Genomic DNA, 57,671 nt, shown 5'->3' on the forward strand with positions numbered 1-57,671 from the left:
AAAAACAAACTATAGTAAGAGGATTTAATTCAGTTATGATGTTAAAAGAATTTTATAATCCTAATGTATTTAAAGATTTAAATAAAGAAACTCAAGATGTTGTAAAAAAAGGCATAAATAATTTAAATAGAAATGAATTAATTTCATTAAACAAAGAGTTATTAAAATCAAAGCTTAAAGATTCAACAACGCCAACAACTTATTGGGCAAGAAACAATACAATAGATGTATTAGATGATATGAAAAAATCAGGATTAGATAATGCTTGGATAGGATTTGATGATTTAGAGGCAGGATATGTTTCTCCAGAGTTTGTAAAAAAAGCTAATGACTATGGATATTTAGTTGGACCTTATGATTCATATCATTCAATTCATAAGCCAGGTGAGGAAAAATGGAGCACAGCTAAGTTTGATGATAAATCACTATATGATAATGCAACAGTAGAAGATAAAGATGGAAAAAAATTAGAAGGGTTCCAAGGAACAGGTAGAAAACTAAATCCTACATTAGCTATGCCTAGTGTAAAATCAAGAGTAAATAAGATACTTAATGAAGGATATAAATTTAACTCATGGTTTATAGATTGTGATGCAACTGGAGAAATATATGATGATTATTCTAAAAATCACATTACAACACAAGAGCAAGATTTAAATTCAAGATTAAAAAGAATGAGTTATATAAGCGATGATAAAAATATGGTTGTAGGATCAGAAGGTGGAAATGATTTTGCGAGTACGACTATAGCATTTGCACATGGGCTTGAAACACCTGCTTTTTCATGGGTAGATCCAGACATGAATAAAAATAAAGATAGTGAGTATTATGTAGGTAAATATTATTCACCTACAGGAGGAGTTCCAGAAGTATTTGCAAAACAAGTTCCCGTTAAAGATTTATACAAAAAAATATTTATAGATCCAGCATATTCACTTCCTCTATTTAGACTAGTTTATAATGATTCAGTTGTAACTTCTGATCATTGGCTATGGGGTACTTTCAAAATACAAGGTGAAGTTGAAAATAGAATGATGAAAGAAGTCTTATATAATACAGCGCCTATGTACCATATAGATAAAAGTGAATGGGAAAAACATAAAAAAGAGATTCTAAACCATGATAAAGTTTGGTCAGAATTTGATAAAAAAGCTATAAATAAACCTATGACTGACTTCGAATTTTTAAGTAGTGACAGATTAGTACAAACTACTTGCTATGGAGATGATTTGAGAGTTGTAGCAAACTTCTCTAATAAAGATTTTAAATACAAAAACGACACTGTAAAGTCAAATTCTATTATTATATATGATAAGGGAGAAAAAACTGTTTATAGTCCTCAATAAATTTTTAAATAGTTAAAGTAGAGTATCTAAATAAGATACTCTATTTTAATGTGCTATAATTGTATAGTATAACTATTAACTGATTATATTAAAAAAAGTGGGGTAAAAATAAATTACAAAATAAATACTTTTAAGTATACCAAAATGTTAAATAATAAATTATACTATATTAATGACAAAATAAATAGTAAAGACTAATCGTAGATATACTAGGAGGTAAATATAGTGAAGCTACAGAAAATGGGCATGAGAACCATAAAAACAGGAATAGCTGTAATGCTATGTATCTTATTGGGGCAATTTCTTGTTCAAAAAATTTTTTACTGCGCAATAGCATGTGTGATTTCTGTTCAAGATACAGTTAAAGGATCTATGAAAGCGGGTCTAAACAGAGTAAAAGGAACAATTGTAGGAGGTATAATAGGATTTTTATTTGCACTTATACAGCCAGGAGAACCTATTTTATGTGGAATAGGTATAATGCTAACTATCTATGCGTGTAATTTATTAAAAGTAAACTCTGTAGTAGTATCATGTGTAACATTTTTAGCAATACACTTAGGTGTTGGAACATACAATCCAGCATACTACTCTATACATAGGGTTATAGATACATCAGTGGGTGTAGTTATAGGAGTAGTTACAAACTACTTAATAGCACGACCTAATTACTTAGACAAGACTATAAATGAATTTAAAAATATAGAAAAATCAGCTATACAACTTATAGAGTCAAAAATTGTAAATGAAGAAAGCTTAGATATAAATATATTCAAAAAGAACATACAACAATTAGATAAAATATATTCAAAATTAACTGATGAGTTAGATTATGGTGGTAAATACGAAGCAGATATAGAAAACTTAGAAAAATCTATAAGCATATGTAGGGAAATTTATTTCCATATGCAGTCTATAGAGTTATTGGAAAATAAGTTGTATTTAAATAAAGAAAACTTTAATGCAATAAAAGAATTATACAACACAGAGGAAATTTGTTTTGATGTTGAAGAAAATAAGAGTCCTGTATTTAATTACCATTTAAGTAAGATAATAGAAGAAATAAAAACTCTAAAAGAGTTTAATGAATCTATTTAATAAATGTCCTGGGTTAAAATACCGAGGATATTTTTTACGCTTAAGAAATTTTGTATTATTTATAAAATTTAGTTAATCATTAATAATTAAAGCATACATAAATAAATAAATAAATAAGGATGTGAACTTGTGAAACTTAATAAAAAAATTATTTTGATTTTATTAATAGTAATCATTTTACCTATATCAGTATTGTACTTATTAATAAAAGATAGCAATGAAAAGCAAAAAGTGGCTAAAGAGCAAACAAAAAGTGAAAAAATTGAAAATCAGAAGATTATTAATATAGCTTTATTTGGATTAGATAGAAGAAGTAAAGAAGAAAAAGCTAGAGCTGATTCTATAATGATTTCAAACATAGATTTAGAAAATAAAACAGTTAACTTGGTATCTATACTAAGAGATACATTGGTAGAGATAGATGGTCATGGAAAAGAAAAACTAAATCATTCATATGCATATGGAGGTCCTAAACTAGCACTTGATACTTTAAACTCAAATTTTGATTTGAATTTAAAGAACTATGTAAGTGTAGATTTTTTTAGCTTAGCTAAAGTAATTGACTTAGTAGGTGGAGTAGATATAGAACTTAAAGATTATGAAGCAAATCAAATAAATAAAAATTTAGATGAAATTAATAATATAGAAAAACTACCTCATGGAACTGATTACATTGAGGGAATGGGATCTAAAAATTTAAATGGAAGACAAGCTGTTGCATATTGTAGGATAAGAAAAGAAGGAAATGGAGATTACGAAAGAACTCAAAGACAAAGAACAGTTTTAAAGTCTATAATAAATAAATATGAAAGCTTAGACTCTGATAAAAAGTTTGAAGTGAATATGGAAATGATGTCTCAAGTTAGCACAAATATACCAGTAAATAATATAAAATATATACAAGAAAAAATACAAAATGAAAAAAATTATAAAATAAATCAATATATGATTCCAGTTGAAGGCAGTTTTGAAACAAAAACAATTAATGGAATGTGGGTTATTGATGCTAACATGGAAGAGAATATAAAACAATTACATAAATATATAAAATAAAAAGACGGGTGTCAGTGGTAGCACCCGTCTTTTTTAAAGGAGAAATAAGTATAGTATGTTTAGTGATATAATTAAAAATTGCATTTGAAATTATATTAAAAGTATAAACAAAAAAATGAATTATATACAAAAAAATATTCAATTTTATAAATAAAACTGAAAAATAAGAAATCTTATTGAAAATATTTGTTTAATAAAATATATCTTAAAAGTTTATGTTTTTATTACAATAAGAAATCTAACTTACTTTTTATATATAAAAATGCTTTTATATATAAAATTAAATTTTAAATTTACAAAAAATGAAACAAATTCGACAAAAAAACTCGAAATAAGAAGAAAAGTTTCAAATATTAAAATATTCTAAATTGTAGAAAAAATAAAACATATGTAGTATAATGAATCTCGGGAAAACGAATTCATATGTATAAATTTTTTTTTAGGAGGAATTATAATGGAATTAAACGTAACGAGTAAAAAAGAAAAACAGTCGAGGCTCCAGTCGTGTATGGGTGTTATCGAAAGAGTTGGGAATAAGTTACCAAGTCCAGCGTTATTATTTGTTTATATATCTGTAGCTGTACTTATACTATCAGCAATACTAGGAACTTTTAATGTAGTTGCTGAAACGGAGCTTGGTAAATTCCCTATAAATAATCTATTAGGTCAAAAGCCTATAGAAGTTTTAAAAGTAACGGCAGCTGGAACTGCAGTTTCAGAGACTTACTCAAATGGATTATCATATATTATAGGTTCAGTTATCCAAAACTTTATGGGGATGACAGCTCTAGGAGCAATACTTATTATAATGTTATCAATAGGAGTAATGGAACAAAGTGGATATTTATCAATAGGAATACAAAGTATAGTTAAGGCTACACCAGCTAAGCTTGTAACACCTGTTGTAATATTTTTAGGGGTTATGTCAAATGTAGCATCTGATGCAGGATATGTTGTTTTAATACCTCTTGCTGCATTGGTATATTATACAATAGGAAGAAATCCTATGGTCGGATTAGCAGCAGGATTTGCAGGGGTTTCAGGAGGATTTAGTGCAAACTTACTTATAGGTTCATTTGATGCATTGTTAATACCATTCACTCAAGCAGCAGCAGAAACAGGGGATGCTTTAGTTGGAACAAGTTTTGCACCAATGTTAAAGTCTACTTCTAATATGTTCTTCTTAATGGCGTCAACATTTATAATCGTTGCAATAGGTACTTTTATAATAGATAAAATAGTTGAGCCAGGAATGGAAAAATATGATAAGAGTGAAGCTGATGTTGTTGAAAAATCAGGAGAGTTAACTGACCAAGAAAAGAAAGCATTTAAAGCAGCTAATTTTAGTTTATTAGGAGTAATAGCATTTATAGTATTAACAGTTTTACCATTTGATAAAAATAATGTAATACCTATAGTTGGAGATTTATCTACTTCAGTTTCTTTAACATCAATAAGCCCTGAAGGAACTATGGCACTAAAGGGAGTAAATAGCTTCTTAGATTCTATATTCTTTAGTGGAGATATGATAATGATGTTAATGTTTATCGTATTCTTAGTACCTGGTTTAGTTTATGGATTCAAGTCAGGAACATTTAAAACTAAAGATGATGTTATAGGTGCAATGGTTACATCTATGAAGAGTATGGCTTCTATAATAGTTATATTATTCTTTGTTGCACAATTCTTAAACTTCTTTAATGATTCACATTTAGGTATATTAATAGCTTCATTAGGTGCAAAACTAGTGGCTCAAATACCAACAGACAATACTTTTATGGCTATGATGTTAATGATTGCATTCATATGGTTTACTGCAATAATTAACCTATTTATAGCAGGAGGGACATCTAAGTATGGATTATTAGCACCAATATTTATACCAATACTTATGAGTGCTGGATTCTCACCTGCTGGAGTACAGTTAATGTATAGAATAGGGGATTCATCTACTAATATAATATCTCCACTTATGAGTTACATGGGAGTTATAGTTATATTCGGACAAAAGTATAAGAAAAACTTTGGGATAGGAAACTTAATGGGAATGATGCTACCGATATCAATAGGATTTTTATTAGCATGGACAGTATTTGCAGTAGCATGGGCATTAGTAGGAGCTCCTATAGGACCAGGAGAATTCTTCTTTATAAATCAATACTAAAAATATAAAGCTTGTTAGTATATACAATCTTCCTTCACTAAAGCCTGTAGAGCTCGGCTTTAACGTTTCGTCAGGTTGTATATACTAACTTCGCTAACTTGGAGGAAATAAAGTATCGCATTTGTGATACTTTATTTTTTTGCTCTAATTTAGATTAAATTTAATAAAATGGGAATTATACAAATATAAGGAAATAATATAGAAAGGAGTAACTAGGTTAGCTAGTTATATATAAACTTATGAAAGAATCATATTGGATATTAAGTTCTAAAGGTGAATGTTATGAAAAGCTAAAAGAAGATTTAGAAGTAGATACTCTTATAGTTGGTGGTGGGATAGTAGGTGTGACAACTGCTTACTTACTATCAAAAAAGGGAATAGAAACTGCAATTGTAGATGCTCATAAAATAGGATATGGAAGTTCCGGAAGAAATACAGGTAAAGTAACTTCGCAGCATGGAATTGTATATTCAAAAATAAGAAATAAATATGGATTAGACAGTGCTAAACTATATCATGAAGGAAATGAAAGTGCTATAGATTTAATAGAGGAAATTGTAAAGAGCAATAATATTGATTGTAACTTCGAAAGATTATCTTCCTTTATATACTCAGATAATGAAAACTATATAGAAGAGCTTGAGGAAGAATATCAAACTTGTAAAAAATTAGGTATTGATTGTAAATACCATAATAGTTTGGATATACCATTTGATGTAAAAGGAGCGATAGAATTTTTTAACCAAGCTCAATTCAATCCTAAAAAGTACTTAGATGGATTAACTAAGGAATGTTTAAAGTTAGGCGTTAAAGTGTATGAAGAGACCCCGATAGTAGATCATGAAGACGAAAATATATATAATTTAAAGACTAAAGATGGAAAAATAATAAAAGCATTAAATGTTATATTAGCTTCTCATGTTCCTTGGTATGATGGATTAAATCTTTATTTTGCTAAAGAAAAAGGTGAAAGATCATATTTACTAGCTGGAGAGTATGAAAGAGATATACCAAAAGGAATGTATTTAAGTGTTGAAGACAGTGGATTTACATTTAAACCTTATTGTGGAGATGGTCAAAATTTAATTGTTTTAGGTGGAGGAGATCATAAGGTTGGACAATGCAAAAATGAAGGTAAAATATATGAAGACTTAATAAATGAATTAGGTGAAAAATTTAAAGTTAAGCAATTTAAATGTAAGTGGTCAGCACAAGATTATATAAGCTTTGATAATATACCATATATAGGGTATGTAAATAAAAAAGAAGATAATTTTTATGTTGCAACAGGGTTTTGTAAGTGGGGAATGACAAATGGTACATTAGCATCTATGATAATTAGAGACTTAATATGTTACAGGGAGTCAAAGTTTGAAGATATATTTAATCCCTCTAGAAAAGGTAGCGTATTTACCACTGAATTTATAACTCAAAATATTAATGTGGCTTGGAAATATGTAAGTGGAAAACTAAAAATAGGTGATAATAACTTAATATTAGAAAAAGGCGAAAGTAAAGTAGTTAATGTAGATGGCAAAAGATGTGGTGCATACAAAGACTATGATGGAAAGCTATATATAGTAGATATAACTTGTACACATTTAGGATGCGAGTTAACTTTTAACTCAGCAGAAAAAACATGGGATTGTCCATGTCATGCATCTAGATTTGATTACAAAGGAAATGTAATAGAGGGACCTGCTTTAAGAAATTTAAATAGATATGATGAAGAAAAAAATGATATAGATCCTAAAATATTGTAAATAAAAAACCTATCATATAAATCTTTTTTTATAGATTTTATGGTAGTTTTTTTGTATTTAATGAAAGAATTAATTTAAATCAAATTAAATATATATATTAAAGAAGTAAATCTATAGGGAGGAAACTTAGTCAAATGGAATCATAGTATAAATGTAGCAGTTACAAATTAAAAGATAGTTTAATTTAAATAATTTTATAAGGTGGAGGGATAAGTATGAAACCTTTAATAGGTATATTAGCAAACTTAGCTACTATAGATAGTGGAGCGTTTACTGGAATAGAGAGAGTTCACTTGCCAAATTCGTATATACATGCGGTTGAAAAAGCTGGTGGAGTTCCAATTGTAATTCCTGTAAATGGAGATAAAGAAAATATAAAAATACAAATTGAAGCTATGGATGGAATTATAATTTCAGGAGGGGATGATGTAAATCCTGCGTTATACAAAGAAGAGCCTGTTAGAGAATTAGGTTATATTTACCAAGATATAGATGAATTTGATATAGAAGCTATAAATGTAGCTTTAGAAAAAGATAAGCCTATACTTGGAATTTGTAGAGGGTTACAAATACTAAATGTAGCACTAGGTGGAAGCTTATATCAAGATTTGAAATATATAAGAAGTAGTCATATAAAACATAATCAACAAACAAAGCCATATTTAGGAACTCACTATATAGATATAAAAGAAGAATCTATATTAAAAGAGATTATTAATGAAAAAGTTTTAGTAAATAGCTATCATCATCAAAGTGTCAAAACATTAGGAAATAACTTAAAAGTAATAGCATATTCAAATGATGGGGTAATAGAAGCTGTTCAAAAAATAGGAAAAAAATTTGTTCTTGGAGTTCAATGGCATCCAGAACTAATGGTAGATCATAGTGAACATATGTTAAATATATTTAAAAGATTTATAAAAGAGTGTAAAGAAGATTAAAGTTAAAATAAAAAGGAAAAACCGATAGAAATAAATCATTATCTATCGGTTTTTCCTTTTGTGATGTATTCAAATTAAGTGAATTATATCATAATTGCTAAGCGTTTGCAATATAAATTAAGATACTAATTAGTTCACTAAAGAAATATTAATATCATAGTATAAATTATAGATGATAGTAACATGGATATTAGTGCTTAAATTTTCTAAATTATTGCGATTAATGCTATGTTTATCTACAATATATTGATATTTAAAATAATATATACTAGAATTACGTATATATTATTTAGATGATGAAATTTTTAAGAAGAAAGAGGCGTATGGATATGAAAAAAGTAAACGTTGCTATAGTTGGAGCGACAGGTATGGTAGGAAGAACGTTCTTAAAAGTATTAGAAGAAAGAAACTTTCCAATAGATAACTTATACCTATTTTCTTCAGCTAGATCAGCAGGATCTAAAGTAGAATTTGCAGGAAAAGAATATACAGTAGAAGAACTAAATGAAAATTCATTTGATAGAGATATACAAATAGCACTTTTCTCAGCAGGAGGAAGTATAAGTGAAAAATATGCACCAATAGCAGCATCAAAAGGTGTAGTAGTTGTAGATAACTCAAGTGCATGGAGAATGGATGAAAATGTTCCTTTAGTGGTACCTGAGGTTAATCCGGAAGCTGTTAAAGAACATAAAGGAATAATTGCAAATCCAAATTGTTCTACTATTCAAGCAATGGTTCCATTAAAACCTCTTCATGATAAATATAAAATAAAAAGAATAGTATACTCAACATATCAAGCTGTTTCAGGATCAGGAGTAAAGGGTACTAAAGATTTAGAAGATGGAATAAATGGTGTTCCTAATCAATTTTATCCACACCCTATAGCTTATAACTGCTTACCTCATATAGATGTATTTATGGAAAATGGATACACAAAAGAAGAGATGAAAATGATTAATGAAACTATGAAGATTTTAAATGACTATAACTTAAAAATTACTGCAACTACAGTAAGAGTTCCAGTAGTAAACGGACATAGTGAGTCAGTTAACGTTGAGTTTGAAAATGATTTTGAAATAGATGAATTAAAGGGTGTATTAGCTGGTTTTGAAGGCTTAGAATTAGTTGATGATATAGCTAACAATGTATACCCAACTGCATTTGAATTAAGTGGAAGAGATGAAGTATTTGTAGGAAGAATAAGAAGAGATTTCAGTGTAGACAGCGGAATAAATATGTGGGTAGTAGCTGACAATATAAGAAAAGGTGCTGCGACTAATGCTGTTCAAATAGCTGAACTTCTTTTAAAATATGATTTAGTATAAAATTGGGAGGTATAAATTATGTTATTTAAGGGATCTGGAGTTGCGTTAGTTACTCCTTTTAATGAAACTGGTGTAGATTTCAATAAACTTGGAGAATTAATAGAATACCATATAGAAAATAAAACGGATGCATTAATAGTTTGTGGGACTACTGGAGAATCTACAACTATGTCAGATGAAGAGCAATTTGCAGTTATAGATTTTACTGTTAAAAAAGTAAATAAAAGAATACCCGTTATAGCTGGAACAGGTTCTAATAATACTATGCATTCAGTTTACTTAAGTAAAGAAGCTGAAAAATTAGGAGTAGATGGATTATTAGTAATAACTCCTTATTATAATAAAACAAATCAAAGAGGATTAAAGCTTCATTTTGAAACAATAGCAGCTAGCACTAAGCTACCAATAATTTTATATAATGTTCCAGGAAGAACTGGGGTTAACATAAAACCTAGTGTCATAGCAGAACTTGCTGAAATTAAAAATATAGTAGCTGTTAAAGAAGCTAGTGGTGATTTAGCTCAAGTAGCAGAAATAGCTAGATTAGTTCCAGAAGGATTTGCAATATACTCAGGAAATGATGATTCAATATTACCTCTATTATCTCTTGGTGGAGTAGGAGTTATATCAGTAGTTGCTAATATATGTCCTAAAGAAACTCATGATTTAGTAGAAAAATTCTTAAATGGTGATGTTGAAGGTTCAAGAAAATTACAATTGGGTATGAAATCATTAATAGATAAACTATTTATCGAAGTAAATCCAATACCTGTAAAAACTGCTATGAATTTATTAGGTTTTGAGGTTGGAGATTTAAGACTTCCTTTAGCTCCAATGGAAGAAAGTAATTTAAAAACATTAAGAGACGAACTTGTAAACTATGGGTTTGAGTTATAGGAGGAAAGACATGATAAATGTTATAGTAAATGGCGCTCTTGGTAAGATGGGAAAAGTACTTACTAGATGCGTAAATGAAGACAAAGATTTAGAGTTAGTTTGCGGATGCTCAATGCCAACAGGTGAGACAACTGATTACAAACTATACACTAAAATGAGTGATATACAAGAAAGTGCTGATGTTATAATAGATTTTTCACATTTCTCTGCACTTGATGATGTTTTAGATTATGCACTTAAAACAAAAACACCTTTAGTAATTGCTACAACAGGATTTACTAAAGAACAATTAGAAAAAATAAAAGAAGCTTCAAAGATAATACCAATATTCCATTCTTCTAATATGTCTTTAGGAGTAAATGTAATGTTAAAGCTTGTAAAAGAAGCTGCAAAAGCATTACAAGGATTTGATATAGAAATAATAGAAAAGCATCATAATAAAAAAGTAGATGCTCCAAGTGGAACTGCTATAATGGTAGCAAATGCTATGAAAGAAGTTTTACCTGATTCTATATACAACTATGGAAGACATGGTAGAGATGCCAAAAGAAATGAAAATGAAATTGGTATACATGCTATAAGAGGTGGAACAATAGTTGGAGAACACGAAGCTATATTTGCAGGATTAGATGAAGAGGTTATGATATCTCATAGAGCTCAATCTAAAGATATATTTGCAAATGGAGCAATAACAGCAGCTAAATATTTAGCAAATAAAGAAGCTGGATATTATAATATGGATGACATGTTAAAGTAATTAGGAGGGTACAGATGATAAACTTAAATGACGCATATGAAATAGCAAGGTATATAAAAACAGTAGAAAAAAAGACACCAGTGAAGGTTTATGTTAATGGAGAGTTAGATGCTAAGTCGACTGAAGACTACAAAGTATTCGGAAGCAATGGATCATACACTATAATAGGAAATTATGATTCTATAAAATCAGTTTTAGATGCTCAAAAGGATAAATTAGTTGACATACACATGGAATATGACAGAAGAAACTCTGCTATACCAATGTATAACTACTTACATGAACATGCAAGAATAGAGCCAGGTGCTCATATAAGAGATATGGTTACTATAGGTAAAAATGCAGTAGTAATGATGGGTGCAGTTATAAACATAGGAGCTGTAGTTGGAGAAGGTTCTATGGTAGATATGAATGCAGTAATAGGAGCTAGAGGTACACTTGGTAAAAATGTACACCTTGGAGCTGGAGCAGTAGTAGCAGGTGTTTTAGAACCACCTTCAGCAGATCCTGTTATAATAGAAGATGATGCAATGATCGGTGCAAATGCAGTTATACTTGAAGGAGTAAGAATAGGAGAAGGTGCAGTAGTAGCTGCTGGATCTGTAGTTACACAAAATGTTCCTGCTGGAGCAGTAGTAGCTGGTTCTCCTGCTAAAGTAATAAAAATGAAAGATGAGAAAACTGCTGATAAAACAAAATTAATGGATGATTTAAGAAATCTAGATTAATAAACATAAAAAAAGCTGATATTAATATCAGCTTTTTTTTATTTATAAAAATTATATGATAGTAGAAATTTTAAATATCTGAAAATATGTGAAAAAATTTAAAAAATATAGTTTAATTAGTTTTTTATAGGTTAATATATTTTTATATTTAAATGTTAAAAATAGTATATAACTATGGTACTAATAAATGTTTAAAAATTATGATGAAAGGATGGTTTAGTCTATGAGTATAGAGTTTAATCAAGAGGGATTATCGACTAAAGAAGTCATAGATAGAATTGAACGTGGGGAAAGAAATGTTCCGATAAAACCATTAACTAGAAGTTATAATAAAATATTTAAAGATAATATATGTACATTATTTAATCTTATAAATATTATAATTGCTACTTTAATCATATATACTGGAAGTTATAAAAATCTATTGTTTTTAGGGGTTTTAATCTCGAATGTATCCATTGGTATATTCCAAGAGGTAAGAGCTAAAAAAAGTATAGATAAGCTATCTTTGTTAAATCAATCAAAAATAACAGTTATAAGGGATAATCAAAAGAGTAAAATTAATCAACATGATTTAGTAAAAGATGATTTAATGGTAATAAATAGAGGCTCTCAAATTTGTGCAGACGGAGTGGTAGTTAAGACTGAGGGGGTAGAAGTAGATGAATCTCAATTAACTGGAGAATCTGATCCTATTTTAAAAACAGTTGATTCTAAAGTTATGTCAGGGAGCTATGTTATAAGTGGGATGGCATATGTAAAAGTTGTAAATGTTGGAGAAGAGAGCTATGCATCTAAAATCGCAATGGAAGCAAAAAAAGAAAAAGATATAAATAGCCAATTAATAAAAACTCTTAAACAAATTATAAAAGGACTTGCTTTTTTTATAGTTCCAATTGGAATAGCACTGTTTTTATCAAAGTCAACTTCGGGTATAAATACAAATGATGTTATATTAGGTGTTTCAGCAGCTATGATTGGAATGATACCAGAAGGTTTAATATTAATAACTTCTATTGCATTAGCAGTTGAAGTTATTAATTTAAGTAAGAAAAAAGTTCTTGTAAAAACTATGGGGTCTATTGAAAACTTAGCCCGTGTAGATTTATTATGCTTAGATAAAACAGGGACTATAACTGATGGGAACATAAAATTAGTAGACATAATCACATGTGAAGATTTCGAAATGAATAAGCTTAAAGAAGGAATTTCAACTTTAGTAGAAAACTTAGAAGAAAATGCAACAAGTAAAGCATTAAAGGTAGAACTTCCAAGTCCAAAATCTTGGAAACCTATTAATAGGGTACAATTTTCATCAGCTAGAAAGTGGAGTGGAGTTACTTTTGAAAAAGAAGGTAGTTATATAATGGGAGCTCCTGAATTTGTTTTTGAAAAAATATCACCGGATATTCAAAGTATAATAGATGAATCTACTAATAAAGGAGAGCGAGTTTTAGTTTTTGCACATTCAAATGACTCTATAGTTGATAATGAACTACCAAAAGATAGAAAATTAATAGGTATTTCTATTATGGAGGATACAATAAGACCAGAGGCTGCAAATACATTGAATTATTTCAAAAAACAAGGAGTAGCTATTAAAATTATATCAGGAGATAATCCAAAAACTGTTTCACAAATTGCAAAACGAGCTAGGGTTGATAATTCTGATAAATACATAGATATGAGTAGTATTTCAGATAATGATGATTTAAAAAACTATACAAGTAAATATGAGATTTTTGGAAGAGTTAGCCCGGAACAGAAAAAAGAGCTTGTAAAAATATTTAAAGATGAAGGACATACTGTTGGAATGACAGGTGATGGCGTAAATGATATTTTAGCTCTTAAAGAGTCTGATTGTAGTATAGTAATGGCAGAAGGTAGTGATGCAGCAAAGGGAGTTTCTGATTTTGTACTTTTAGATTCTAATTTTGATTCCCTGATAGGTGTTGTCATGGGAGGGCGAAGAGTAGTAAATAATATACAGCAAGTAGCATCTCAGTATTTAATGAAAACAGTATATTCAATTATATTAGCTATAATTTTTATATTTATGAAGGGATCTTACCCATTTCATCCTATACAGTTGATGCCGATAACTTCACTTGGAGTTGGAATTCCATCGTTTTTCTTAGCATTTAGACCGAACTATTCACAAATAAAAGAAAATCTATTATTAAATATTTCAATACCAGCATTAACATCTGGAATTTGTGCAGTTTTTTATATAATGATAATCTCAGTAGTTGGTAATATGTTAAACTTCAATGAAGCAGTTATATCAACTTTATGTGTATTACTAACAGGAGCAGTTTGCTTTACATCCTTATGGCATATATCTAAGCCGATTGATAAAAAAGTAGGATTTATGATAATTACATTAGTTACTATATTTACTTTAACTATTATACTTTTTAGGAACATATTCTCATTTGTAAATATTATTAATTTAAAAATGATGATACTATATATACCGTTAATTTTATCAGTTATACCTATATATAAGTTTATTAGAGAAATGGTAACTTATATTGTAATGAAATATGTTAAATATAAAAGCAAAATGAAGCAAAACAAAAAAAGCTGACACCCGTGTGTCAGCCTTTTTTATTGGCAAGATTCACCTCTATTTCAAGGTAGCTATCTTTATATATATACACTATAATTAGGTTTCTAAACATTTTTTTGGAATTTATAGAAAAATTATATAGAACCTTTATTGTTAATTAATAAGAAGAATGTTTCAGCTTTTTTAGTCGTCATAAATTCTTTAGAGTCTTTATACTTATCAACATTTTCAGAAGATAAGCCAACCACATCTATTTGATCAGTTTCATATAAATTTATAGCTGCATTAGTATCTTTAACAACTTTTAAATTGACTGTATCTAATTTTACAGCATTTTTATCCCAATAATTTTGACTTTTACTTAAAACACATAAATCATCCATTTTCCAAGTTGACATAGTAAAAGGTCCGTTATATACAGAGTTTTCAGCTGTAGTACCATTTTTACCATCTTGAGCTTCTACAAACTTTTGGTTTTGAGGGAAGAATACACAGAAAGACATAAGTTGGTCAAAATAGTTAACACGTCTATTTAAATTAACCTCTAAAGTATAATCATCTACTGCTTTTACTCCAACATTATCTGCATTTTCAGATTTACCGCTATTATAATCACTAGCACCTTCTATATCATACATAACGTATCCATATTGTGATGCAGTTTCAGGTTGTAAAGTTCTTTTCCAAGAATATTCAAAGTCACGAGCTGTAACAGGATCACCATTTGACCATTTAGCATCTTTTCTAATTTTAAAAGTCCACGTCTTACCATCTTCAGATTGTTCCCAACTCTCTGCCATAGCAGGAGTTGCAACTCCACTTGCATCTACTCTTGTTAGCCCTTCCATAGTATTTGTTATCATATAAAATGAGTCCATATCTGATGCTTTACTAACATCAAGTGTAGGAATATCTCCAGCCAAAGTTAAATTCAATTGTTTAGACTCTTTATCTACATCAGCCCACTTATATGAAGCTGGAGAACCATAAGTATATCTAACTATATCTTTTACATAACTTTTTTGTAGGAATGATGACCCTTGTTGATAAAGTGGAGCTGCATTAGCAGAATCTAAAAATAGTTTTTCAGCTTCTCCAAATTTTTTAAAACTTTCTTCAGGAGTTTCAGCTACTTTCGCCTCTTCAATTAATTTATCATAATCAGGGTTAGAATAAGCTAATCTTTGTCCATACATACCTTGCGTTGTAAAAATTTCTAAAAATGTTAAAGGATCAGGATAATCAGCTGACCAACCGTTTAAATCTATATGATAATCACCTTTAGAAGCTAAATCTAGTTTTTGCTTTAAAGGTTGTTGCTTAATTTCTAAATTTAGTCCTTCTAAGTTAGAATTTAGTTCTGATTGTATAAATTCAGCTGTTTTTCTTCCGGATTCACCTTCATAAGAAAGTAACTCAAGTGTAAGCGTATCAAACCCCAATTCTTCCTTAGCTTTAGCCCAAGCTTTTTTAGCCTCATCATCATTTGATTTATAGCCCATATCGCCTACGATATCTCTATAATCTTTTCCATCTTTAGTAAATGCTAATTCTTTAGGTGTAATAAATGAAACTGGTTCAGAACCATTGTTTAAGAGTACATCTGTGATTTCAGATCTATCTATTGACATTACTATGGCTTTTCTAGCATTTTCATTAGCAAGAACTGCGTAAGGGTCTGCAGATTTTGAAGAACCTGAATTGCCATGATTTGAATCTGTACTAGAACAACCTACTAAAGACAATGCTCCAACTGACGAGAGTGCAAAGATTAAAGCTAATTTTTTTCTTAGTACCATAAAAATACCCCCTAAAAACATATTAATTATAATAAAAAATATTAAGATAAACTAAAGGTGTTATTTATGAGTAGAAAATTTTAAAAGTAGGTTAAGATTAGATTAGTTTAAAATTAGTTAAAAATTTTAAGTAATATTAATATTAGATTGAAAAATAATCAGATATTAATTTGAAAAATTTATGTGAAAAGTAAAATATATTATGATTATAGCAGTATTTAATAATATTATAAAGCAATTAAATAGAAATTTTGAAATATATTGAAGATTATAAAAATTCACTTAAATTATTTCATGTTAATGAAAATTATATAAGAGCAATTTAAAATTATACACTTTTAAATTTAAAAATAATTCAGTTATATCATTTGAAATTTTAACCATGAATAATAAAGTATGAACATACGAATAATATTAACAAATACATAGTGAGGTGATAATTATGGAAATGAATACACAAGATTGTTTAAAAAAAGCATTATTAGACACTCAAGAAAAAGTAAGAGATTTTATGCAATATGCTGATAATGTTGATGATAAAGAATTAAGCAAATGTTTTAAAGACTTTGCTGAAGCTGAAGGTTTACAAGCTCAAAAGTTGCAAGAACACATTGAAAAAAGATTTAAATAATGTCAAAAGAAAGGCTATTGAAGCCTTTCTTTTTTATTTAATAATAAAGATAGCTATAATAACTTAAAAAAATAAATGGTTTAATTGAAAATATATATTAAAATTATATATATTGAATAAATAGATTAATAAAAAAATTTTGAAGAAAATAAAAAGTTAAAAATTAAAATTAAATTATACAAAATGAAAGAAGTAATAAAAAATGTATCAAAAAAAATTAATATAATATATAACTAAATGCATGAATAATACTAATTTTAAAAAATAATGAAAATTGATAAAATACATACGTTTAGATTTTGAAAAGATTATGAATAGAAAAAGTTAATTGTCAAAAGATTGAGAAAAAAGCAGGGAAATACAGTAAGAAAACGATTTACAATAGCATATTGACAATAAATTATAACAATATATAATAGAAACCGTAATCATACAAATTTTGGGAGGTAAAAGATCAATGTCTGATCAAAATAGAAATTTAACTTGGCAAAATATTGCCTTAATGGGGTTTGTTATGGTATGGGGATTTGGAAATGTTGTTAATAACTTTGCAAATCAAGGACTTACTGTAGTATTCTCATGGATATTCATGATAGCTTTATACTTTGTACCATATACATTAATGGTTGGAGAACTAGGGTCTGCGTTTAAAGATTCTCAAGGTGGAGTTTCAGCTTGGATAAGTTCAACTACAACACCAATGCTTGCATTTATGGCAGGGTGGACTTACTGGGTTGTTCATGTACCTTATTTAGCACAAAAGCCACAAGCATTATTAATAGCACTTTCTTGGGCAGTTAGTCCATCAGGAGAACTTGCTACAACATTAAAGGAATTAAACCCTTTAATATTACAAGGAATGGTACTTGTTGTATTTTTAATATTTTTATATATTTCAACAAAGGGAGTAAAAGTATTAAAGGTTATAGGTAACGTAGCAGGTATGTCAATGTTTGTTATGTCTTTATTATACATAGTATTAGGATTAGCCGCTCCAGCTATAACTGGACATGTTGCAACACCTGATATAACACCTAAGTCATTTATTCCTAAATTTGACTTTGCATATTTAACAACTTTATCAATGCTAGTATTTGCTGTTGGAGGATGCGAAAAAATAGCTCCATATGTAAATAATACTAAAAATCCATCTAAAAACTTCCCTAAAGGAATGTTAGTTTTAGCTGGAATGGTTGCTGTATGTGCACTTTTAGGATCAATAGCTATGGGTATGATGTTCAATGCTAACGCTATACCAGAAGACTTAATGATGAATGGTCAATACTATGCATTCCAATTATTAGGAGAGCATTATGGATTAGGTAGCTTATTTGTTATAGTTTATGCATTAGCAAATACTGCAGCACAATTATCAGCTTTAGTATTCTCAATAGATGCTCCACTTAGAGTATTATTAGGAGAAGCTGACTCTAGATTTATACCTAAGAAATTATCTAAAACAAATAAGAATGGTGTTTTAGTTAATGGGTATATAATGACAGCTATATTAGTTTCTATATTAATAGTAATTCCAGCATTAGGAATAGGTAACACTAATGAGTTATTTAACTGGTTATTAAAATTAAACTCAGTTGTAATGCCAATGAGATACTTATGGGTATTCTTAGCTTACATGGGTCTTAAGAAGATGAGTAGTAAATTTAAAACTGAATACAAGTTTATAAAGAGTGATAAATTAGGATTTATAGTTGGGGCTTGGTGCTTTGGATTTACAGCATTTGCTTGTATAATGGGTATGTTCCCAACAGATGTTCCTGCATTTAGTAAAGAATGGATATTTAGAGTTTCTTTAAATGTTATAACACCTATAGTATTAATGGGAATAGGATTAATATTACCTGTTATAGCTAAGAAAACTAATGGAAGTGAAAATGTATCTAACTAATAAACTTAGTTAATAAATAGAGATAAAAAATGAGTGAAGGAAACTTCGCTCATTTTTTACGTTTAAGGAAACTATATTTAACTAATATTTATGGATAATATCTGGATTATAGTCAATAAAATATGTTTTTTCTATGTCTAAAAATAATTATTGGTAATATATGGTAAAAATATAATTTGTAGAAATTAAAAATAAAAAATTTAAAAAAATTATTCATAAATTAAAAGATTTGTAATATTTAATTTAGTTTGAAATATATTAATACATATGAAAATACATAATGAACAGTGAAAAAGTATATACAAAATAATATTGAATTTATATATAAAAGCATATACAAAAAGCAAATATTGGAATATAAAGAAAGTTTAGATATTTATTAAGCGAATTATCAATATATGCTTTTGGAAATTTATAGTATTGTAATCTGAAATTTAGAGTAGTAATATATACATGTTACATACATTATACAAATTAAATGCATTGATATTTAAGAAATAAAATTTAGAGAGGTGGAGTACGTTTGGAAAAAAAAGTTTTAACTGTATGTCCATATTGTGGGGCAGGGTGTCAGCTTTATTTAGTTGTTAAAGACAATGAAATAGTGAGAGCAGAACCTGCAAATGGAAGAACTAATGAAGGTAACTTATGCCTAAAAGGATATTATGGATGGGATTTTCTAAATGACCCCAAAATTCTAACATCAAGATTAAAAAAGCCTATGATAAGAAAAAATGGGAAGTTAGAAGAAGTTGAATGGAAAGAAGCTATAGATTATACAGCATCTAGATTAAATGAAATAAGAGAAAAATATGGTCCAGATGCAATAATGGGAACTGGTTCTGCAAGAGGACCTGGAAATGAAGCAAACTATGTAATGCAAAAATTTATGAGAGCAGCAATAGGAACTAATAATATAGACCATTGCGCCCGTGTTTGACATGCACCATCAGTAGCCGGTCTGGCTTACTCATTAGGAAATGGCGCTATGTCTAACTCTATACCAGAGATAGAGAACTCAGATTTATTATTTATATTTGGATATAATGGAGCAGATTCACACCCTATAGTTGCTAGAAGAATTATTAGGGCAAAAGAAAAGGGTGCCAAGTTAATTGTTACAGATCCAAGGGTAACAGAATCTGTAAGAATTTCAGATATGTGGTTACCTATAAAAGGTGGAACTAATATGATTTTAGTCAATGCATTTGCTAATGTATTGATAGAAGAAAATCTTTATAATAAAGAATATGTTGAAAAATACACTGAAGGATTCGAAGAATACAAAGAAATGGTTAAAAAGTATACTCCAGAGTATGCTGAAAAAATGACAAATGTACCAGCAGAAGATATAAGAAAAGCAATGAGAGAATATGCAAATGCTAAAAATGCTACGATTTTATATGGAATGGGTGTATGTCAGTTTGGTCAAGCTGTGGATGTTGTAAAAGGGCTTGCATCATTAGCTCTTTTAACTGGAAACTTTGGAAGAGAAAGTGTTGGAATAGGACCTGTACGTGGACAAAATAATGTTCAGGGAACATGTGATATGGGAACTTTACCTAACTTATTCCCAGGGTATCAAAAGGTAACAGATGATAAAGTAAGAAAGAAATTTGAAAAAGCTTGGGGAGTTAAACTTTCTTCTAAACCAGGTATTACATTAACTGAAGTACCTCATTTAACATTAAAAGATAACAAAGTAAAAGCTTATTATATATTTGGAGAAGATCCAGTACAAAGTGATCCACACGCAAGTGAGGTAAGAGAAACTTTAGATGCTATGGAATTTGTAGTAGTTCAAGATATATTTATGAATAAAACAGCTCTACATGCAGATGTAGTACTTCCTGCAACTTCATGGGGTGAACATGATGGAGTATATTCATCTGCAGATAGAGGATTCCAAAGAATGAGAAAAGCAGTAGAACCTAAAGGTGATGTAAAACCAGACTGGCAAATTATGTGTGAAATATCTACAGCTATGGGGTATCCTATGAGTTATAATAACACTAAGGAAATATGGGATGAAATGAGATCATTATCACCATTATTCGCTGGAGCATCGTATGAAAAAATAGAAAAGCAAGGAAGTGTTTTATGGCCTTGCACAGATGAAGATCATAAAGGTACACCTTACTTATATGAAGGAAATAAATTTGAAACTGAAAGTGGAAAAGGAAAACTATTCGCATGTGAATGGAGACCTCCTAAAGAAATTCCTGATGAAGAGTATCCTCTTGTATTATGTACAGTTAGAGAGGTAGGACATTATTCAGTAAGAACAATGACAGGAAACTGTAGAGCGCTTAGAGCTTTAGAGGATGAGCCAGGATACATACAATTAAGCATAGAAGATGCTTCAAAGCTAGGAATTAAGGACAAAGAATTAGTTAGAGTAAGTTCAAGAAGAGGAAGTATATTAACTAGAGCCTTAGTAACAGATAGAGTTATACAAGGTGCTACATATATGACTTACAGCTGGTGGATTGGATCTTGTAATGAGTTGACTATAGATAACTTAGATCCAATATCTAAAACTCCAGAATATAAATACTGTGCAATAAAAGTAGAAAGCATAAAAGACCAAGATTCAGCAGAGCAATATATAAAAGATGAATATGAAAAAATAAGAAAACAAATGTTAATTGAAAAATAGACTATATATCTGATTTTAAAGATCTATCTGATTAATTATAAAAATGATAGGTCTTTAATTGGGTTATAAAATAAAAATATATTGTTAAGTTAAAAATAAAACAAAGGGGAATAGGTATGATAGATATTTCTACGGCGATTAACAAAATTATTGAAGAATCTAAACTAATAGGGACATGTGAAAAAGATTTAATGGAATCGATAGGATATACATTAGCTGAAAATATATATTCTAATGATAATTTGCCCCCCTTTAATAAATCAGCTATGGATGGGTACGCAATAAAAAGTAAGGATTCTTTGATTTGTAATGAAAATGAAAAAACTTGCTTAGATATTGTAGGGTTAATAAAAGCAGGAGATTGTTTTGAAGGTAAAGTAGATGATAAGCAAGCTATAAAAATTATGACAGGAGCTCCTGTTCCAGATGATACTGATGCAGTTATACAAATAGAAAATGTAGAATTATATGAAAATAAGCTTATATTATCGGAAGTAGTTAAAAAAAATAGAAACATAATTAATACTGGTGAAGAGCTTAAAGTTGGAGATTTAGCATTAGAAGTCGGGCAAAAAATTAGGGCTAGTGAAATAGGACTTTTAGCATCTCTAGGATATTCAAAGGTTAAGGTTTATAAAAAACCAACTTTATCAGTATTAACTACTGGGGATGAACTAGTTGATATAACTGATTCTATAGAAAATGGTAAAATAAGAAATAGCAATGAATACTCATTAAAGGCTTTAGCAAAAGATTTAGAAGTAAAATCATTTGGAATAATTGAGGACAAAAAAGATGTTATAAAAGGAAAATTAAAAGAAGCTATAGAAATTTCAAATATAATAATAACATCAGGTGGTTCTTCTACAGGCGATTATGATTTTATAGAAGATGTATTAATTGAGTTAGGTGCTGATATTAAATTTAATAAAATAGCAATAAAACCTGGCAAGCCAGTTATATTTGCTACTATTGGTGAAAAATTAGTTTTTGGATTACCAGGAAATCCTCTATCATTTATAACTACCTATGAAGAGTTTGTAAAGCCTGCTATATTAAAAATGAGTGGTGAAGATATAAAAGAAAATAAATTTCCTGTTATATTAAAGCATGATATAAAATGCAAAGTGGGAAGAACAAACTATGTTTATGTTGATATAAAAAAAGAAGATGGTAAATTTTATGCATATGAAACGGGTTCTCAATGTTCTAATCAACTTTTAATGATTACAAAATCTAATGGAATAGTGATAGTTCCAAAGGATAAAGGATTTGTAAAAAAAGGAGAAATATTAGATGGGAAATTTATATTCCAATAATAAACAGAAAATAATATCGGTAGTTTCTACAAAGTCTGGAATGGGAAAAACGACTTTGGTGGAATCATTAATAAAAGAATTTAAGAAAAAAGGATATAAAGTTGGAGCGTTAAAGCATGATGCTCATAAGTTTGACATAGATAAAGAAGGTAAGGACAGTTATAGGTTTACAAAGGCAGGAGCTAAAGATGTAGTTATAGCTTCAAGTGAAAAAATAGGGGTAGTAAAAATCCTAGAAGAAGATAAAAGCTTAAGTAAAGTATTAGAACTATTTGACGATGTAGATATTATCTTTACTGAAGGATTTAAACAAAATCCTTATCCTAAAATTGAAGTTCATAGAAAAGAAGTCGATAAAAATTTTCTTTTTAATAATTCAATAAATAAAGATACATTTATAGCTATAGCGACAAATGAACATATAGAGGGTATAACCAACTTAGATATAAATAATATAGATCAAATAGTTAATTTTATTGAATCTTATATAAAAACAGAGGAATTTAAGACTCCATTAATAAATTATGATTATGATAAAACTATAAAAATAGATGTGGTTAAAATAGATAATCAAAATGCTAAAGAAGAAAAAGAAACTATAATATCAGAATACCCATTAAGTTTAATTTTAAACGGAAAATATTTAAATACTTTCTTATGTACTCCAGATAAACTGGAGGAATTGATTGTTGGGTTTCTAGCTACAAAAGGATATATATCTAATAAAAATGATATAGAAAGTATAATTATAGATGAAAAATTAAAGGTAGCACAGGTTATATCGAATAAATCTAACACTAATTTAAACTTAGAAAAAATATTTTTAAATGATTTAGATTTTATTGAGTGTAATCCAGTTAAAAATAGTTTTGAAATAGATATAAATACAATTTACAATTCAATGCACATGAACTTGACATCATCTCAATTATTTAAAGATACTGGAGGAGTTCACAGTGTAGCACTGTTTGACGGAGCTGATCCTGTAGTGATATGTGAAGATGTTGCTAGACATAATGCTATGGATAAGGTAATTGGATATAGTGTATTAAATGATGTGAATTTTGAAGACAAATTTATAGTAGTTAGCGGAAGAATTTCTCTTGAAATGATGCAAAAGGCATGTAAGATGCAAATTCCTATAGTAGTTTCAAAATCAGCTCCTACAAATCTTTCAGTAGAGCTTGCAAGAAAGTTAAATATAACTTTAGTTGGATTTGTAAGAGGAAGAAGAATGAATATATATGCTAATGGATATAGAGTTAAGTATTAAAAAATAAACTTAAAAGGTGGGAGAATATGAAAAGTACATTAAATTCGTTTGTAATAGCAGACGCAAACAAATGCGTAGGATGTAGATCTTGTGAGGTTGCATGTTTTGTTGAGCATAATAAGAATAATAATGTTGGATATACTGTTGGAACTGTAGAAATACCTGTTATACCAAGATTATATTTAGTTAAACAAGGTGATTTTTATATGCCTATACAATGTAAACATTGTGAAGATGCACCTTGCTTAAATACATGTCCAAATAAGGCAATAAAAAAAGAAAATAATGCAATAATTGTAAAAGAAGAAGCATGTGTTGGGTGTAAAACATGTATACTAGCATGTCCTTTCGGGGCTATAGACCTATTACCTCAATATAAAAATGGAAAAAAAGTAGAACAAATAGAGTTAGAAGATGAAAAAGTAATAGCATATAAATGTGATTTATGTAAAGATAGCGATAAACTAGCATGTATAAATGCCTGTCCAGAAAATGCATTAAAACTAGTATCTCCTATAGAAGATAAAAAATTAAAAAATAAAAAAGCAGCACTTGCTTTGCTTGGAATTTCAAATAATAAATAGGAGGATAAGTTATGATTGTAAATATAGATAAAGACTTATGTACGGGTTGTAAAAAATGTAGTGATGTTTGTCCAGTAGATGCAATACAAGGAGAAAAAGGAAAGGCTCAATTTATAGATGAAGATAGATGTGTAATCTGTGGTCAATGTGTACAGCAATGTAAATCATTTGCTCCTATATACGAATTAGGACAAGATACAATAGAAGCAAAGAAAGAAGAAAGAGGTATGCTAGAAAGCGTACAAGAACCTTTATTTGCAGCTTATAATACATGTGATGTAGAAAAAGTTAAAGAAGCTTTAGCTAACCCAAATTCATTTACAGTGGTTCAATGTGCTCCAGCAGTAAGAGTTGCATTAGGAGAGGAATTTGGTTGTGATTTAGGAGAATTAACATATGGGAAGATGGTTGCAGCATTAAAACAACTAAAATTTGACAGAGTATATGATACAAACTTTGCAGCTGATTTAACTATAATGGAAGAAGGTAGTGAGCTTATAAAAAGAATAGGGGAAAATAAAAATCTTCCTATGTTTACTTCTTGTTGTCCTGCATGGGTAAAGTTTATGGAAGATAATTATCCTGAACTTACAAACCATTTATCAAGTTGTAAATCTCCTCAACAAATGGGTGGAGTAGTGTTTAAAACTTATGGTGCTCAAATGAATAATGTAGATCCTAAAGATGTATTTAGTGTAGCTGTAATGCCATGTACTTGTAAAAAATTTGAATGTGATAGAGAAGAAATGAAGTCAAGTGGATACAAGGATGTAGATGTTGTAATCACAACTAGAGAACTAGCATATTTAATAAAAGATATGGGGATTGACTTTAACAGTTTAAAAAATGAAGACTTTGACTCTCCTCTAGGAGATTATACTGGAGCAGGAACTATATTTGGTGTTACAGGTGGAGTTATGGAAGCTGCTATAAGAACGGGATATGAGCTTATAACTAACCAAGCAATTCCTAACGTAGAGGTAACTCAAGTTAGAGGTGGAGAGGGAATAAGAAAGTCTGTTATAAAAGTAGGAGACTTAAGTCTAAAAGTTGCAGCGATAAGTGGTTTAAAAAATGTAGTTTCTATATTAGAAGATATTAAAAATGGTGATTGTGACCTACACTTTATAGAAGTTATGACTTGTCCAGAAGGATGTATTAGTGGAGGAGGTCAACCAAAACTTTTACTAGATGAATATAGAGAATTAGCTTATGCAAATAGAAGAAAATCAACTTACAATCACGATAGAGATATAGAGATAAGAAAATCTCATGAAAGTCCTGCTATAAAGAAAATATATGATGAATTTTTAAAAGAACCATTAGGAGAAAAATCACATCATTTATTACATACAAATTATTGTACTAGAAAGGAAGTGGCTAAATAATGAATTGTTTTGTTATATCAGACCCAAATAAATGTATAGGATGTAGAACATGTTCTATTGCATGCGTAGTAGCTCACTCTGAAGAAAATATATTTTTACAAGATCCAAATCATATAAACTTTAATCCAAAACTTACTGTTGTAAAAACTGCAGAAGTAAGTGCGCCTATTCAATGTAGACAATGTGAAGATGCCCCTTGTGCAAATGTATGTCCTAATGAAGCTATAAAAAGAGAAAATGGAGCAATAGTAGTTAAGGAAGAAAAATGTGTTGGCTGTAAAACATGTATTATAGCATGCCCTATAGGAGCTATAGAAATAGTAAGTAAAGAAATTAAATTAGATAATATAGATTCAGATAAATTATATTTCAAAGAGCAAATGGTAGCAAATAAATGTGATTTATGTGCAGGGAAGGAAGACGGTCCTGCATGTGTAAATGTATGTCCTACTAAAGCATTTAAAATAGTAAAAGAAGAGGATGTAAAAGTAATCATAAATGATAAAAGAAAACAAGCAGCAGCATGCATTTCCAACTTATAATAAGGGGTATAACTAATGAAAAAAACAAATAAGATTTTACTTATTGTAAGTGTTATATTAGTATTAGGTTTAAGTGGGTGTAGTAAAGATTCTAAAGAAAAACAAAATATAACTATATCAGCTGCGGCAAGTTTAAAAGAACCTTTAGAAGAAATAAAAGGTATATATGAAAAAGAAAATGATGTGAATATTACCCTTAATTTGGGGGCATCTGGAACTCTTCAAAAGCAAATAGAACAAGGTGCAGATTGTGATATATATATATCTGCTTCACCTAAGCAAATTAATGTATTAGAAAAGAAAAAACTTATAAAAAAATATTCTAAAATAGATTTATTACAAAATAAACTTGTGATAATATCAAATAAAGAATCAAATAAAAACTTAGATCAAAATGACAGCAATCTGAAGTTCTCTATAGGAACACCTAAAGTAGTTCCAGCTGGAGACTATGCTAAAGAATCATTAGAGAATATGGGAATGTATGACAAATTAAAAGATAAAATAATATATGCAAAAGATGTAAAGCAAGTATTGTCTTATGTTGAAACAAACAACGTAGACTTTGGAATGGTATATAAGTCAGATGCATTAAGTTCTGATAAGTGTAAAATCTATGAAGTAGTGGATGATAATATGCATAAGCCAATAATATACCCAGCAGCTATTGTAGCAAGTACAAAGAATGAATCTCAATCGGATAAATTTATTAAATACTTAAATAGTTCAAAGTCTAAAGAAATATTTAAAAAATATGGATTTGAATGTGTAACTAATTAATATGAAAGATGCCATAATCTTATCCATAAAAATTTCTGTAGTAGCTACAATGATAACTTTAGTAGTAGGTATTTTTTTGGCTAGAATATTTACAAAATATAATTTTAAATTTAAAACAATTATAGAATCTTTTATAATTATACCTATGGTATTACCACCATCTGTTGTTGGTTATGGACTTTTAGTAGTTCTTGGGAAAAATGGGCCAGTAGGAGAGTTTGTATATAATTTATTTGAAAAATCATTGATTTTTACTCCACAGGCGGCATGTATAGCATGTATAGTAGTTGCGCTTCCGATGATGTATCAAAGCTGTAAAACTGCTTTTTTAGAAATAGATACCACATATGAAGATGTAGCTAAAGACCTTGGAGCTACTGATAGTAAGGTTTTTTGGAAAATAATAATACCATTATCTAAAAAAGGTATTATAGGCGGAACTATATTATCATTTGCGAGGGCTTTTGGAGAATTTGGAGCAACTTTAATGGTAGCAGGCAATATACCAGGTAAGACTCAAACGGTACCTTTAGCCATATATTTTTTCGTAGAAAGTGGTGATATAAGGGAAGCAAATATACTAATAATAATAACTATAATAATAAGTTTTACTACTATATTTATATTAAATAAATTAAAATAGAATATAAGATTAAGTTTTAATTAAAAAATAAAAGCACAAAGCTTAAATATAACATTAGATTTTAAATTGTTTAAGTTTTGTGCTTTAAACATTTTTATTTACCAAAAGAATACAATTTTAAAAATAGAGAATATGTGGAAATAGATATGGTTCGAATAGGAGGTTAATATGGAGTTTACTCACTTTAATGAACATGGGAAAGCCAAAATGGTAGATGTAAGTGAAAAAAATGAAACAAAAAGAACAGCTACAGCTAAAGGTAGCATATCTATGAAGTCAGGAACTATAGAGATAATAAAGCAAGGAAAAATAAAAAAAGGTGATGTACTTTCTGTAGCACAAGTCGGAGGAATAACAGGCGCAAAGAAAACATGGGATTTAATACCTATGTGTCACAATATATTTTTAACAGGAGCGGATATTAAATTTAATATATTAGAAACAGAAATAGAAATAGAAGCTACAGTATCTACTGTAGGTAAGACTGGAGTAGAGATGGAGGCTTTAACAGCTGTGTCTATGGCAGCACTTACTATATATGATATGTGCAAAGCTATAGATAAGGATATGGTTATAAATAATATAAGACTTGTAAAAAAAGTAGGTGGAAAAAGTGGGGAGTACATTAGAAATGAATAATATAGGAAAAGTAGTATCTATAAATATAAGTGAGAAAAAAGGAACTATAAAAAAACCAATAGAAAAAGGAATGTTTAAACAAAATCATGGTCTTGTTGGAGATGCCCATGCAGGTGAGTGGCATAGACAAATAAGCTTACTTGGAATTGAAAGTATAGAAAAAACAAGAAAACAAGGAATAGATGGCTTAACTCCTGGAGTTTTTGCCGAAAACCTAACAACTGAAGGTATAGTTCTGTATGAGCTGCCTGTAGGAACAAAGTTAAAAATAGGTGATACAATTCAAGAAGTTACTCAGATAGGGAAGAAGTGTCATAAAGGTTGTGAGATAAAAACTAAAGTTGGAGATTGTGTAATGCCTAGAGAAGGAATATTCACTAAAATAATAAAAGATGGTGAAGTTAAATGTGGAGATAAAATAGAAATTATTGAAGCATAATATAAAAGCAACTAAGAAATAAATATATTCATTTCAAGTGGATACATATAAAAAGCAATTTTAAGTGGCATGAGTACGGTATTTAACTGGACTCATGCCATTTTAAAATATAGTTAATTTAAGCAATGTTATAGATAACGTATAAAAAAACATGGAAACTATAAGATTACCTAAGACTATTAAATAAATAATTCAAAATGACTATTTATTTAATATTTCTAGAGTCTGAGCTATAAAGTCTTCTTTATCTTTTGCTGTTATTAATTCAGTATCTACATAAGCTGTAAATTCTGATCCACATTCACATATACAATCTTCTTTTATATCAACTTCTAATAAAGCTCTTTTTAATTCATCCTCGCTAATACCAGAACACATTGAGCAAAAACTTATCATACTTAATACCTCCATATTAATATATGGATATTTATACACTCATCCTTAGGGGTATGAAACATTAAATTGTTACTAAATTTGTAACTAATTTGTAACCCTTTTTCTGGTAATTATAGAAAATGTGTTTACAAAGGTCCAAAAATATATTATCATTAATTAAAAGTTACAGAAAAGTAACAAATTCATAAAATACGAATTTTACAAGACATAATGGTCAATAATATATAATTTTTATTTATTTAAATTAACTGGAGGGATACTATGAGTATGAATAAAAGAGCGAGGAAATCATCATTAATATTAGCATTAGGATTAGTTGTAGGAGGACTTTATACATCTACAAGTAATATATATGCAGCAGAAAGAGAAGTAGTTAAAGCAGAAAAATTAAATGTAAGAAAAGGTCCATCAATAGAAGAACAAAGAGTAGGATCATTAGACAGAGGTATGGTAGTTGAAATATTAGAAACAAATAATGGATGGAATAAGATTAAGCTTACTGATGGAAATGAAGGATGGGTAAGTGGAGATTATACTGATAAAGAAAATGCAACTGTAACTGCTAGCAAATTAAATGTAAGAAAAGGGCCAGCTACAGAACATGATAAATTAGATACATTAGATAAAAATACAGAAATTAAACTTTTAGAAGAACAAAATAATTGGTATAGAATTAAATTAGATGATAAAAAAGAAGGATGGGTTTGTGGTGATTATGTTTTAACAGAATCTCAAGCTAAAGAACAAGAACAAAACCAAGCTAAACAACAAGCTAATGATACAGTTAAAGAAGTTAAGAGTGCGTCTACAGTATCTGATGCAACAACAAATGAAGCTTCTAACTCACAAGCAGAAGCTTCATCTAATAACAACAATGGAACATCAATGTCTATAGAAGCAACAGCATATGCTGGAGATACTATAACTTCAACAGGAACTACTCCTAAATGGGGAACTATAGCAGTTGACCCAACTGTAATACCATATGGAACAAAAGTATATATACCTAAGTTTGACATGGTATTTACAGCAGAAGACTGTGGAAGTGCTATAAAAGGTAAAAGAATAGATATATTTATGAACAGTGAAGCAGAATGTGTTAAGTTTGGAAGACAAAACATGGAAATAAAAATATTAAAATAATTGACATAAAAAAGACGGTACGTTAAGTAAAGTTACTTACGTACCGTCTTTTTTTATTAAAAATATAAAGAATAATCGTATATGTATGAATAAAAATAAGTAGAAAAATGTAATAGTTTGAAAATTAAGTTTTTTAAGTTGATTTTAGAATATATATAAAGTTATATCCAAGATAGACAAAATATAATAAAGTTAAAAATATACTTACTTAATTATATTAAGTTAAAATGCGTTTTAATATGCTTAAACTTTAAAAAATTACAAAAAAGTTGGATTTTAGTGTATAATATTAATATGATAAAGAGATGGAGGAAACACATATGAGGAAACTTGGATTAACGAGTAAAATATTAATTGGATTATTTTTAGGAATGTTATTTGGTGTAATACTTAGCAAAATGCCAGGTAGTTATATTAAAGATACAGTTTTATTAGGTGGAATTATAAATGTAATAGGAAATGGGTTCACAAAGGCTATAAAAATGATGGTAGTGCCACTAGTATTTGTTTCATTAGTATGCGGTGTATCTGCTATGGAAGATATAAAGAAGTTAGGTAGAATTGGATTTAAAACTATGGGATTCTATTTAATGACAACAGCTGTAGCTATTTGTATATCATTAGCTTTAGGAGTTTTATTAAAGCCAGGTGCAGGACTTGATTTAGGAACTGTAGCTAGTCAATCTACTACGATAGCAAAAAATCAGTCACTATCAGAAATAATATTAAATATGATACCATCAAACCCTATAGAGGCTTTTGCAAAAGGGGAAATGTTACAAATAATATTCTTTGCAATGCTTACTGGAGTATCAATAAGTTTAGTAGGAGAAAAGGCAAAACCTTTAAAAAAATTATTTGAGTGTGCAAATGAAGTTTGTATGAAAATGGTTAGTGTAATAATGATGTTTGCACCTTTTGGAGTATTTGCACTTATTACAAATACTTTCTCTACAGTAGGAGCAGATGCAATAGGATCATTAGTTAAATATATATTAGTTGTATTACTAGGACTATTACTACATGTAGTGGTGGTTTATGGAGGATCATTAAAAGTATTTACAAAAGTTAGTTTCATTGGATTTGTACGTAAATTTTCAAAAGTAGCTGCAGTTACTTTTTCAACTGCATCAAGTAATGCTTCTGTTCCAGTAAGTTTAGAGCTTATGGAAGAAATGGGAGTTAGTAAAAGTATACGTTCATTTACAATACCTATGGGAGCTACTATAAACATGGACGGAACAGCTATAATGCAAGGTGTAGCAGCTTTATTTATAGCGCAAGTTTATGGAGTTCATTTAGGTATCAACGATATGTTAACAATAGTTTTAACAGCAACTTTAGCATCAGTTGGAACAGCAGGAGTTCCAGGTGTTGGTATGATAATGCTATCAATGGTGCTTCAATCAGTAGGACTTCCACTTGAAGGTATTGGACTTATAATGGGAGTAGAAAGAATTATAGACATGTTTAGAACTACAGTAAATGTTATGGGAGACAACACTTGTACACTTGTAGTTGCAAGTAGTGAAAAAGAGTTAGAAGTAACTAATATAGATGCGGCAGAAGTAGCGTAATAAATTTTTATTGACATATAAATTTAGTGAGCTATAATTAAACTGTAATCTAAAATGAATAGCTAGGGGTGCCCCAACGGCTGAGAGATGAATTTATTCATTAACCCTCAAACCTGATCTGGATAATACCAGCGTAGGAAAGCTTTACTAAATATACAAATGAAATTTATTTGCATAGTAAATTAAAAGCTATATTCCTACAGGAATATAGCTTTTTTTAATACAAAAATCAAGGGGGAAACATCTAATGGAAAAGTATAAAGTGCCAACACTTACAATAGCAGGTTCAGATTCATCAGGAGGTGCAGGTATACAAGCAGACCTAAAGACATTTAGTGCTATAGGAACTTATGGAATGAGCGTAATAACAGCTATAACTGCTCAAAACACTCATGGAGTATTTTTAGTAGAAGATTTAAGCAAAGAAATAATACAAAAACAAATAGAGGTAGTATTTGATGATATACCACCTAAAGCAGTAAAAATAGGAATGGTATCTAGCCCAGAAATAATAAAGGCGATTGTTGAATCTTTAGATAAATATAATCCAAAGTACTTAGTAGTAGATCCAGTAATGATATCTAAAAGTGGATATTCACTTTTAAAACCTGAGGCTAAAGATAATTTAATAAAATATCTTATACCTAAAGCATACATAATAACGCCAAATACATTAGAGGCTGAGGAAATAACAGGGATTAAAATTGATAATGTAGAGGACATGAAATTAGTTGGGAAAAAAATATTAGAACTAGGACCTAAGTATGTGTTAATGAAAGGTGGACACTTAGATGGGGATGCAGTAGATGTTTTAATAGGTAAGGATACATTTGAAATTTATAAAAGCGAAAGATTGGATAGAAAAAACACTCATGGAACAGGATGCACCTTATCATCTGCAATAACTGCAAATTTAGCACTAGGATTTGATATAGTACAAGCTGTTTCCAATGCAAAAGACTATATAACTAACGCTATAAGACATAGCTTTGATATAGGTGGAGGAGTAGGACCAGTACACCATTTTTATAAATTTGACTCAAATAAATAGATATAAGCATTTAAAAGGGAGAGATGAAATTATGTTTGAATTATTAAATAAAGTTAAAGAAATTAACCCATTAGTACTTCATTACACTAACGAAGTTACAATTAATGATTGTGCAAATATAACTTTAGCTATAGGTGCAAGTCCACTGATGAGTTATTCTTATGAAGAAGCAGAAGAAATAATACCTATTGCAAGTTCTGTAGTAATAAATATTGGAACAATGAATTCCTCTCATAGAGAATTATTTGTAAAGGCTGGTAAAATAGCGAATAAGCATAAAAAGCCAGTTATATTAGATCCAGTAGGGGTATTTGCAACACCTTCAAGATCTTTGTTAGTAAAAACTTTATTAAACGAAGTAAAGTTTGACGTAATTAAAGGTAATGCAGCTGAAATTAAGTACATAGGTGGATTTAATGTAAAAGGAAAAGGTGTAGATTCATTTGATGATGATGAAAACATAGACGATATTATTAAGAAAGTTGCTAAAAAACTAGAATGTGTGGTAGTAGCTACTGGAAAAGTAGATGTAGTAACTGATGGCGATAAAATTATAAAAATACATAATGGAACTCCTAAACTAAAAGGAATAACAGGCACTGGATGTATGAGTGCTAGTTTAATAGGGAGTTATTTAGGAGCTAGTAATGAAATTTTAAATTCTGCAGCAATGGGTGTTCTTACAATGAGTTTATGTGGAGAATTAACAGATATAGACAAGATAGGGATTGGAAGCTTTAAAGTAAATTTAATGGACAATATATATAAATTAAATGAAGATAAGTTAAAAGAGTCTTCAAGGGTGGAGGTATTTTAATGAAATTTACAGATTGCTTGTTTGAAGAAGTTAAAGATATATGGGAAAGTTATTTAAATCATCCATTTGTAAGAGAAATAGGAGAAGGAACTTTACCAAAAGATAAATTTAAAAGATATCTTATACAAGATTACTTATATTTAAAAGAATTTGCTAAAGTTTTTGCAATGGGAGTAATAAAAGCAGATACAGTTAAAGAAATGAAGTTTTTCAATAAAGCAGCTAAGGGATCTATGGAAGACGAAACTGCTATACATGTTGAATATATGAAAAAATTAGGAGTACCTCCGATTGAGGCTGAAAAATGTAAATATGAACTAGTTTCAAGTAGCTATACAAGTTACATGCAAGCTGTTTCATTAACAGGAGGAGTTAAAGAAATTGTAATGGCTACATTACCTTGTAACTGGAGTTACAATTATATAGGTCATTATTTATATGAAACTTATAAAGATAATTTAGATAATAATTATTATAAAGAATGGATAGAGATGTATGCAGATCAAGAATTTGATGATGTATTAATAGATTGGTTAGAATACACAAATGAGTTATGTAAAGATTTAACTGAAGATGAGACAAAGAAGCTTAAAGAAATATTTGTTAAATCAAGTTTATATGAATTAGATTTTTGGAATATGGCATATGAAGAGGCGAAGAAAAAATGTCAAGCGTAGTAATTATAATAATAAGTTTAGTAATATTATTTATGTATGCAAAAGATATAAATAAAAAGAAGTTTGCTACTAAAGAGATAGTAATGATAGCTATGTTTAGTGCTATATCATTTATACTTTATATGATACAATTCATAAGATATCCGCAAGGTGGAGGTATAACGTTATTTTCGATGCTGCCTACGATGTTGCTAGCTATATTATATGGTCGTGAGGCAGGGCTAACAGGTGGATTGATATTTGGATTACTAAAACTATTAAATGGAGCTTATGTAGTGCATCCAGCACAATTTTTATTAGATTATATATTATCAAATATGGCACTTGGATTAGCAGGATCATTTGGAAGAGAGAAAAAAAGCGATATGTTCAAAGGATGCTTATTTGCAAGTAGTTTAAGTGTATTGATAAGCATAATATCAGGAGTAGTATATTTTGGACAGTATGCGCCAGAGGGAATGAATATAGTACTTTATTCTTGTATATATAATATATCAAGTGCAGGAGTTGAAGGATTACTTTCTAGTATAATACTAGTTTTATTACCTATAAAAAGATTTCAAAAAGTGTTGAAATTATCAACTAATTAAAGGGAGAACAAAATGGAAGAAAAATTAAAATTATATTTAGTGACTGACTCAGAAATACTAAATGGAAGAGATTTTTATAAATGTATAGAAGATGCATTAAAAGGTGGGGTAACAACTTTACAATTAAGAGAAAAAAATGCAAATGGAAAAGAGTTTTTAGAAAAAGCATATAAATTAAGAGCTCTTACTAAAAAATATGATGCTTTATTTATAATAAATGACAGAGTAGACATTGCTATGCTTTGTGATGCAGATGGTGTTCATGTTGGACAAAGTGATATACCTTTAGAAGAAGTGAGAAGATTAATAGGAAAAGATAAAATTATAGGAATATCAGCTCATAATATAGAGGAAGCCACTGCTGCAAAAAATGGTGGAGCAGATTATATAGGGGTAGGAGCTATGTTTAATACAACTACTAAAAATGATGCTACCATAGTTACAGTAGAGCAACTAAAAGAAATTGATGAAAACCTTGATATACCTAAAGTTTTAATCGGTGGTATAAATTTAGATAACATAGATACATTTAAGGGTATAAACATAGATGGATATGCAATAGTATCGGCTATATTAAAGTGCGATGATATATATAATGAATGTTTAAAATGGACAAAGTCTTTGCAAAAATAGATACAGGAGGTGAATTATGATAAATGTAATCATAATATTAGGTAGTATAGGATTTTTTATATACTATCTAAAAGGTTTAAAAAATACTAAATTCACTACCAAAACAGTTGTTATGATAGGTATGTTTAGTGCAATATCATATATACTTAGTATGATAGAGTTTATAAAATATCCACAAGGTGGAGGAATATCTTTATTTTCAATGTTACCAACAATGTTACTTTCAGTTTTATTTGGAAACACGGTCGGTATAACTGGTGGACTTATTTATGGAGTATTAAAATTATTAAAGGGCGTGTATATAATACATCCAGCACAATTTTTACTAGATTATATATTACCAACAATGTTACTTGGATTAGCAGGATCATTTGGAAAAGATAAGAAATCAAAGGTTATACTGGGTTGTTTATTTGCTGTAGTTCTTAGTGTATCTATGAATATAATATCAGGATGTGTATTCTTTGGAGATTATGCTCCAGAAGGGATGAATGTATTTGTATACTCATTCTTATATAATGTATCAAGTCAAGGCGTAGAGGGGTTATTGTCTGCACTTATAATTGGGATACTTCCACTTGAACGATTAAATAGAGCAATAAATGTAAGTGGTAGTTAAAAAAGAAAGATAAATAAAGTTTTAAAATAAGAGGTTATTATATAAGTTTTGCTTCTAAAGCTGGAAAGATGCTTTAAAAGGCGCTAAAACTTATATAATAACCTCATTTTAGTTAACTTATATTTATCTTTTTTTAAAAGAGGTAGGATGTGGGTGTGGGGAGCAAGGGTGTACATAATCCTACAAAAATATTAAAATAGAGGAGTATGTAAATATAAGTTTGGAGGGGTTTAATGGGGAAGAAAATAATTATAGGGGTAATGAGTTTAATTTTAGTTGGAGTTTTGTTTGTTGGGGTTAATGTTTTAAAAGACGATAAGAAAGTGAAATTAGATGAAAATGTTAGTAGTAGTCTTGAATATTCAGGGTCAATTCAAGAAATTTTAAACAAGACGTATGATAGAGCAAAATCTTCAGAAAAATTTGAGTATAAGGACGAAGAAATATACAGCTTGGTGCATTGGATATCTAATCCAGTTATAAAGTCTAAAAAGAACAAAAGGGTAGGTTTTTTAGAACCGAATCCAGAGAATGTAGATAAGATGATATATATATTAGATAAAGCTCAATTAGGACCTCATAAATTTTTTATAAAATCTTTAAACGAGTGGAAAAAAGGAAACTTTGTTGAAGTTGAAGAAGTTCATAACACAGCTTGGAAGATGCTAGATGGAAATGTAGGAAGAGCTATCGATAGAGATGAATATGAGATAAATAGATTAAAAGAAAAGTATTATAAATAAAATATGTATATATAGTTGACAATATATAAAAACTGATTGTAGACTGTATTTTATAGATATATAGAAAGAAGGTAAATAAATGGAAGAAATATATAAATTAATAGAAGATAAAATAAAAGCTGCAGGTTATAATGGCTATGTAAGTGGAGAAGAAATATACGAAGAAATATGTGATGAAATAGAAGAAAAAGAGAATGGAAGCTACATATTTATGTCTAAGAAAGAAGACGATTTATTCTTTGAATATAAGATAGATGTTATGGATGAAAACTTTAACTTATCTTACATAGATATAAACACTCCGATAGGAAAAGTTCATGTAGACTTTGATGCATAGTAATTAATAAAAAAGTTCTAAGACTAAAAAGTCTTAGAACTTTTTTGTTTTTAGAGTTGACAATTTTAAAAGTTGTGAATATAATGAAAGGGAAGTAAGATATAACTAAATAGTTTCGGTAGGTGAGGTTACCTTAGGGATACGGGTTGCTGCCGCGAAATAGTGGAGACACTATTAGATGGTTAGCAGTATACGTCGGAGAAGGCGTATTCTAATGCAATTACATTGCCCTAAGAAGCTAAAGCTTGGACGAAGATTATTAAGTATATGTAAAAGATACTTTTTAATTACGCTTTCATTATCCTCGTTTACCAAAAGAAACGAGGATTTTTTAATGATAAAATTAAAAGCATTAATTAAAAATGAATTAAATTAAAATACGGAGGTGAAAATAAAGTGGACTTAGAAAGTAGGTTGTGTATGAGAACAGATGGCATAGAATTTGAAGAAGACTCAGATTGGCTCTATTTTTATTATAAAATTGAAAACAAAACAGTTAGTAAAAGTAATATGCGATTTACTTGTATACTAACTATGTAAGTTCATTTTGTTTTCACTTTAAAAATAAAGTACAAGAGTTTTATTTATGCTGCCTGTTTACTAAAAATATAGTAACAGGCATTTATTTTGTCATTTATTCTCATGCACTTGCAAAATAGTGAGGAGGGAATAATATGAAAATCATGAACATGAAAACAAAAAAAATAGAAGTGAAAAAAGAGGAAAGAAGAAATTTAACAGAAACTAAATTAAAAAAAGCTGCGGTATTATCACAAACAGAATTATTTGATTTTTTACAAACAGATTCAAATGGACTAAGTGATAAAATTGCTAAAGATAGAATAGAAGAACATGGATTAAATGAAATAACAGATAAAAACAATGATACATGGTATAAGAGATTATTTAATTCATTTGTAAATCCATTTACAATAATACTTGTAGTGCTTGCACTAATATCATTTATAACAGACTTTGTTATAGCTGCTCCAGAGGATAGAAGTTTAACAGCTGTAATTATAATAGGTAGTATGGTCACATTAAGTGGAGTATTAAAGTTTGTTCAAGAAGGAAAATCAAGTAATGCAGGTAAAAAGCTAAGAGAAATGATAATAACTACAGCTACAGTATTACGTGGTGGAAAAGAAGTAGAAGTTCCAATAAATGAACTAGTTCCAGGAGACATGATAAAATTAGCTGCAGGAGATATGATTCCAGCAGATATAAGAATATTATCATCTAAGGATTTATTTATAAGCCAGGCATCAATGACTGGAGAATCTGAACCTGTTGAAAAGTTTGGAAAAGAACTAGAGACAGTTTCTGTGATGAGCCAATCTATACTTGAACTTGAAAACTTAGCTTTTATGGGAACTAATGTAATAAGTGGATCAGCAACAGCAGTTGTAGTAGTTACGGGAGATGACACTTTTATAGGTAATATAGCTGATATAGTTACAGAAAAAAGAGAAGAAACAAGTTTTGATAAAGGTGTAAATTCAGTAAGTATGATTTTAATCAAATTTATGGCAATAATGGCTCCAACGATTTTCATAATAAATGGATTAACTGATGGAGACTGGCTAGAAGCATTCTTATTTGGTATATCAATTGCAGTAGGGCTAACTCCTGAAATGTTACCTATGATAGTTACTACAAATCTTGCAAAAGGTGCAGTAGCAATGTCTAAGAAAAAAGCTATAGTTAAAAATTTAAACTCTATTCAAAATTTCGGAGCTATAGATGTATTATGTACTGATAAAACAGGAACTTTGACAGAAGATAAAATAATATTAGAGCGCCATTTAGATGTTGAAGGTAATGAAAATTTAAGTGTTTTAAAACATGGATATTTAATAAGTAAATTCCAAACAGGACTTAGAAACTTACTAGATGTAGCTATACTTGAATATGGAGAGAAAAAGAATTTAGCTGATATTGTAAGTGCATATGAAAAAGTTGATGAAATTCCATTTGACTTCACTCGCCGTAAAATGTCAGTAGTATTAAGTGATGAAGATAATAATAATCAGCTACTAACAAAAGGTGCGGTAGAAGAGATGTTAGACATTTCAAGTAAAGTGGAGTATAGAGGAGACATAGTTGATTTAACTGAGGACTTAAAAGAAAAAGTTTTAAAAACAGTAGAAGACTTAAATAGCAAAGGTATGAGAGTTATAGGTGTAGCTAGAAAAGCTAACGTATCAAAACATACAGAATTTTCAACAGCTGATGAAAAAGATATGATTTTAGTTGGATATATAGCATTTTTAGATCCTCCAAAAGAGTCTTCATATGAAGCTATAAAAACTTTAAATGAATATGGAGTAGATGTAAAAGTATTAACTGGAGATAATGAACAAGTAACTAAATATGTATGTAAACAAGTTGGAATAGATGTAAGTAATATAATACTTGGACATCAAGTTGAAGTAATGTCAGATGAAGAATTAAAAGAAGTAGTAGAAAGTACAAATGTATTTGCAAAACTTTCACCAGAGCAAAAATCTAGAGTTGTATCAATGTTAAGAATCAATGGTCATGTAGTTGGCTTCATGGGAGATGGAATAAATGATGCACCAGCTATGAGAAAATCAGATGTTGGTATATCAGTTGATACAGGTGTAGATATAGCAAAAGAGTCAGCAGATATAATACTACTTGAAAAAGATTTAATGGTTCTTGAAAATGGAATAAAAGAAGGTCGTAAAACTTATGCAAATATAATTAAGTATATAAAAATGACTGCAAGTTCAAACTTTGGTAATATGTTTAGTGTATTAGCATCAAGTATATTCTTACCATTTTTACCAATGCTTCCAGTTCAATTATTAATGCTAAACCTTATATATGATATATCTTGTATGTCAATACCATGGGATAATGTAGATGAAGATTACTTAAAAGTACCACGTAAGTGGGAAGCAGCATCAATTGGTAATTTTATGAAATGGATAGGACCTACAAGTTCAGTATTTGATATAACAACATATCTATTAATGTACTTTGTTATATGTCCTGCTGTATTAGGTGGCGGATATAATGATCCGGGAGTAGACAAAACTTTATTCATGATGTTATTTAATGCAGGATGGTTTGTTGAATCATTATGGTCTCAAACATTGGTAATTCACATGATAAGAACACCAAAATTACCATTTATTCAAAGTAGAGCATCACTTCCACTACTTATATTAACAACTATGGGTATAGCTGTAGGAACAATAATACCATATACTCCATTTGGAAGTGCATTAAACCTTTATCCTATGCCAATGATATACTTTGCATGGTTAATAGCTACAATAATAGCATATATGGTTTTAGTTACTATAGTTAAAAAAATATATATAAGAAAATATGGGGAATTATTATAAATGACTGAATAAAAAAGAAGGATATATTGAGCTGATAAAAGGCAATATATCCTTCTTTTTCTATAGTAAATATAGTTAATATATCTATAATTTCAAAATAATAAAATGTATATGTTATAATTAATACATTGAGATTAATGACCATTAAAAAAGAGGAGAGAATTATGGATTTATTTGATTTATTAGAACAAAAAGAAGCTAACGAAAAAATCAAAGAATCTGAATTATCTAGAGGAGATCATATAAGACTTAATAGTTATGTTGGATCTAGATTAAATACAGATTTTAGAACGAAAAATAAAAAAGCTAATAATATAAAAGAAGAAATAGATACAATAAAAGATGTTAAGGAAACTAAAAATATTGAAATAAAAGAAAGTGAAAAAGTTAAATATTTAAAAATAGATAAAGATAATAATAAAGAAAAACTACTTATTATAGATGGGTCATCATTACTTAGTACAAGTTACTTTGCAAGACTTCCAAGACAAATAATGTTTGCTAAAACAATTGAAGAAAAAGAACAATTTTATGATAAGATACTTCAAACAAAAGACGGAATATATACAAATGGAGTTTTTGGGTTTATGCAAATTATGCTATCTATGATAAAAGAGCAAAAGCCTACACACTTAGCAGTTTGCCTAGATTCTACTAGAATGACTTTTAGAAAGTTAATATATGATGATTACAAAGGAACAAGAAAACCTATAGAAGTTCCTTTAAAAGAACAATATGATTTATTAAGAGAAATGCTTGAAACTATAGGGGTTAAGGTTTTAATTTCAACTCCAAGTGAAGACTATAGCAATGTATTTGAAGCTGATGACTTTGCAGGGAGTTTGTCAAAGCAATTCCAAGATCGAATTCCAGTTGCGCTATACACTAAAGATGAAGATTATTTGCAATTAGTTGACCACAACACAGTTGTATGGATGAATACATCAAAAGCAACTGATATAGCTAAAACTTGTGATATAAACTTAAAAGAGTGTAACTTACCAAATAATACATTTGAGTATACAGTTGATTTATTAAAGAAAGTTAAAAAATTAAAACCTCATCAAATAATTGACTATAAATCTATATCTGGAGATTCTTCAGATAACATTCCAGGTATAAAAGGATTAGGAGATACAACAAGTATACCGCTACTTCAAAAATATAATACACTAGAAGATATATATAAAGATATAGAAGGATTAGATGAAAAAGGATTAAAGTTAAAAGCAACAGATTGGAAAAATGAACTAGGAATAAGAAATCCTATGAAAAAGTTAGTTGCAGAAAAAGACAATGCATTTATGTCTAAACAGTTAGCAACAATAAAAACTGATATAGATGTAGGTTTAACTTTAGATGACCTAAAAATAAATATAGACAAAGATATATTAAGAGAACAACTAGATAAGTATGAAATGAAAAGTATAAAATTATAAAAAGCAGAAAAACCTCAAAAAAATAGAATGAATAGCGAATGGTAGAGGTGTAAGTTTTAGCGACCTTTAAAGCGTTTTACTAGCTTTGGGAGGGAAGGTATTATGAGCGTATGTAAAAGTGCAGTTATATTGGCTGGTGGGAAGAGTAGTAGGATGAAATTTGATAAGCAGTTTTTAGTAATAGATGAAAAAAGGCTTATATATGATTTAGCCAATAAATTAGAAAACAATTTTAATGAAATTATAATTGTTACAAACAAACCTGAATTTTACAATGATTGTAGTTATAAAGTTGTTGTAGATGAGATAAAAGAATGTGGACCTTTAAGTGGAATACATACAGGTCTTAAGAATGCTAGCAGTGAATATGTTTACTTCTTAGCGTGTGATATGCCTAATGTTGATAACAATTATATTAAGTTTTTGAAAGAAAACATAAGTACATTATATGATATTTATATTACTAAGTTAGATAAATTTGCAGAACCATTTCATGGGGTTTATAAAAAAAGCTTATATGAAGATATAGAAAAATTTCTATTAGTGAGTGAGAAAAAATCTATAAATAGATTTTTAGATAATAAATCGATTTTTTATTTAAATGAAGATGATTTTAATAGAAATCATTTTGATTTAAATATTTTTATTAATTTAAATAATCAGGAAGACTTAAAAAAATTTATAAATGAAGTAGATTTAAATAGACGTTACTAAAAAATAGGTGGAAAAAGTGGGGAGTATAAAAGACATGAATAAAAAAGGAACTGTATTAGCTATTAATATAAGTGAGAAAAAAGGAGTTATAAAAACTCCAATAGAAGTAGGTACTTTTAAGGAAGATCATGGGTTAGTAGGAGATGCTCATGCAGGTAACTGGCATAGACAAGTAAGTTTACTAGGAGATGAAAGTATAGAAAAAATAAGACAAATGGGAATAGAAGGTCTAGGTACTGGAAAATTTGCTGAAAACATAACTACAAAAGATATAGTTTTATATAAATTACCAGTAGGTACTAAGCTTAAGGTAGGAGATACTATTCAAGAAGTAACTCAAATAGGTAAAAAATGTCATGCTGGATGTGCTATAAAAAATCAAGTAGGGGATTGTGTAATGCCTAGAGAAGGTATATTTACAAAAATTATCAAAGGTGGAGAAGTAAGACCTGGAGATACAATAGAAGTAATATAAGAATAGATATAAGGGTAAGTTTTAAATAGTAAGGAGCTTAAGACAAATATATAAGTTTTGCTTCCAAAGTTGAAAAGATGCTTTGAAGGTCGCTAAAACTTATATATTTATCTTTTGCTATCTATTTAAAACTTACCCTTATTTTATTTTAAAGGGATGAATGGGTAGTAGTAGCTTTTGATTTAGTTGGAATGAAGCTAAATACTATGGCTCCTATTATAGCTGGTAAAATCCAGTTAAATCCTAAGCTTGCAAGTGGAATTTGATGAACAAATTGTATGCTTAATCCTAAGCTATCTATAACATTAAGTAAACTTATTAAAAGTGTTGCATAAGCTGAACCTTTTAATGTCATATCATTAGGAATAATCTTTTTAAATATATTCATAACTACTAAAACTATAGTTACAGGATAGATTAAACTTAATATAGGAATTGCTATTTGTATAATTTTATCAACACCAAAGTTTGAAACTATTGCACTGAATATACAAATGAATATAACTATATGCTCGTATTTTAACTTTTTATTAGTAAAATCTTCGAAAAACTTACCTGTAACAGAAGTTAAACCTATTGAAGTCGTAAGACATGCAAACCCAACTACAACTGCTAACATAATAGTTCCAGTACTTCCTAATAACTGATGAGTAATATTTATAAGTAAAGCTGTTTGAGATATATTTGTATCGTATAAGCTAGAAGCTGTAGCTCCTAGGAATGTTAACCCACCGTAAACAACTGTAAGCCCAACACATGCTATTAAAGCAGATTTTATTGCTAGTGATATATTTTCATTTTTATCTGTATAACCTTTACTAACAAGAGAAGTCATAATTAAGGCTACTATTCCACCTATTCCTAGAGCATCCATTGTTTGGTATCCCTGAGTAACTCCTGTTATAAAAAGATCTGAAGAATTAACATCTTCTAAATTTCCTATAGGAGATACTATGCCCTTTACTATTAAAAATGCAAGTGATAGCAATAAAATTGGAGTTAAAAATTTACCTATTATATCCATAACTTTAGTAGGTTTTATTGTAAGTAAAAGTGTTATAGAGAAAAATATTACAGAGAATAAAACCGGGTTAAAGTTTTTTGCAAGTGGTAATATACTCATTTCAAATGTTGTTGCTCCAGTTCTTGGAATAACCAATATAGGACCAAGACATAACATCATTAAAAACTCCAAGCTAATTCCGAACTTCTTACCAGCTCTACCTATTACATTTTGAAGGCTTCCAGCTTTAGAAATTGCAATTATTGATAATAAAATTATTCCAACATCAGCTAATATGAAACCTAAAAAGCTTATTAACCAGCTACTTCCAGAGGAAATACCTATATATGGGGGGAATATCAAGTTTCCTGCTCCAAAGAACATCGAGAATAGAGCAAATCCTATTATTAAAATATCTTTATTTTTATTCATAATTAATCCTCTTTTCTTAATAATTTATAAAGTATATGCAAAAAGGCCACATAGTGGATACTATGCAGCCTTTTTTGCCTAGGATTAAAAAAGCCACATAGTATTATCTATGTGGCCTAAGGACAAGCTAAATTTAGCCATCATAGATACAAACAATTTTACGTTTGTATCTATGATTTTCGATTTATATCATAAATACAAACTTAACTATAATAGCTAAAATAAAACTTATTAAATTGTAAGTTGTTAGTTAAGTTTATATTAATCATTTTCATTTAATCTCCTCATTAAAATTTATTTTTGTTAGAAATAATTATATGAGTTAATGATAAAAAATGCAATAGTGAATTTTAAAAAAATTAAAAAAATTTTAAAAATGTAATTTATAATTAAATTAAAACTAAAAAATCTAAAAAAATTTTTTAGCTTCAATTTAAAGACATTTGAAGGAGGTAAGTCAAAAAACAATAAAGTTGATTGAAAAATAACAGAGTACTTATGTATTTAAAAAAATAAAAAAATTTTAAAAATAATCAAAAGTAAAATTTAATCATTATAAATTAAAATAAAAAATAATAATATATAAAATTCGGCATAGAAATATGTAGAAAAATAGAAAAAATATGAGCATTTCAATGAAAATAGTTATATATAGTATAAAATTATAAAAAAATAGGAGGATTTGAAATATAAACGCTTTGAGTAAATGTTTTCAAATGTCGGATTTTTTTGAATAGAAAAAAAAATCACAATATTTAAATTAAGCTAAAATCTATTGAAAAGCAAAAATAATGATGATAATCTAACAATAAATAAGGGGATGATAAATTAATGACAGAAATGTTATTAATTTGTCAAAATAAAGAAATCATATTTAAGGGGGATTCACATGTCACAACCAAGCAATAATAATGTCAAAAAGCTTACGCTAGTACCATTAATACTTATGATATTTACATCGGTATTTGGATTTGGTAACATGCCAAGAGCATTCTACCTAATGGGATATGCAGCTATACCATGGTACGTATTAAGTGCTGTACTATTCTTTATACCATATGCATTTATGATGGCGGAATATGGATCTGCATTTAAAAAAGAGAGTGGAGGTATGTATTCATGGATGGAAAAATCTATAGGAGCTAAGTATGCTTTTATAGGTACATTTATGTGGTACGCTTCTTATGTAATTTGGATGGTGAGTGTTTCTTCTAGTTTATGGATACCGCTTTCAAATGCTATATTTGGGACAGATGTTACAGGAAGTTGGAGTTTATTCGGATTAACATCAGTTCAAACTTTAGGAATATTAGGTGTGATATGGATAGCAGTTGTTACATTTGTAGCGACTAAAGGAGTTGACAAAATAAGTAAAATAACTTCTATAGGTGGAACTGCTGTTGCACTACTTAATATAGTCTTATTAGTTGGAGGTATATTAGTAGTAGTTTTAACTGGGGAATTAGCAGAACCTATAAGTAATGCAGCTCAAGCTTTCACTGTATCACCAAGTCCTGATTACCAAGGATTTGTACCTGTTTTATCATTCCTAACATTTGCAGTATTTGCATTTGGAGGATTAGAAGTTTTAGGTGGTCTTGTCGACCAAACTGAAAATGCTGAAAAAACGTTCCCTAAAGGACTTGCAATATCTGCAGTAGTTATTTCGGTAGGATACGCAATTGGTATATTTGCATGTGGTATGTTTACTAACTGGAGTGAAGTATTATCTGGAGAAAATGTAAATATGGCAAATGCTACATATGTATTAATGGCAAATTTAGGATACAAAGTAGGAATAGGATTTGGATTATCTGAAAGTATAGCTCTTACTATGGGAGCTTGGACTGCTAGATTTGTTGGATTTTCAATGTTCTTAGCATTAACTGGAGCATTCTTTACATTAACTTATTCTCCGCTTAAAACTTTAATACAAGGAGCACCAAAAGAGTTATGGCCTGGTAAATTAGGAGACTTAAAAAATGGTATGCCTGTAAATGCTATGAAAGTTCAAGCGATTATAGTAATATGTATTATTTTATTAGTATCTTTTGGTGGAAGTAATGCAAAACAATTCTTTACAATACTAACTTTAATGACAAATGTTGCAATGACTATAACATATATGTTCTTATCAGCAGCATTCCCAGCATTTAAGAAAAAGCAATTAAAGGGAGAAATACCAAAGGAATATGTTGTGTTTAAAACTCAAGCTAGTGCTACTATATCAGCTATAATAGTAACTGGAATAGTAGGATTCGCTAATGTATTTACTATTATAGAACCTTTAATGGATTCTCCTGCAAGAGTAGGTGATACATTAACTATGGTAGGTGGACCATTAGTATTTGCATTGATAGGATTTGTATTGTTTACAGTGTATGAGAAAAAACATAGTTTAAAAGAAAGTAAAAACGAAAAAGTTGTAGGATAGATAAAAAAGGAGAGGTGATTACTCTCCTTTTTTTACGCTTAATAAAATTACACACACTAAGGAATTGTTGATAATTTATTAAACCTAGTGAGAACAATAGATTGCACTTTAGCAACGGTTGAAGTATCTCAAGCAAAGCAAATTTTTTGTAAATAGTTTTAGAAAATTTAAAATTATTGTATAATAAATTGAAACTATAATTAGTAATTAAGGATGTGTGTAAATGAGTGTGAAAATATACGATAAGGATAACCCGAGTTTAGTGAACTCTATGGTATGTGCAATAGACATATTAGGATTTTCTCAAATGATAGTAGATTCTTGCGAAGAAGGATATGGAGATAAACTACTTAAAGAAATTAATTATCTTATAAATAAAAATAAACAGTGCATAATCCCTAATAAATATAGTAAAGGAAAGATTAAAATATTTACTGATAATATGGTTGTTGCATATCCTATAAATGGAGATGGAGAAGAAGAATTAGATGAGATATTAGAAAATGTTTCAGAGTATCAGTTTAACTTATCTTTAGAAGGTTTATTTGTAAGAGGTGGCGTTAGTGTTGGAGATTTTTATATAAACGATGATATAGTATTTGGGCCAGCTCTTCTTGATGCACATAATACAGAAAGTAAAGTATCTTGTTATCCAAGAATTGTACTCGATGACAAGACTGTAAAAAGACTACAAAAGTATATAAACTATTATGATGTAGCTCCCCAAAAGAATAAGATACTTATAGATAGTGATGGGCAGTGGTTTTTGAACTACCTAAATACTATATTTAAATATTATACAGAGTGCAGTAATGACTATGAATTTGAGAGAGTTCAACAAGAGCTATTGTTTAGACATAAAAAGAAACTTGAAGAATTACTACATAAACATAAAACAAATATAGTGGTTTGGGATAAGTATGTTTGGACAGCTAATTATCATAATTACTTCTGTGATTTACATTTCCCAGAGGAAAAATGGCTTAAAATAGCTAAAAAGGATTTACTATCATGGCCAAGACAAATTTTAAATAGCGATATATAATATAAAAATAGCTGTATATTAGTATAAAATAGACTAAATACAGCTATTTTTAATTTTTAAAAAGGATATACACATAAAGGTATCAAACTCTATAAATAAGTATGTTTAGGAGGGGTTTTATGAGAGAAAGTAATTACGATGAAACTATGCTTTTGCACTATGGGGAGGACAAAAAAGACTATCAAGGGGCAGTAGTACCACCTATTTATCAAAATAGTTTATTTACTTTTGAGGACTGGGATTCTATAGATAGAGCTTTTGATGATCCTGTAAATAATTGCATCTATACAAGAGGAAAAAATCCTACTGTATCAATTGTTGAAGAAAAGCTATCTAAATTGGCAGGTGGAGAAAAAGCAAAGCTATTTACATCAGGAATGGCTGCCATATCTTCTGCTATTATGCACTTTGCAAAACCAAATGGACATATAATTACATTAAAAAATATATATGGACCAGCTAACAACTTTATGGGAAGTTATTTAAAAGAAAAAATGAATATCGAAGTTACATACATATCAGGTAAAGATGTAAACGAGTTTAGTAAAAATATAAAAGAAAATACTTGTTTAATATACTTAGAAAGCCCTTCAAGTGTAGTTTTTAGTTTACAAGATATAAATGAAATTTCAAAACTTGCAAAAGAACATAATATAAAAACTATTATAGATAACACTTGGGCTACACCTATATATCAAAAACCTTTAAAAATGGGAATCGATTTAGAGGTTCACTCTTGTTCTAAATATATAGGAGGACACAGTGATATAGTAGCGGGAGTTATAATAGGAAGTGAAAAAGATATAAAAGATATATTTGAAAAGGAACATGCTTTATATGGTGGTAAAATAGCTCCATTCGAAGCTTGGCTAATAATGAGAAGTTTAAGGACATTGCCTATAAGATTAGCTAAACATCAAGAAAATGCACTACAAGTTGCAAAATTTTTAGAAAGTCATCCAAAAGTAAAAAAAGTATATTATCCAGGAATTGAAAGTTTTGAGCAATATGAATTAGGAAAAAAACAAATGAATGGATATACAGGACTAATGGCTATAGATTTAGATTGTAAAGACCTTGATAAGATAAAAGCATTTGTAAATAGATTAGAGTATTTTTACATAGGTGTAAGTTGGGGAGGATTTGAAAGCTTAGTTTATGCTCCGGCTATAAGTTATTTAAAAGAGATGACTCCGGACAAGTTTGATGCTATGGGAATTAGTTTAGGAAGCATAAGACTTTCTATAGGATTAGAAAATTATAATGACTTAATATGTGATTTAGAAAAAGCACTTAGCATATTATAAATTAAAATTAGAAAAACTATTAAAAATGAAAGTGAAGTTTTTTAGAGTATCATTAGATAATGATACTTTTTTTACGCTTAAGGAAATTATACTTAACTAATTTTTGTGGATAACTTATGTAATATAGTGATACCAATATCTTGATAAAAGTAAAAAATGACATTTTGAGCAACGGACGGAGTCGTTGGCGACATGAGCGAAGCGAATTTTTTATTGATGAAAACTAAGCTAAATAAGAAATTATATATTAAATTAAAAAAATTAAAACTTTTTAGTATGTATAAAGCGTCTATATATATGTAAGGTGAAAGGAGGTCTATAGATTTAGATGAAATTATTGAGCTCAAATAAAAAAATTAAAGAAAAGAAAGTTAAAGACTATATAGTAAACAATCAAGAAAGTTTTTATAAAGTAGCATATAGTTATGTAAAAAATCAAGATGATGCATTAGATATAGTACATGATTCTATATGCAAAGCACTTTCAAAATTAGATTCTCTTAAAGATGAAGAAGCTATTAAACCATGGTTTTATAAAATTTTAATAAATAGTTCTATAGACTACATAAGAAAAAATAGTAAGTATGTAACTTTAGAAGAAGAGTTGTTATTTGATGAATACAATTCAAATGACACATATACGGATATAGATCTTCAAAGAGCATTAGAAAAACTTCCAGAAGAATATAGAGTTATTATAGTTTTAAGATACTTTGAAGATATGAAAATAGATGAGATAGCAAATATACTATCACAAAATACAAATACAATAAAAACTAAACTTTATACTGGACTTAGAAGACTTAGGATAAAAATAAAAACAGAAGATTATTAAGGAGTGAAGTTTATGAAGGATATAGATAAAATAAAAAAATTAAAACAAAATTATGATGATATAAAAATACCTGAAAATTTAAATGATGTTGTAAATGATGCTATAAATTCAAAACACAGAAATAAGAGGATTAATAAAAAATGGATAGTAGCTGCAGCATCTGTATGTGTTGTTATAGGCGCAGTTAATATAAATAAATCATTTGCACAAAGTTTAGAAGAAATACCTGTAATAGGCAGTGTAATAAAGATAATAAACTTTTCTAATTATCAAATAAAAGAAGATGGATACGAGGCATCTATAAAAGTACCAAAAATTGAAGGTTTAGATAATAAAGATTTAGAGTATAAATTAAATAAAGAATTTGAATCGGAAGGCAAAAAATTATACGATCAATATCTAAAAGAGGTTAAATCTTTAAAAGATTCTAACTCAGCAGGTCATAAAGCAGCAGAATCGTGGTATGAAGTTAAAACGGATAATGATAAAATACTATCTTTAGTAATATACAATTATGAAGCACAAGGTTCTTCTAACACTACAAGAAAATTCTATAATATAGACAAGAAAAATCAGGTTATATTAACACTAGAAGGTATGTTTAAAAATGACAAATATATAGATGTTATAAGCAATAATATAAAAGATCAAATGAAAAATCAAATGAAACAAGATGAGAATAAAATATATTGGTTAGATGATAAAGAAATGGGAGATGGAAATTTCAAATCTATAGATAAAAATCAAGATTTTTATATAAACAAAGATGGAGAACTTGTTATTTGCTTTGATAAATACGAAGTAGCACCAGGATACATGGGATTAGTTGAATTTACAATTCCAAATGATATTATGCAGCCGCTAATGAATTAGGGAGGATAATAATGGAAACGAGAGCTTATATTAGGGTTTTATTTATTATAGGGTGGATAGGGCTATTTTTAACCATATTTATGATAGTTCCTAGTTTGACTATTTAAAATTAAGGTATTAATATGTAAAGGGTCTATTAAAGGATAGGCTCTTTTTTTTATGTAAAATAATAGTTAGAAAATAAATTGTATGAAAGAATATAAAAAATACGTAAAATTAGTAGACATTTTTGGAAAAAATGATATACTAATAATGTAAAAAAGATACACTAATTGAAGGTGGAGGGGACGTATGTTTAGTATAAATAATATAAATGATGGGTTATTTGGAAAGGTTATAGCAAATCCAACTAGAAAAGAATTAAGAGATTTAGCAAAAGATATGGAAAAAACAACAGAGTTTAAAAGTGCTAGTTATATAAGTGAAGTTAGAAGTAGAAGTGCTAAAAATACTTATATAGTTGATGAAATAAAAACTGGTGTAGATCAACAAGAAATAAGTAAAGCTAAAGCTGATGAAATTGCAGCTAAAGTATTTGAATATATAAAAGATAAAGAAATGATAAGAGTAGATAGAAAAATGGGTATGAGTGATAAGTTTTCATATAACTGTAGATTATATATATCTAAAAAATATGCAAGAATAGCTCACATGTGGAACAATACATTATTTAATCCAACTGATAGTGAAAATCCAGATTTAGTAAGTATATATGTTCCAGAATGGCCAGAAAGAATAATGTTTGCATACCCAGAAAGTGGCGTTACGTTTATACTAGGAAGTGACTACTTTGGAGAATCTAAGAAATCTTTCTTAAGAATGGCTATGTATAAGGTAAAGCAAGCTGGAGGATTAGGATTCCACGCAGGTAGTAAAGTACTTAGAGTATATGATAAAAACAAAAAATTAAAAGATGTTGGTTTCATAATGTTTGGACTAAGTGGAACAGGAAAAACAACATTAACTATACATGATCATGAACTAACTGGAGAAGAAAAAGCTATAGTAAGACAAGATGACGTTGTGTTCATGGATGAAAATGGATATTGCGTAGGAACTGAAAATGGATTCTATATAAAAACTGAAGGATTAAACCCAGAACAACAAAGTGTGTTATATAAAGCCGCTACTAGTGAAAATGCAGCATTAGAGAATATTAAAGTTTATGAAGATGGAAAAGTAGATTTTTATGATACAAGTTTAACTTCAAATGGTAGAGGCGTTATATTAAGAGAAGAAATAGATACAACAGATGACACTGTTAATTTAGAAAAGGCAAATAAGATAATATTTATAACTAGAAGAAAAGATGTAGTACCTCCTGTAGTTAAGTTAGATCCAAAACAAGCTTTAGATACATTTATGTTAGGCGAGTCTATAGAAACTTCAGCAGGGGACCCAACAAAAGCAGGTCAATCAAAAAGATGTGTTGGAACAAATCCATTTATAATGGGACCTGAAATAGAAGAAGGTATAAAACTTAGAGAAATATTACAAAACAACCCTGATATGGAATGTTTCATACTAAATACAGGAAGTGTTGGAGCTAAAGATGATTTTGATGGTGAAAAATTAACTATCAAAGTATCTACTACTATAATGAAAGAAATAGCAAGAGATAACATAGATTGGGTAGAAGATGAAGAATGGGGTTATATGATTCCTTCAAAAATAGATGGAATAGATATAAATAAATATAATCCAAGAAATTATTACACTAAAGAAGAGTATGATAAAATTGCAAATAAATTAAAATTAGAAAGAAAAGTGTGGTTAGCTAAATACGAAGGGTCTCCAGAGGAAAAAATAGCTGCTACTGTTTCAATATAATAAAGAAAGAGCTGTCTTTTTAAGATAGCTCTTTTTGCATTTGGTAAAATACCCCACAATTAATATTATACCATGAAAAAAATATAAAATATAGAATGGAAATTTGGAAGAAGTTGCTATAGAATTAAGGTAAGTTAAATATAAAACCTTACAAAAGATTAAGTATTTAACAATTGTTTATACAAGGAGGTACTACTTATGAATATAAGAGTAATCGGTAAAAATATAAATCCAACAGAAAGCATCAACGCTAAGATTGAGAGTAAGATGGAGAAATTACAACAGTACCTAAACGTAGATACAGATGTAAAAGTTACTATAAGCGCTGAAAAAGAAAAACAAACAGTTGAAGTAACTGTATTACCAATAAAAGGACCTATAATAAGAGCGGAAGAAGGACAAAAAGATTTATACTCAGCTATAGATGGAGTTTATGATAAGTTATATAAACAACTTAGAAAGTATAAAACTAGATCAAAAAATAGAAAAAATAGTCATCAAAGTATAAGATTTGAAAACATAGAAGATTATAATTTTGAAAGTAATATAGATGAAAAAGATATTCACATAGAAAGAGTTAAAAAATTCTCAATAAAACCTATGAGCAGTGAAGAAGCAATACTTCAAATGGAATTGCTAGGACATGATTTCTATATGTTTAGAAATTCAGAAACTGATAAAATAAACACTGTATATAAAAGACATGGATTAGGATATGGAATAATTGAAGAACAATAAAATAAAAATCGATTGCTTTAGTGCAATCGATTTTTTTATGCAATGAATTAGGTATTTAGCAAGGTTTCTAGGCATTTAAAGTCTTAATTGAATTTGACATTAAAGTAAATTTAAGTAATATTAATAATAGAATTATTTATAAGGTGGAGGGAAAATGGGAAGTTTTATAATTATTGTTGTAACAATTTTTTCGATAGGAATATTATTAATTAGAAATAGAAAAATTAATAAAAGGTTAAAGACATCGATTTTAAAATCAATAAAAGAAATAAATAATGCATATAGAGATTTGTTTACTGATAAATCTATCTTAATTAGAATAATCCAGGCTATTCTTATTTTGATAGCAGAATTAACAAGTTTTATCACTATTTATGCAGGAATAATTAAATATTTACATATAAATTTATATTATGGAAAAATTGAATGGATAATAAAGCTTTGGTTAGCCATAGTATGTCTTATTATAGTACATTATGCTATTGGATATATACTGGCATTAAGTTTAAAAATACAAAATTTTATACATAATGTTGAACATAAAAATTTAAAGGTAGACTTTATACTAAGCTACTTTATGATAAGCAGTTACTTAACGGTAGTGTTGATTTTTCCAAAAGAGTTTACAAATAATATATATGTAGGATTAATAGGTATGATAGTTTGCTACTATTTAAATATAAAAACATTAATAACCTTAATTGCAAATCCTGCTAATATTAAATCTATAAAAAAAGAAGATAACGGATACTCTAGAATTATTATTGCATCTATCCTTATATTAATAATGTTAATTATTAATTTATATTTAATTGTTTGCCTAGTTAATGGATTAGAACAAGGCGCATTTTTAAATGCTAATAATAAATTTGATTTATTTTACTATACGGTAATAACCTTTACTACTATTGGGTATGGGGATATAATTCCTGTTACAGTACTTGCGAAGATAACATCAATGTTAATATCTGTAACTAGCGTTGTTTGTTTGAGTGTGTTTTTAAGTAGTATGCTTTCATATAAAGATGAGTTATCTAAGGATTAGATAACTCATCTTTAATTATTTGTATGCTTTTTATAAATTTTCTTTTTTATTACAATAGTATTTTTCCTTCTAAATAAATTTTCTAAATAGTTATAATAAGTTCCAGGAGTTATAATCCCATTAACTGCTATTAAATCTAGACCAGCTGAACCTACAATTGTATCAGCTAATCTAACACAATTTGCAGTTAAAGTAAAATAAGTTTTAAAATATCCGGATTTAAATTTATAGTACTTACAATTTGCGTCAAGATACATTATATTTGTCTCATCTGTATAATCTCCATTTGGACTGAGTTGAGCTGGACATTTCCATAAATAACAATTAGATTTAATTTTATTTATTCTATTTTTTATTAATTCATGTTGATCTTTAGTTAAAGCTAATGTAAAACCAATTAATGATCTATTAAATTGTGTATTTAAAATTTCTATATATTTATCAGTTTCAACTTCAATTAAAACACCATCACTTACAAGTGTAAATAACCTATTAGAGCTACTGTCATAAGTCCCATATGAGTATGTAGTATTTTCGAATGAGATATCTATATGGCCAAACCCGTTTGCACAATCAGGAGCAAGATGTATAAATATATCAACAGTTGAATAAGGGTTGCTTGCATTTAAAACATCTTTATTTTCTATAAATGTGTCTTCATCAGAATCTAATTTAACAAATTCATTTACTTTTTCAAGAAGTTGCTGAGGTATAAATGCCGAATAAAGTAGGGGCAATCCTATTCTAACTTTTCTTTTGAGTTTATCAGGAACTATATTTTCATCAGAAATTTCTTTGAAAAAATCAGCTAAAAGAGTAAGTGAATAAAGTATTACATATATACCTGCTAGCTTTGAAACAAATATCATGTATTCTTGTGGATGAAATAAAAGTACAACACTAAAAATTAATGACACAACACTTACTATTAACCCAGATAACCATCCTTTTACTTTATTTTTATACAAAATTAATGCGGCGGTAGTTCGTGCTAAAAAATTTAAAAATGCATATATACCTATTATTCTAACAGCTGAAATTCTAAAAAATTCAGGATGGAATTTTATTGACAATGAAAGTATTACATATAAAATACCTAAACTAAGTTTTCCTAACATCGTATTTTTACTATTAAATATATAAGATAGTATATGTAAAACACCTATAATCAAAAGGTATATGGATATCATATTTAAAGTTAGATTACTTACAAATTTGGAATTAAACAGGACCATTATTCCAAAGACAAATACGGCAATGGATGAAAATAATATTGAAAATGGTGAAATAGTTTTTACTTTCATGAAAACCTCCTAAATTAAATTATGTAAATTTATATAAAAGAATTATACCATTAAATATAAATAAGTAAAAAATAGAGTTAATTTAGATAATTCATAAAAAATTTTAAATTTAAGATTTATTTAAGATTTATTTAAAGTTCAGTTTATAGACTATAATTTTATCTGAATATATAATATAAATATAAACAACTAAGGAGGAAATACAAATGAAATCAAGATTTGAAGGGAATATATTAGGGTTTATAGGGGTTAATATTTTAGCAGCAATTATAATTTTTTTTACAATAGGAATAGCAACTCCATGGGCTATGTGTATTAAGTATAGATGGGAAATAGATAACACTACAATAGATGGAAAAAAGTTGCAATTTGTAGGAAGTGGAACTGATTTATTTGTGCATTATATAAAATGGTGGATACTAACTATAATAACTTTTGGTATATATGGATTTTGGTTATATATAAACCTAATTAAATGGAGAGTTGAAAATACTGAGTTCATAAATTAATGAGGATTTTATCCTCATTTTTTTGTGATTAAAGTTAAAAACTTGTAACCTAATTTAGAGAACAATTTGAATGACAAATTATACCAAACTACTATATAATAAACATATAAAAGACAAAATATACTTTGGGGGGATTTCTTTGAAAAAAAGCATAAATCTAAATAAAAAGAAAGCTATTATAGGTGGCGTGATAGTAATAGCTATTTTTATGGCGGTTTTTTTTGGAATTAAAATAAAAAACAGTATGAGCAATGCAAATGAAAAAGCTCAAGTTCCTGAAATATACAATGTTCCAGAAAAAGAAAAAATTATTATAGATGGAAAGGTTATGCCAGGCAAATCAAAAGATTTTTTTGCAGAACCTAGTAAAGGAGAGATCGAAAATATAGCAGTAGAAGATGGACAAAAGGTTGATCAAGGGCAGGTATTATTTACTTATAAAAATGAAAATGTGTCTCCGGAAATCGATAATTTAAAAG

The 57,671-nt window shown here is 28.5% G+C and carries 51 protein-coding genes and 2 riboswitches (2 of these 53 cut by a window edge); of the genes, 47 read left to right on the forward strand and 4 right to left on the reverse strand.

Translation table 11 applies throughout. From position 1 onward, the window contains the following. The 11 genes from ACN6I1_RS03825 to ACN6I1_RS03875 all read left to right on the forward strand — a co-directional run. Positions 1–1,346 carry the 3' portion of a glycoside hydrolase gene (locus ACN6I1_RS03825; RefSeq protein WP_419742773.1) on the forward strand. Its footprint begins 967 nt before the window's first position, so 1,346 of the gene's 2,313 nt are visible here — the last part of the coding sequence; its start codon lies beyond the left edge, outside the window; the stop codon is at positions 1,344–1,346. Between the two features lie 225 nt (positions 1,347–1,571). After that, positions 1,572–2,444, forward strand: a complete 873-nt coding sequence (locus ACN6I1_RS03830; protein WP_419742774.1) for an FUSC family protein — start codon at positions 1,572–1,574, stop codon at positions 2,442–2,444. Between the two features lie 129 nt (positions 2,445–2,573). Continuing rightward, complete coding sequence (locus ACN6I1_RS03835; RefSeq protein WP_419742775.1) at positions 2,574–3,497, forward strand: LCP family protein; 924 nt, start codon at positions 2,574–2,576, stop codon at positions 3,495–3,497. Between the two features lie 454 nt (positions 3,498–3,951). Further along, the gene (locus ACN6I1_RS03840; protein ID WP_419742776.1) at positions 3,952–5,661 is read left to right on the forward strand and encodes an AbgT family transporter; all 1,710 of its coding nucleotides are present in this window, start codon (positions 3,952–3,954) and stop codon (positions 5,659–5,661) included. A gap of 239 nt (positions 5,662–5,900) precedes the next feature. Then, a complete protein-coding gene (locus tag ACN6I1_RS03845; protein ID WP_419742777.1) occupies positions 5,901–7,424 on the forward strand; it encodes an FAD-dependent oxidoreductase in 1,524 nt (507 codons plus the stop codon). 215 nt (positions 7,425–7,639) lie between these two features. Next, on the forward strand, positions 7,640–8,365 hold the full coding sequence (locus ACN6I1_RS03850) for a gamma-glutamyl-gamma-aminobutyrate hydrolase family protein (RefSeq protein WP_419742778.1): 726 nt from the start codon (positions 7,640–7,642) through the stop codon (positions 8,363–8,365). Between the two features lie 329 nt (positions 8,366–8,694). Further along, positions 8,695–9,693 (forward strand): aspartate-semialdehyde dehydrogenase, encoded by a 999-nt coding sequence (locus ACN6I1_RS03855; RefSeq protein WP_021430861.1) that lies wholly within the window; start codon positions 8,695–8,697, stop codon positions 9,691–9,693. Positions 9,694–9,711: 18 nt separating this feature from the next. Further along, a complete protein-coding gene (gene dapA / locus ACN6I1_RS03860) occupies positions 9,712–10,590 on the forward strand; it encodes a 4-hydroxy-tetrahydrodipicolinate synthase (RefSeq protein WP_021430862.1) in 879 nt (292 codons plus the stop codon). 10 nt (positions 10,591–10,600) lie between these two features. Beyond that, positions 10,601–11,347 carry a 4-hydroxy-tetrahydrodipicolinate reductase gene (gene dapB, locus ACN6I1_RS03865; protein WP_419742779.1) on the forward strand — a complete coding sequence of 249 codons (747 nt, stop codon included), beginning with the start codon at positions 10,601–10,603 and terminating at the stop codon, positions 11,345–11,347. Between the two features lie 14 nt (positions 11,348–11,361). After that, positions 11,362–12,075 carry a 2,3,4,5-tetrahydropyridine-2,6-dicarboxylate N-acetyltransferase gene (gene dapD, locus ACN6I1_RS03870; RefSeq protein ID WP_021430864.1) on the forward strand — a complete coding sequence of 238 codons (714 nt, stop codon included), beginning with the start codon at positions 11,362–11,364 and terminating at the stop codon, positions 12,073–12,075. Between the two features lie 223 nt (positions 12,076–12,298). Further along, positions 12,299–14,665 carry an HAD-IC family P-type ATPase gene (locus ACN6I1_RS03875; RefSeq protein WP_419742780.1) on the forward strand — a complete coding sequence of 789 codons (2,367 nt, stop codon included), beginning with the start codon at positions 12,299–12,301 and terminating at the stop codon, positions 14,663–14,665. Positions 14,666–14,781: 116 nt separating this feature from the next. On the opposite strand, the gene ACN6I1_RS03880 is transcribed toward ACN6I1_RS03875, so the two are convergent. Then, entirely contained in the window at positions 14,782–16,446 is a 1,665-nt protein-coding gene (locus tag ACN6I1_RS03880) for an ABC transporter substrate-binding protein (protein ID WP_419742781.1), read from the reverse strand. A gap of 442 nt (positions 16,447–16,888) precedes the next feature. On the opposite strand from ACN6I1_RS03880, the gene ACN6I1_RS03885 reads away from it, so the two are divergent. The 12 genes from ACN6I1_RS03885 to ACN6I1_RS03940 all read left to right on the forward strand — a co-directional run bounded on the left by ACN6I1_RS03885 (position 16,889) and on the right by ACN6I1_RS03940 (position 29,249). Next, entirely contained in the window at positions 16,889–17,077 is a 189-nt protein-coding gene (locus tag ACN6I1_RS03885; RefSeq protein ID WP_021430867.1) for a hypothetical protein, read from the forward strand. 457 nt (positions 17,078–17,534) lie between these two features. Then, complete coding sequence (locus ACN6I1_RS03890; protein ID WP_419742782.1) at positions 17,535–18,983, forward strand: amino acid permease; 1,449 nt, start codon at positions 17,535–17,537, stop codon at positions 18,981–18,983. A 523-nt stretch (positions 18,984–19,506) separates the two neighbouring features. Next, positions 19,507–21,642 carry a formate dehydrogenase subunit alpha gene (gene fdhF / locus ACN6I1_RS03895; protein WP_148551040.1) on the forward strand — a complete coding sequence of 712 codons (2,136 nt, stop codon included), beginning with the start codon at positions 19,507–19,509 and terminating at the stop codon, positions 21,640–21,642. 116 nt (positions 21,643–21,758) lie between these two features. Beyond that, positions 21,759–22,961 carry a gephyrin-like molybdotransferase Glp gene (gene glp, locus ACN6I1_RS03900; RefSeq protein ID WP_419742783.1) on the forward strand — a complete coding sequence of 401 codons (1,203 nt, stop codon included), beginning with the start codon at positions 21,759–21,761 and terminating at the stop codon, positions 22,959–22,961. Next, positions 22,939–24,234, forward strand: coding sequence for a formate dehydrogenase accessory sulfurtransferase FdhD (gene fdhD, locus ACN6I1_RS03905; RefSeq protein WP_419742784.1), 1,296 nt, complete (start codon positions 22,939–22,941; stop codon positions 24,232–24,234). Before glp ends, fdhD begins: the two co-directional genes overlap by 23 nt. Before the next feature lie 26 nt (positions 24,235–24,260). Beyond that, positions 24,261–24,818 (forward strand): 4Fe-4S dicluster domain-containing protein, encoded by a 558-nt coding sequence (locus tag ACN6I1_RS03910; protein WP_419742785.1) that lies wholly within the window; start codon positions 24,261–24,263, stop codon positions 24,816–24,818. A gap of 11 nt (positions 24,819–24,829) precedes the next feature. Beyond that, positions 24,830–26,206 (forward strand): [FeFe] hydrogenase, group A, encoded by a 1,377-nt coding sequence (locus ACN6I1_RS03915; RefSeq protein WP_419742786.1) that lies wholly within the window; start codon positions 24,830–24,832, stop codon positions 26,204–26,206. Further along, the gene (locus ACN6I1_RS03920; protein WP_419742787.1) at positions 26,206–26,748 is read left to right on the forward strand and encodes a 4Fe-4S dicluster domain-containing protein; all 543 of its coding nucleotides are present in this window, start codon (positions 26,206–26,208) and stop codon (positions 26,746–26,748) included. The genes ACN6I1_RS03915 and ACN6I1_RS03920 overlap by 1 nt, the downstream gene beginning before the upstream one ends. A gap of 15 nt (positions 26,749–26,763) precedes the next feature. Next, complete coding sequence (gene modA, locus ACN6I1_RS03925; protein ID WP_419742788.1) at positions 26,764–27,528, forward strand: molybdate ABC transporter substrate-binding protein; 765 nt, start codon at positions 26,764–26,766, stop codon at positions 27,526–27,528. 1 nt (position 27,529) lies between these two features. Beyond that, on the forward strand, positions 27,530–28,171 hold the full coding sequence (gene modB / locus ACN6I1_RS03930) for a molybdate ABC transporter permease subunit (RefSeq protein WP_021432328.1): 642 nt from the start codon (positions 27,530–27,532) through the stop codon (positions 28,169–28,171). 168 nt (positions 28,172–28,339) lie between these two features. Beyond that, complete coding sequence (moaC, locus tag ACN6I1_RS03935) at positions 28,340–28,810, forward strand: cyclic pyranopterin monophosphate synthase MoaC (RefSeq protein WP_021432329.1); 471 nt, start codon at positions 28,340–28,342, stop codon at positions 28,808–28,810. A 1-nt stretch (position 28,811) separates the two neighbouring features. Then, positions 28,812–29,249 (forward strand): MOSC domain-containing protein, encoded by a 438-nt coding sequence (locus tag ACN6I1_RS03940; RefSeq protein WP_419743289.1) that lies wholly within the window; start codon positions 28,812–28,814, stop codon positions 29,247–29,249. 201 nt (positions 29,250–29,450) lie between these two features. On the opposite strand, the gene ACN6I1_RS03945 is transcribed toward ACN6I1_RS03940, so the two are convergent. Further along, a complete protein-coding gene (locus tag ACN6I1_RS03945; RefSeq protein ID WP_419742789.1) occupies positions 29,451–29,645 on the reverse strand; it encodes a hypothetical protein in 195 nt (64 codons plus the stop codon). 261 nt (positions 29,646–29,906) lie between these two features. Between ACN6I1_RS03945 and ACN6I1_RS03950 the strand changes: the two genes are divergently transcribed. From ACN6I1_RS03950 to ACN6I1_RS04015, 14 genes are all read left to right on the forward strand, one after another. Next, positions 29,907–30,788 carry an SH3 domain-containing protein gene (locus ACN6I1_RS03950; protein ID WP_278548566.1) on the forward strand — a complete coding sequence of 294 codons (882 nt, stop codon included), beginning with the start codon at positions 29,907–29,909 and terminating at the stop codon, positions 30,786–30,788. Between the two features lie 320 nt (positions 30,789–31,108). Continuing rightward, positions 31,109–32,365, forward strand: a complete 1,257-nt coding sequence (locus ACN6I1_RS03955; RefSeq protein WP_021432333.1) for a dicarboxylate/amino acid:cation symporter — start codon at positions 31,109–31,111, stop codon at positions 32,363–32,365. 54 nt (positions 32,366–32,419) lie between these two features. Beyond that, positions 32,420–32,522: riboswitch (TPP riboswitch) on the forward strand. A 90-nt stretch (positions 32,523–32,612) separates the two neighbouring features. Beyond that, positions 32,613–33,416, forward strand: coding sequence for a bifunctional hydroxymethylpyrimidine kinase/phosphomethylpyrimidine kinase (thiD, locus tag ACN6I1_RS03960; RefSeq protein WP_419742790.1), 804 nt, complete (start codon positions 32,613–32,615; stop codon positions 33,414–33,416). 31 nt (positions 33,417–33,447) lie between these two features. Beyond that, a complete protein-coding gene (gene thiM, locus ACN6I1_RS03965; protein WP_419742791.1) occupies positions 33,448–34,233 on the forward strand; it encodes a hydroxyethylthiazole kinase in 786 nt (261 codons plus the stop codon). Then, positions 34,233–34,910: a thiaminase II gene (tenA, locus tag ACN6I1_RS03970; RefSeq protein WP_150886123.1), complete on the forward strand. Its 678-nt coding sequence runs from the start codon at positions 34,233–34,235 to the stop codon at positions 34,908–34,910. Before thiM ends, tenA begins: the two co-directional genes overlap by 1 nt. Next, the gene (thiT, locus tag ACN6I1_RS03975; RefSeq protein ID WP_085281522.1) at positions 34,898–35,500 is read left to right on the forward strand and encodes an energy-coupled thiamine transporter ThiT; all 603 of its coding nucleotides are present in this window, start codon (positions 34,898–34,900) and stop codon (positions 35,498–35,500) included. The genes tenA and thiT (ACN6I1_RS03975) overlap by 13 nt, the downstream gene beginning before the upstream one ends. A 12-nt stretch (positions 35,501–35,512) precedes the next feature. After that, positions 35,513–36,133: a thiamine phosphate synthase gene (thiE, locus tag ACN6I1_RS03980; RefSeq protein WP_419742792.1), complete on the forward strand. Its 621-nt coding sequence runs from the start codon at positions 35,513–35,515 to the stop codon at positions 36,131–36,133. A gap of 16 nt (positions 36,134–36,149) precedes the next feature. Next, positions 36,150–36,752, forward strand: coding sequence for an energy-coupled thiamine transporter ThiT (gene thiT, locus ACN6I1_RS03985; RefSeq protein WP_419742793.1), 603 nt, complete (start codon positions 36,150–36,152; stop codon positions 36,750–36,752). A 233-nt stretch (positions 36,753–36,985) separates the two neighbouring features. After that, positions 36,986–37,495: a DUF6241 domain-containing protein gene (locus ACN6I1_RS03990; protein WP_419742794.1), complete on the forward strand. Its 510-nt coding sequence runs from the start codon at positions 36,986–36,988 to the stop codon at positions 37,493–37,495. Between the two features lie 79 nt (positions 37,496–37,574). After that, complete coding sequence (locus tag ACN6I1_RS03995) at positions 37,575–37,832, forward strand: hypothetical protein (RefSeq protein WP_021430879.1); 258 nt, start codon at positions 37,575–37,577, stop codon at positions 37,830–37,832. Between the two features lie 107 nt (positions 37,833–37,939). Next, a riboswitch (M-box (ykoK) riboswitch) is annotated at positions 37,940–38,096 on the forward strand. A 419-nt stretch (positions 38,097–38,515) separates the two neighbouring features. After that, positions 38,516–41,209, forward strand: coding sequence for a magnesium-translocating P-type ATPase (gene mgtA, locus ACN6I1_RS04000; protein ID WP_419743290.1), 2,694 nt, complete (start codon positions 38,516–38,518; stop codon positions 41,207–41,209). Between the two features lie 164 nt (positions 41,210–41,373). Next, the gene (locus ACN6I1_RS04005; RefSeq protein ID WP_419742795.1) at positions 41,374–42,648 is read left to right on the forward strand and encodes a 5'-3' exonuclease; all 1,275 of its coding nucleotides are present in this window, start codon (positions 41,374–41,376) and stop codon (positions 42,646–42,648) included. Between the two features lie 102 nt (positions 42,649–42,750). After that, positions 42,751–43,362: a molybdenum cofactor guanylyltransferase gene (mobA, locus tag ACN6I1_RS04010; RefSeq protein WP_419742796.1), complete on the forward strand. Its 612-nt coding sequence runs from the start codon at positions 42,751–42,753 to the stop codon at positions 43,360–43,362. 34 nt (positions 43,363–43,396) lie between these two features. Beyond that, entirely contained in the window at positions 43,397–43,837 is a 441-nt protein-coding gene (locus ACN6I1_RS04015) for an MOSC domain-containing protein (protein WP_419742797.1), read from the forward strand. Between the two features lie 148 nt (positions 43,838–43,985). Here ACN6I1_RS04015 and brnQ read toward each other — a convergent pair whose 3' ends face one another. Next, positions 43,986–45,272: a branched-chain amino acid transport system II carrier protein gene (gene brnQ / locus ACN6I1_RS04020; protein ID WP_419742798.1), complete on the reverse strand. Its 1,287-nt coding sequence runs from the start codon at positions 45,270–45,272 to the stop codon at positions 43,986–43,988. Between the two features lie 889 nt (positions 45,273–46,161). Here brnQ and yjeM point away from each other — a divergent pair. The 8 genes from yjeM (at position 46,162) to ACN6I1_RS04060 (ending at position 55,379) form a co-directional block, all read left to right on the forward strand. After that, positions 46,162–47,706 carry a glutamate/gamma-aminobutyrate family transporter YjeM gene (gene yjeM, locus ACN6I1_RS04025; protein ID WP_419742799.1) on the forward strand — a complete coding sequence of 515 codons (1,545 nt, stop codon included), beginning with the start codon at positions 46,162–46,164 and terminating at the stop codon, positions 47,704–47,706. Positions 47,707–47,929: 223 nt separating this feature from the next. Further along, complete coding sequence (locus ACN6I1_RS04030; protein WP_053831103.1) at positions 47,930–48,751, forward strand: hypothetical protein; 822 nt, start codon at positions 47,930–47,932, stop codon at positions 48,749–48,751. Between the two features lie 119 nt (positions 48,752–48,870). Then, entirely contained in the window at positions 48,871–50,058 is a 1,188-nt protein-coding gene (locus ACN6I1_RS04035) for a trans-sulfuration enzyme family protein (protein ID WP_419742800.1), read from the forward strand. Positions 50,059–50,386: 328 nt separating this feature from the next. Then, a complete protein-coding gene (locus tag ACN6I1_RS04040) occupies positions 50,387–50,893 on the forward strand; it encodes an RNA polymerase sigma factor (RefSeq protein ID WP_419742801.1) in 507 nt (168 codons plus the stop codon). Between the two features lie 12 nt (positions 50,894–50,905). After that, entirely contained in the window at positions 50,906–51,766 is an 861-nt protein-coding gene (locus tag ACN6I1_RS04045) for a DUF3298 domain-containing protein (protein ID WP_419742802.1), read from the forward strand. Between the two features lie 291 nt (positions 51,767–52,057). Then, positions 52,058–53,596 carry a phosphoenolpyruvate carboxykinase (ATP) gene (locus ACN6I1_RS04050; RefSeq protein WP_419742803.1) on the forward strand — a complete coding sequence of 513 codons (1,539 nt, stop codon included), beginning with the start codon at positions 52,058–52,060 and terminating at the stop codon, positions 53,594–53,596. Between the two features lie 198 nt (positions 53,597–53,794). Further along, positions 53,795–54,334, forward strand: coding sequence for a ribosome hibernation-promoting factor, HPF/YfiA family (gene hpf, locus ACN6I1_RS04055; protein WP_021431434.1), 540 nt, complete (start codon positions 53,795–53,797; stop codon positions 54,332–54,334). Between the two features lie 154 nt (positions 54,335–54,488). Further along, a complete protein-coding gene (locus ACN6I1_RS04060; RefSeq protein WP_419742804.1) occupies positions 54,489–55,379 on the forward strand; it encodes a potassium channel family protein in 891 nt (296 codons plus the stop codon). Positions 55,380–55,390: 11 nt separating this feature from the next. Here ACN6I1_RS04060 and ACN6I1_RS04065 read toward each other — a convergent pair whose 3' ends face one another. Next, on the reverse strand, positions 55,391–56,683 hold the full coding sequence (locus ACN6I1_RS04065) for an HdeD family acid-resistance protein (RefSeq protein ID WP_419742805.1): 1,293 nt from the start codon (positions 56,681–56,683) through the stop codon (positions 55,391–55,393). Positions 56,684–56,889: 206 nt separating this feature from the next. Here ACN6I1_RS04065 and ACN6I1_RS04070 point away from each other — a divergent pair, with 206 nt between their 5' ends. Next, positions 56,890–57,192, forward strand: coding sequence for a hypothetical protein (locus ACN6I1_RS04070; protein WP_419742806.1), 303 nt, complete (start codon positions 56,890–56,892; stop codon positions 57,190–57,192). Positions 57,193–57,331: 139 nt separating this feature from the next. Further along, positions 57,332–57,671: the start of an efflux RND transporter periplasmic adaptor subunit gene (locus ACN6I1_RS04075; RefSeq protein ID WP_419742807.1), read on the forward strand. It continues 731 nt past the right edge of the window; 340 of the gene's 1,071 nt are visible here — the first part of the coding sequence; the start codon lies at positions 57,332–57,334; its stop codon lies off the right edge, out of view.

Origin of the sequence: Paraclostridium dentum (genome assembly GCF_048568265.1) — a bacterium.
Lineage (GTDB): Bacteria > Bacillota > Clostridia > Peptostreptococcales > Peptostreptococcaceae > Paraclostridium > Paraclostridium dentum.

Coding starts and splice junctions, on each gene's coding strand:
- ACN6I1_RS03840 (WP_419742776.1), top strand. CDS start 3,952: ATGGAATTAAACGTAACGAGTAAAAAAGAAAAACAGTCGAGGCTCCAG.
- ACN6I1_RS03845 (WP_419742777.1), top strand. CDS start 5,901: ATGAAAGAATCATATTGGATATTAAGTTCTAAAGGTGAATGTTATGAA.
- ACN6I1_RS03850 (WP_419742778.1), top strand. CDS start 7,640: ATGAAACCTTTAATAGGTATATTAGCAAACTTAGCTACTATAGATAGT.
- ACN6I1_RS03855 (WP_021430861.1), top strand. CDS start 8,695: ATGAAAAAAGTAAACGTTGCTATAGTTGGAGCGACAGGTATGGTAGGA.
- dapA (WP_021430862.1), top strand. CDS start 9,712: ATGTTATTTAAGGGATCTGGAGTTGCGTTAGTTACTCCTTTTAATGAA.
- dapB (WP_419742779.1), top strand. CDS start 10,601: ATGATAAATGTTATAGTAAATGGCGCTCTTGGTAAGATGGGAAAAGTA.
- dapD (WP_021430864.1), top strand. CDS start 11,362: ATGATAAACTTAAATGACGCATATGAAATAGCAAGGTATATAAAAACA.
- ACN6I1_RS03875 (WP_419742780.1), top strand. CDS start 12,299: ATGAGTATAGAGTTTAATCAAGAGGGATTATCGACTAAAGAAGTCATA.
- ACN6I1_RS03880 (WP_419742781.1), bottom strand. CDS start 16,446: ATGGTACTAAGAAAAAAATTAGCTTTAATCTTTGCACTCTCGTCAGTT.
- ACN6I1_RS03885 (WP_021430867.1), top strand. CDS start 16,889: ATGGAAATGAATACACAAGATTGTTTAAAAAAAGCATTATTAGACACT.
- ACN6I1_RS03890 (WP_419742782.1), top strand. CDS start 17,535: ATGTCTGATCAAAATAGAAATTTAACTTGGCAAAATATTGCCTTAATG.
- glp (WP_419742783.1), top strand. CDS start 21,759: ATGATAGATATTTCTACGGCGATTAACAAAATTATTGAAGAATCTAAA.
- fdhD (WP_419742784.1), top strand. CDS start 22,939: ATGGGAAATTTATATTCCAATAATAAACAGAAAATAATATCGGTAGTT.
- ACN6I1_RS03910 (WP_419742785.1), top strand. CDS start 24,261: ATGAAAAGTACATTAAATTCGTTTGTAATAGCAGACGCAAACAAATGC.
- ACN6I1_RS03915 (WP_419742786.1), top strand. CDS start 24,830: ATGATTGTAAATATAGATAAAGACTTATGTACGGGTTGTAAAAAATGT.
- ACN6I1_RS03920 (WP_419742787.1), top strand. CDS start 26,206: ATGAATTGTTTTGTTATATCAGACCCAAATAAATGTATAGGATGTAGA.
- modA (WP_419742788.1), top strand. CDS start 26,764: ATGAAAAAAACAAATAAGATTTTACTTATTGTAAGTGTTATATTAGTA.
- modB (WP_021432328.1), top strand. CDS start 27,530: ATGAAAGATGCCATAATCTTATCCATAAAAATTTCTGTAGTAGCTACA.
- moaC (WP_021432329.1), top strand. CDS start 28,340: ATGGAGTTTACTCACTTTAATGAACATGGGAAAGCCAAAATGGTAGAT.
- ACN6I1_RS03945 (WP_419742789.1), bottom strand. CDS start 29,645: ATGATAAGTTTTTGCTCAATGTGTTCTGGTATTAGCGAGGATGAATTA.
- ACN6I1_RS03950 (WP_278548566.1), top strand. CDS start 29,907: ATGAGTATGAATAAAAGAGCGAGGAAATCATCATTAATATTAGCATTA.
- ACN6I1_RS03955 (WP_021432333.1), top strand. CDS start 31,109: ATGAGGAAACTTGGATTAACGAGTAAAATATTAATTGGATTATTTTTA.
- thiD (WP_419742790.1), top strand. CDS start 32,613: ATGGAAAAGTATAAAGTGCCAACACTTACAATAGCAGGTTCAGATTCA.
- thiM (WP_419742791.1), top strand. CDS start 33,448: ATGTTTGAATTATTAAATAAAGTTAAAGAAATTAACCCATTAGTACTT.
- tenA (WP_150886123.1), top strand. CDS start 34,233: ATGAAATTTACAGATTGCTTGTTTGAAGAAGTTAAAGATATATGGGAA.
- thiT (WP_085281522.1), top strand. CDS start 34,898: ATGTCAAGCGTAGTAATTATAATAATAAGTTTAGTAATATTATTTATG.
- thiE (WP_419742792.1), top strand. CDS start 35,513: ATGGAAGAAAAATTAAAATTATATTTAGTGACTGACTCAGAAATACTA.
- thiT (WP_419742793.1), top strand. CDS start 36,150: ATGATAAATGTAATCATAATATTAGGTAGTATAGGATTTTTTATATAC.
- ACN6I1_RS03990 (WP_419742794.1), top strand. CDS start 36,986: ATGGGGAAGAAAATAATTATAGGGGTAATGAGTTTAATTTTAGTTGGA.
- ACN6I1_RS03995 (WP_021430879.1), top strand. CDS start 37,575: ATGGAAGAAATATATAAATTAATAGAAGATAAAATAAAAGCTGCAGGT.
- mgtA (WP_419743290.1), top strand. CDS start 38,516: ATGAACATGAAAACAAAAAAAATAGAAGTGAAAAAAGAGGAAAGAAGA.
- ACN6I1_RS04005 (WP_419742795.1), top strand. CDS start 41,374: ATGGATTTATTTGATTTATTAGAACAAAAAGAAGCTAACGAAAAAATC.
- mobA (WP_419742796.1), top strand. CDS start 42,751: ATGAGCGTATGTAAAAGTGCAGTTATATTGGCTGGTGGGAAGAGTAGT.
- ACN6I1_RS04015 (WP_419742797.1), top strand. CDS start 43,397: ATGAATAAAAAAGGAACTGTATTAGCTATTAATATAAGTGAGAAAAAA.
- brnQ (WP_419742798.1), bottom strand. CDS start 45,272: ATGAATAAAAATAAAGATATTTTAATAATAGGATTTGCTCTATTCTCG.
- yjeM (WP_419742799.1), top strand. CDS start 46,162: ATGTCACAACCAAGCAATAATAATGTCAAAAAGCTTACGCTAGTACCA.
- ACN6I1_RS04030 (WP_053831103.1), top strand. CDS start 47,930: ATGAGTGTGAAAATATACGATAAGGATAACCCGAGTTTAGTGAACTCT.
- ACN6I1_RS04035 (WP_419742800.1), top strand. CDS start 48,871: ATGAGAGAAAGTAATTACGATGAAACTATGCTTTTGCACTATGGGGAG.
- ACN6I1_RS04040 (WP_419742801.1), top strand. CDS start 50,387: ATGAAATTATTGAGCTCAAATAAAAAAATTAAAGAAAAGAAAGTTAAA.
- ACN6I1_RS04045 (WP_419742802.1), top strand. CDS start 50,906: ATGAAGGATATAGATAAAATAAAAAAATTAAAACAAAATTATGATGAT.
- ACN6I1_RS04050 (WP_419742803.1), top strand. CDS start 52,058: ATGTTTAGTATAAATAATATAAATGATGGGTTATTTGGAAAGGTTATA.
- hpf (WP_021431434.1), top strand. CDS start 53,795: ATGAATATAAGAGTAATCGGTAAAAATATAAATCCAACAGAAAGCATC.
- ACN6I1_RS04060 (WP_419742804.1), top strand. CDS start 54,489: ATGGGAAGTTTTATAATTATTGTTGTAACAATTTTTTCGATAGGAATA.
- ACN6I1_RS04065 (WP_419742805.1), bottom strand. CDS start 56,683: ATGAAAGTAAAAACTATTTCACCATTTTCAATATTATTTTCATCCATT.
- ACN6I1_RS04070 (WP_419742806.1), top strand. CDS start 56,890: ATGAAATCAAGATTTGAAGGGAATATATTAGGGTTTATAGGGGTTAAT.